Origin of the sequence: Limnothrix sp. PR1529 (assembly GCF_002742025.1) — a bacterium.
In the GTDB taxonomy this organism is placed as follows: Bacteria; Cyanobacteriota; Cyanobacteriia; order CACIAM-69d; family CACIAM-69d; genus CACIAM-69d.
Genome location: NZ_LIRO01000142.1, coordinates 1 through 44172, shown reverse-complemented (window position 1 = coordinate 44172; position 44172 = coordinate 1). Strand labels below are relative to the sequence as shown.

At 55.5% G+C, this 44172-nt stretch carries 44 protein-coding genes and 1 pseudogene; 27 read left to right on the top strand and 18 right to left on the bottom strand.

The genetic code is table 11. The features are described 5' to 3' along the window. A partial coding sequence (locus tag AMR42_RS20770; protein WP_158234553.1) for a hypothetical protein occupies positions 1-258 on the top strand: 258 nt, incomplete at its 5' end. A gap of 6 nt (positions 259-264) precedes the next feature. Beyond that, entirely contained in the window at positions 265-627 is a 363-nt protein-coding gene (locus AMR42_RS19335) for a hypothetical protein (RefSeq protein WP_099532354.1), read from the top strand. Positions 628-637: 10 nt separating this feature from the next. Here the strand turns inward: AMR42_RS19335 and AMR42_RS19330 are convergent, their stop codons facing one another. Continuing rightward, entirely contained in the window at positions 638-1015 is a 378-nt protein-coding gene (locus AMR42_RS19330; protein ID WP_143473198.1) for a hypothetical protein, read from the bottom strand. Between the two features lie 87 nt (positions 1016-1102). Further along, on the bottom strand, positions 1103-1546 hold the full coding sequence (locus AMR42_RS19325) for a hypothetical protein (RefSeq protein ID WP_099535501.1): 444 nt from the start codon (positions 1544-1546) through the stop codon (positions 1103-1105). Positions 1547-1843: 297 nt separating this feature from the next. On the opposite strand from AMR42_RS19325, the gene AMR42_RS19320 reads away from it, so the two are divergent. The 5 genes from AMR42_RS19320 (at position 1844) to rseP (ending at position 5871) form a co-directional block, all read left to right on the top strand. Further along, on the top strand, positions 1844-2161 hold the full coding sequence (locus AMR42_RS19320; protein ID WP_143473197.1) for a hypothetical protein: 318 nt from the start codon (positions 1844-1846) through the stop codon (positions 2159-2161). Between the two features lie 200 nt (positions 2162-2361). Further along, complete coding sequence (locus AMR42_RS19315; RefSeq protein ID WP_143473196.1) at positions 2362-2739, top strand: hypothetical protein; 378 nt, start codon at positions 2362-2364, stop codon at positions 2737-2739. Beyond that, on the top strand, positions 2736-3047 hold the full coding sequence (locus AMR42_RS19310) for a hypothetical protein (RefSeq protein ID WP_099535495.1): 312 nt from the start codon (positions 2736-2738) through the stop codon (positions 3045-3047). Before AMR42_RS19315 ends, AMR42_RS19310 begins: the two co-directional genes overlap by 4 nt. Before the next feature lie 287 nt (positions 3048-3334). Beyond that, a complete protein-coding gene (locus AMR42_RS19305) occupies positions 3335-4522 on the top strand; it encodes a transposase (RefSeq protein ID WP_099535493.1) in 1188 nt (395 codons plus the stop codon). Positions 4523-4770: 248 nt separating this feature from the next. Beyond that, entirely contained in the window at positions 4771-5871 is a 1101-nt protein-coding gene (gene rseP, locus AMR42_RS19300) for an RIP metalloprotease RseP (RefSeq protein WP_099535491.1), read from the top strand. Positions 5872-6077: 206 nt separating this feature from the next. Here rseP and AMR42_RS19295 read toward each other — a convergent pair whose 3' ends face one another. After that, on the bottom strand, positions 6078-6371 hold the full coding sequence (locus tag AMR42_RS19295; RefSeq protein ID WP_099535489.1) for a 2Fe-2S iron-sulfur cluster-binding protein: 294 nt from the start codon (positions 6369-6371) through the stop codon (positions 6078-6080). Positions 6372-6409: 38 nt separating this feature from the next. On the opposite strand from AMR42_RS19295, the gene AMR42_RS20765 reads away from it, so the two are divergent. The 3 genes from AMR42_RS20765 (at position 6410) to AMR42_RS19285 (ending at position 8802) form a co-directional block, all read left to right on the top strand. Next, positions 6410-6550 carry a hypothetical protein gene (locus AMR42_RS20765; RefSeq protein WP_158234552.1) on the top strand — a complete coding sequence of 47 codons (141 nt, stop codon included), beginning with the start codon at positions 6410-6412 and terminating at the stop codon, positions 6548-6550. Positions 6551-7006: 456 nt separating this feature from the next. After that, positions 7007-8002: a Gfo/Idh/MocA family protein gene (locus AMR42_RS19290; protein WP_099535487.1), complete on the top strand. Its 996-nt coding sequence runs from the start codon at positions 7007-7009 to the stop codon at positions 8000-8002. A 206-nt stretch (positions 8003-8208) separates the two neighbouring features. After that, positions 8209-8802 carry a CatB-related O-acetyltransferase gene (locus AMR42_RS19285; protein WP_199858252.1) on the top strand — a complete coding sequence of 198 codons (594 nt, stop codon included), beginning with the start codon at positions 8209-8211 and terminating at the stop codon, positions 8800-8802. A 119-nt stretch (positions 8803-8921) separates the two neighbouring features. On the opposite strand, the gene AMR42_RS19280 is transcribed toward AMR42_RS19285, so the two are convergent. The 5 genes from AMR42_RS19280 to AMR42_RS19260 all read right to left on the bottom strand — a co-directional run bounded on the left by AMR42_RS19280 (position 8922) and on the right by AMR42_RS19260 (position 13301). Further along, on the bottom strand, positions 8922-9563 hold the full coding sequence (locus AMR42_RS19280) for an LON peptidase substrate-binding domain-containing protein (protein WP_099535483.1): 642 nt from the start codon (positions 9561-9563) through the stop codon (positions 8922-8924). 107 nt (positions 9564-9670) lie between these two features. Then, a complete protein-coding gene (locus AMR42_RS19275; protein ID WP_199291363.1) occupies positions 9671-10252 on the bottom strand; it encodes a CPBP family intramembrane glutamic endopeptidase in 582 nt (193 codons plus the stop codon). A gap of 110 nt (positions 10253-10362) precedes the next feature. Further along, the gene (locus AMR42_RS19270; protein ID WP_099535481.1) at positions 10363-11451 is read right to left on the bottom strand and encodes a DUF3326 domain-containing protein; all 1089 of its coding nucleotides are present in this window, start codon (positions 11449-11451) and stop codon (positions 10363-10365) included. 167 nt (positions 11452-11618) lie between these two features. Continuing rightward, positions 11619-11819: a hypothetical protein gene (locus tag AMR42_RS19265; RefSeq protein WP_099535480.1), complete on the bottom strand. Its 201-nt coding sequence runs from the start codon at positions 11817-11819 to the stop codon at positions 11619-11621. Positions 11820-12020: 201 nt separating this feature from the next. After that, complete coding sequence (locus AMR42_RS19260) at positions 12021-13301, bottom strand: pyridoxal phosphate-dependent aminotransferase family protein (protein ID WP_099535478.1); 1281 nt, start codon at positions 13299-13301, stop codon at positions 12021-12023. Positions 13302-13889: 588 nt separating this feature from the next. Between AMR42_RS19260 and AMR42_RS19255 the strand changes: the two genes are divergently transcribed. Next, entirely contained in the window at positions 13890-14081 is a 192-nt protein-coding gene (locus AMR42_RS19255) for a hypothetical protein (RefSeq protein ID WP_099535476.1), read from the top strand. A 685-nt stretch (positions 14082-14766) separates the two neighbouring features. Beyond that, on the top strand, positions 14767-15597 hold the full coding sequence (locus tag AMR42_RS19245) for a photosystem II manganese-stabilizing polypeptide (protein WP_099535472.1): 831 nt from the start codon (positions 14767-14769) through the stop codon (positions 15595-15597). A 132-nt stretch (positions 15598-15729) separates the two neighbouring features. On the opposite strand, the gene AMR42_RS19240 is transcribed toward AMR42_RS19245, so the two are convergent. Continuing rightward, positions 15730-16740 (bottom strand): Npun_R2479 family HD domain-containing metalloprotein, encoded by a 1011-nt coding sequence (locus AMR42_RS19240; protein WP_347278271.1) that lies wholly within the window; start codon positions 16738-16740, stop codon positions 15730-15732. Between the two features lie 326 nt (positions 16741-17066). Between AMR42_RS19240 and AMR42_RS19235 the strand changes: the two genes are divergently transcribed. The 7 genes from AMR42_RS19235 to AMR42_RS19205 all read left to right on the top strand — a co-directional run bounded on the left by AMR42_RS19235 (position 17067) and on the right by AMR42_RS19205 (position 23668). Then, the gene (locus AMR42_RS19235; RefSeq protein ID WP_099535509.1) at positions 17067-18719 is read left to right on the top strand and encodes a hypothetical protein; all 1653 of its coding nucleotides are present in this window, start codon (positions 17067-17069) and stop codon (positions 18717-18719) included. A 45-nt stretch (positions 18720-18764) separates the two neighbouring features. Further along, complete coding sequence (locus AMR42_RS19230; RefSeq protein WP_099535470.1) at positions 18765-19838, top strand: lysylphosphatidylglycerol synthase transmembrane domain-containing protein; 1074 nt, start codon at positions 18765-18767, stop codon at positions 19836-19838. Positions 19839-20758: 920 nt separating this feature from the next. Next, positions 20759-21277 carry a phycocyanin subunit beta gene (locus tag AMR42_RS19225; RefSeq protein ID WP_099535468.1) on the top strand — a complete coding sequence of 173 codons (519 nt, stop codon included), beginning with the start codon at positions 20759-20761 and terminating at the stop codon, positions 21275-21277. Between the two features lie 291 nt (positions 21278-21568). Next, the gene (gene cpcA / locus AMR42_RS19220) at positions 21569-22057 is read left to right on the top strand and encodes a phycocyanin subunit alpha (RefSeq protein WP_099535466.1); all 489 of its coding nucleotides are present in this window, start codon (positions 21569-21571) and stop codon (positions 22055-22057) included. 138 nt (positions 22058-22195) lie between these two features. Beyond that, positions 22196-23062 (top strand): phycobilisome linker polypeptide, encoded by an 867-nt coding sequence (locus AMR42_RS19215; protein WP_099535464.1) that lies wholly within the window; start codon positions 22196-22198, stop codon positions 23060-23062. A 26-nt stretch (positions 23063-23088) separates the two neighbouring features. Beyond that, entirely contained in the window at positions 23089-23298 is a 210-nt protein-coding gene (locus AMR42_RS19210) for a hypothetical protein (RefSeq protein WP_099535462.1), read from the top strand. A 115-nt stretch (positions 23299-23413) separates the two neighbouring features. Beyond that, entirely contained in the window at positions 23414-23668 is a 255-nt protein-coding gene (locus tag AMR42_RS19205) for a phycobilisome linker polypeptide (protein ID WP_099535459.1), read from the top strand. Between the two features lie 225 nt (positions 23669-23893). On the opposite strand, the gene AMR42_RS19200 is transcribed toward AMR42_RS19205, so the two are convergent. Both AMR42_RS19200 and AMR42_RS19195 read right to left on the bottom strand, forming a co-directional pair. Then, a complete protein-coding gene (locus AMR42_RS19200) occupies positions 23894-25672 on the bottom strand; it encodes a M61 family metallopeptidase (RefSeq protein ID WP_099535457.1) in 1779 nt (592 codons plus the stop codon). A gap of 107 nt (positions 25673-25779) precedes the next feature. After that, positions 25780-26463, bottom strand: coding sequence for a Crp/Fnr family transcriptional regulator (locus AMR42_RS19195; protein ID WP_099535455.1), 684 nt, complete (start codon positions 26461-26463; stop codon positions 25780-25782). Between the two features lie 574 nt (positions 26464-27037). Here AMR42_RS19195 and AMR42_RS19190 point away from each other — a divergent pair. Next, positions 27038-27793 carry a 2-phosphosulfolactate phosphatase family protein gene (locus AMR42_RS19190; protein ID WP_099535507.1) on the top strand — a complete coding sequence of 252 codons (756 nt, stop codon included), beginning with the start codon at positions 27038-27040 and terminating at the stop codon, positions 27791-27793. A 146-nt stretch (positions 27794-27939) separates the two neighbouring features. Here AMR42_RS19190 and AMR42_RS19185 read toward each other — a convergent pair whose 3' ends face one another. From AMR42_RS19185 to AMR42_RS19165, 4 genes are all read right to left on the bottom strand, one after another. Further along, entirely contained in the window at positions 27940-28512 is a 573-nt protein-coding gene (locus AMR42_RS19185; protein ID WP_099535453.1) for a Rab family GTPase, read from the bottom strand. 325 nt (positions 28513-28837) lie between these two features. After that, positions 28838-31288 carry an OmpA family protein gene (locus AMR42_RS19175; protein ID WP_099535449.1) on the bottom strand — a complete coding sequence of 817 codons (2451 nt, stop codon included), beginning with the start codon at positions 31286-31288 and terminating at the stop codon, positions 28838-28840. 173 nt (positions 31289-31461) lie between these two features. Further along, the gene (locus AMR42_RS19170) at positions 31462-32055 is read right to left on the bottom strand and encodes a hypothetical protein (RefSeq protein WP_099535447.1); all 594 of its coding nucleotides are present in this window, start codon (positions 32053-32055) and stop codon (positions 31462-31464) included. A 323-nt stretch (positions 32056-32378) separates the two neighbouring features. Next, positions 32379-32588: a glycogen debranching protein gene (locus AMR42_RS19165; protein ID WP_099535445.1), complete on the bottom strand. Its 210-nt coding sequence runs from the start codon at positions 32586-32588 to the stop codon at positions 32379-32381. Between the two features lie 715 nt (positions 32589-33303). On the opposite strand from AMR42_RS19165, the gene AMR42_RS19160 reads away from it, so the two are divergent. The 4 genes from AMR42_RS19160 to AMR42_RS19145 all read left to right on the top strand — a co-directional run bounded on the left by AMR42_RS19160 (position 33304) and on the right by AMR42_RS19145 (position 37243). Continuing rightward, positions 33304-33921: a TetR/AcrR family transcriptional regulator gene (locus tag AMR42_RS19160; protein ID WP_099535443.1), complete on the top strand. Its 618-nt coding sequence runs from the start codon at positions 33304-33306 to the stop codon at positions 33919-33921. Next, positions 33875-35173: an HlyD family efflux transporter periplasmic adaptor subunit gene (locus AMR42_RS19155; protein ID WP_199858251.1), complete on the top strand. Its 1299-nt coding sequence runs from the start codon at positions 33875-33877 to the stop codon at positions 35171-35173. Before AMR42_RS19160 ends, AMR42_RS19155 begins: the two co-directional genes overlap by 47 nt. Before the next feature lie 123 nt (positions 35174-35296). Next, positions 35297-36454, top strand: coding sequence for an ABC transporter permease DevC (devC, locus tag AMR42_RS19150; RefSeq protein WP_099535439.1), 1158 nt, complete (start codon positions 35297-35299; stop codon positions 36452-36454). A gap of 60 nt (positions 36455-36514) precedes the next feature. Beyond that, complete coding sequence (locus tag AMR42_RS19145) at positions 36515-37243, top strand: ATP-binding cassette domain-containing protein (RefSeq protein ID WP_099535505.1); 729 nt, start codon at positions 36515-36517, stop codon at positions 37241-37243. A gap of 12 nt (positions 37244-37255) precedes the next feature. Here AMR42_RS19145 and AMR42_RS19140 read toward each other — a convergent pair whose 3' ends face one another. Continuing rightward, entirely contained in the window at positions 37256-37780 is a 525-nt protein-coding gene (locus tag AMR42_RS19140; protein WP_143473194.1) for a peptidase C15, read from the bottom strand. A gap of 131 nt (positions 37781-37911) precedes the next feature. Here AMR42_RS19140 and hisH point away from each other — a divergent pair, with 131 nt between their 5' ends. Then, a complete protein-coding gene (gene hisH / locus AMR42_RS19135; RefSeq protein ID WP_099535437.1) occupies positions 37912-38568 on the top strand; it encodes an imidazole glycerol phosphate synthase subunit HisH in 657 nt (218 codons plus the stop codon). 45 nt (positions 38569-38613) lie between these two features. Here the strand turns inward: hisH and AMR42_RS19130 are convergent, their stop codons facing one another. After that, positions 38614-39654 (bottom strand): DnaJ C-terminal domain-containing protein, encoded by a 1041-nt coding sequence (locus AMR42_RS19130; RefSeq protein WP_099535435.1) that lies wholly within the window; start codon positions 39652-39654, stop codon positions 38614-38616. Between the two features lie 237 nt (positions 39655-39891). Next, positions 39892-40950, bottom strand: a complete 1059-nt coding sequence (gene argC, locus AMR42_RS19125; protein WP_099535433.1) for an N-acetyl-gamma-glutamyl-phosphate reductase — start codon at positions 40948-40950, stop codon at positions 39892-39894. Positions 40951-41282: 332 nt separating this feature from the next. Between argC and ribBA the strand changes: the two genes are divergently transcribed. Together ribBA and AMR42_RS19115 are read left to right on the top strand one after the other, a co-directional pair. Then, positions 41283-42968 carry a bifunctional 3,4-dihydroxy-2-butanone-4-phosphate synthase/GTP cyclohydrolase II gene (gene ribBA / locus AMR42_RS19120; RefSeq protein WP_099535431.1) on the top strand — a complete coding sequence of 562 codons (1686 nt, stop codon included), beginning with the start codon at positions 41283-41285 and terminating at the stop codon, positions 42966-42968. A gap of 140 nt (positions 42969-43108) precedes the next feature. After that, a pseudogene (locus AMR42_RS19115) lies at positions 43109-44172 on the top strand (hypothetical protein); the annotation flags it as partial.

Below are 44172 nucleotides of genomic sequence, written 5' to 3'. Positions count from 1 at the left end.
CCGCAGGGCAATACTTACGACCACACAACGGGCCAAACCGTTGAGGGGTCTACGATTTGGCAACGTGACGCGGCGGGTAATCTCGAGCTGCGGACGGCGGTAGAAACCTGGATCGGGGTTAAGGCCGTGCCCAAAAAACGCGGGGTTAAGCCGGTCACGATCCTTACTTCCACAGGCGAGCAAGTCACTCGATATCCCTGGTGGTATGACACTGAGCGATCGAAATTCACGATCCAGGTTGAAGTTTACACGGAGTAACAGGCGATGGATGCTGTGGGTTTCTTGAGCGATCGGCTAAAGCATTTAGAAGAAACGGTGAATCAGGGCGATCGCGCGATTTTGCTCGAGCTGGGTGAAATCCGTGAAAAGTTGGGGGGTGTCACTGGCCTGACGGATCAGGTGAACGACATCGATGGCCGGGTGAACGCGATCGAACAGTTGTTGGCCCGGGCCGGTGAAACCGGACTGGTGTTGGCGGCCCGGGCCGCCCGGGCGGCCCAAGCCATGCCCGGGGGTTGGCGCGGTTGGGGCTTCCTGATTTTGGTGAGTGCGATCGCGGTTGATTTGCTGGTGGATCTGTTGGGCTGGGGGGAGCTGCTGCGGGCGATCGCTCACCGGCTGTTTTAAACTTCGCAGCTCAACCGTCGGTAATTTTGCCCAGATAAGTCGATCGCAGTTTGCCTGCCGATCGCCATCGCAGATACAGATATGGCCCATGGCGGCCAATTTTTTTTAGTTCAAAATATCCACCGCTCGGTTGTGCCGATTTTTCGGCTTTTCCACAACTTAGGGAGCGGTTTTCTTGGGTTTGAGCGGGGGCTTGCTCCCTAAGAGCTTGGGACAATCCCGCGATCGCGTCCTGCAATAACAGCAGCTCCGATGGGGATAGTTTGGCGGCGGCCTGGATGGCGATCGACAATCGATCGATCTTTCGATCGGCTTCCGGTGGTGCAGGTGGTGCGGGTGGTGCAGGCCCCCAACTGGGGTCAAGCTCCCTGCTTTTGCGATCGGACATCAATCTATCTCATTGTCTGCCTGAGGAAGGATCCTCGTTAAGGTGGCAATAGCAAACCCCTGCTGATTAGCCAGCAGGGGCAAAGGTTTAGGCGGTTAGGTCTTCTTGTGCTGGTTTGTGTGGGTCAGCTTCGACTTGATCGCTTGAGTCCTTGAGACTTGCTACCCGTTCGTTCCATGCAGTGAGCGTCGTGTTTAGATATTCAAGCTCAACTGCTTCAAATTCATTCTCTTCCTGAAGATCCCGGATTTCCTGCTCAAGTTGAGCGATCTTGCGGATATTTCTGGCCACCCGACTCTGAACGGAGCGGATCAGATGGCTAAGCGTTTTCCCATGCGTAGCTGGTCTGGGTCTGGCGGGAGAGTCGGCAACAATCCCCGTGCAAACTGTTCGATCAGTTCGCTCGGACTCCGTAGCCCCATCGCTTGCGACATCTCTTCCAAGAGTTGAATCGCTGTTGGTGTCAAGGAGTAGCCGATCGTCTTCTTGCGTTCCCCGTAAGTTGGTTTTCCGGCCATTTGCGTCAGTCATTTCAATTTCGTCAATCTTACTCGATAAACTTTCATCTCTTATTTTACTCGACAAAGATAAAAGTTGCTGTCATACTCGATAAAGATCAGATAAACCCAAAGCGCCCCTGATGGCGCGGTCTATGACCAGCGCGGGATTTGGGGGAGACCGGCACAAACGGCGGCCGGCCACCTTGCACCCGAGATCACCGCGTGAATTTGCGTCCCTGATTGGTGTTGAGAGATTGGTTTGCGGCGGGCGATTCACCACACGGACGATCGCCCACTTTCCTTCCCCCCTTACCCGAAGCATCTGCCTATGGATTTCCTTCCCCTTGTCATCCCGCACACAGGGCAGCAACGCGATTTTGAGGAAGCGTCGTTGTTTTTTGATGATGTGCGGCAATTTTTGATGACGTGCGGCTACCTCGTTGTTTCGAGCAACAAGGACTCTGAATGGCTGATTACCGCGCCTAACGGGACAACATCGCAGTTGACTCTCTTCGAAGACGACGGATGGGAGTTGAATTTTTCAGCCAATGACCCGGTTATGGTCGCGATCTATACCGATTGCATCCGATTTTTCTCTGGATTACCCACCCATGAAATCCGTTCCAGAAAAGCCCAAAAGCCTTGACCTGAAGGACTTCAGCCCATCCCTGCCCTGGGTTGTCTACCGGTTGGGCCGTCCCAACCGCCACGGCCAGCGGTCGCGGATCCGACAAGCTGCTTTCACAAGCTATTCCTACGCTCAGATCTTCGTCCGGGGATTAATTGCCATTAATTCCGATTTGGCTCCATGCCTGGAAATCCAAAACCGTGAGGGGAGGTTACCCGATGATTCGATTGTTAGCCGTGCCTAAGGTGAATCGTCTCCATTGGCTCCATGCCTTGAGACCCGCTGGCCGACTATTGCCGCTGCATCCTGGCGTACCGATCCGATCGGTGCGGCCTCGGCGCGATGTTCCCATCGGGGGTGGTGTTGAGAGCTGGTGCTATGAGCTATCTGACCAGGAGCTGACCGATTGGCAAAAATCAATCTTGGTCAGGTCAATGGAGCAGGAAGGACTTGACCGCGAGGCAACACTAAGCAGGCTCGATCGCGGTTTCCCCGTGCCCGTTGCTGATGTCGATTTTGTCCAGATCGAAGCCAACGGGGCCATCCAAACGGTTGTGATGTTTCCAATTGAAATACCGGAGGTCACCGTTTCATGAATTCAGTGATTTGGGTGGGCGATCGCTTTTTGAATCTCGACTGGATCCGGCAGATCCATGCTGAAGCAAAAACTGGCGAGCTGACCATCGTTTGGGCCGATGGGGACACCCTGAACCTCAGCGGCACGATGGCCGTGGGCTTGTTCCATGCGCTCAAGGAACGGTGTGAGGGGAAAAACCTGGCGGTGGAAGTGATGCAAGATTTGCACACCGCTCTACCCGACTGGTTTCAGGAGCTTTGGGGCGTAGGTCAGTATCCGGAGCCAGTGGAGTTGGAAAACAACATCCTAGACGAACTTGAGTTTTAGACATGCTCCAATCTTGCTCGGTCTGACTCACCGGGCAAGCTTGGGGCAGCGTCCAAACCTGCCTCAGCCGTCTGGCGATCGCGCTTAGGGCCTGAATACTGAATCGAGCTTTCGCGCTCTTAATGATTCATAGGCTCGGCGCGATTGGCTGGCGGTTCAACCCACACAACCGGTTCACCACTCAGAGCCGGTTAATGCCTTAAGAGGGAATTGAGCTAGGCAACTGACCCGGCTTTTGGGTGATTCATAGGCTTGCTGTGTGGGGTCAACTAACACCCATTCATACCATGCGAGTTATTGGTATTGACGTAAGCAAAGCATCGGTCACAGCTTGCGTTACAGACACCAGACCGACCGAACCTCGACAATTTTATTACGATGCAAAATTTCTGACCCTGCCCGCCAACGCGGCCGGCATTCGGGCCTTGCTCGACTTGGGGGCCGATGTGGCCGTCATGGAACCCACGGGGGTGAACTATTCAAAACTGTGGGGAACTCAGCTCGCCCGTGCCGGTGTGCGGGTGGTGCTAGTCGGCCACAAGGAGCTGCGGGGTTATCGTGCGGGCCATCTCGGATTGCCCGATAAAGATGACGATGCTGATTCTCTGGCCTTGGCCTGCTACTACTGGGACTATTGCGACTCACCACGGCGGTTTGTGTCCGATCGCACTGAGGCGATCGTGCAAATCAGGCGGTTAGTGCTGCGGCTGTGTCATCTGAACCGGGTGCAAAGTCCGATCATTAACCGATTGCGCCAAGACCTGGCCTGGCAATTCCCGGAGGTGGCCCATGTCAAGTCGAAGCGGGAATTGCTCTCAGATTTGCCGCCGCTTCTATGGGGCTGGATCGCACAGGAACGCCCAGCGGTCAGATACGACCGTCTGTACGCGGCGACCTGCGGGCTGGGATTGGATAAGCTGTCGCGCAACCATGCCGCGCGACTCTGCAATCTTCACGCTGAAGAATGCGCGATCGAACGTCAGCTCTATCAATTCCTCCAAAGTCCCGATTTTGCGCCCTACCGCAAAGTTTTCGCCCGCTTCGGCTTCGGTCTGAGGGTTGAGGCCTTACTGATTTCGCAGATTTACCCGATCGAGAACTACCTAGGGCCCGATGGGAAACCAGAGATCAAGATTCGCAAGGGTCGCAAGTCCGGTAACCCAACCAAGCGGCATCTCAGCCTGCGGAGATTTACCAAGGCCTTGGGCTGTGCTCCTGGGCGTGAGGAATCAGGCGACATGAAGCGCGTCCAGGTCGTTGGTGGATCTGATTTATGCCGTCGTGCTCTTTGGCAGTGGATCTTTACTCGGATCGAACCCGAAAAGGCCCGGCCTAAAAATCAAATTGGAAAGCTGCTGGGCGATCGGCTCGATCAAGAGAAGTCAACTAAGCCCATTAGGCTCGCTCGCTCCAGGTGCGCTGGCTACGCTGCCCGGTTGTTATTTTTCGAGCTGGTTGCATCCCTTATTACATAGGCCGTGTTCTCAGTAATTTTGTGACCCCAAGCGATCGCTCGTATTTACGGGCGATCGCTTTGCTGTGTCTGGATGTTGGTGCTGCGATGACTCGCTGCATTTATATTGACTAGAGGGAATCTTTACTGTATTTTCTGCGCTGGGTTTTGTATGGCATCACTGCGCATTCTTCGCAGGTATTAGCCCTTATCCATTGCGTTAGCTTTCACGCATTTGCATTTTTTGCATTTCTATTGAGCAGCAAGCCTATGTCGGTATTGGTGGCGATCGGTGTATTGGCGTTGCTGGTGTTCGTTCACGAATTAGGACACTTCGCAGCGGCTCGGTTACAGGGCATTTACGCCAACAAGTTTTCCTTGGGGTTTGGGCCCGTCCTCTGGAAATATCAGGGGCCGCAAACGGAATACGCCATTCGTGCCATTCCCCTCGGGGGCTTTGTGGGCTTCCCAGATGACGATGAAGACAGCTCCATTCCCGCCGATGACCCCAACTTGATGCGCAATCGCCCGATCGCTGATCGAGCCATTGTGATTGCGGCCGGCGTGGTGGCTAATTTGATTTTCGCCTATGGGGTTTTGGCGGCTCAATATGGCTTCATGGGCGTGCCCGATGGCTTTCGCTATGAAGCAGGGGTGATTGTGCCCCAAGTGCTGGCTCCTGACAATCCAGCCGGGCGAGCCGGACTGAAGGCGGGAGACATTGTGCAGGCGATCGATGGGCAAACCCTCAGCGCCGAACAAGCAAGCGTGAAGGTACTGATGGAGCAGATCAAGGCGAGTCCCGATCGCCCCCTGATCTTGGAAGTGCAACGGGGAGCCGATCGCCTCACCCTCCGGGTCACCCCCGAGCTGGACGAAGCGGGCCAAGGGCGCATCGGCGTGCAACTGGCCCCCAACGGCCGACCGGTCTATCGCCCCGCCCACAACCCGATCGAAGTGTTGACCCTGGCGGCCGATCGGTTCCAGAACATGGTGACCCAAACCGCTGGCGGCTTCTTGACCCTGGCAGCCAACTTCCGAGAAACCGCACCCCAAGTGTCTGGCCCCGTCAAAATCATTGAATGGGGAGCCAACATCGCCCAATCCGATGCCGGGAACCTCTTTCCCTTCATGGCGCTGATCAGCATTAACCTCGCCGTCATCAACATCCTGCCCCTGCCGGCCTTGGATGGTGGGCAACTCTTTTTCCTGGCGATCGAGGCCCTGCGCGGCGGTCGGCCCTTACCCCAGGAATTTCAAGAAAACGTCATGCAAACGGGTTTGGTGCTGCTGTTGGGCTTGGGCATTTTGTTAATTGTGCGCGACACCACCCAACTGGAATGGGTGCAACGGCTGCTGCAACAACAATAGGCTAATAGGCTCGCCCATCAGCTTGCCAATCCAATCAGCTCGCCTGGGCCAAATCAGCCAACCCAGCCCAAGGATGGGGCCCAGTCGGGCCCCAAAAGCCAAAGGCTAAAAACTCAGAAGCGAAAACTCAGAAGTGAAAACAAAACGGGGCCAACCATCGTCGGCCCCGTTTCGTATGAGTTGGGCATTGCTACCCGAAGAAAGGCTTAGTACAGCTCTTCTTCCTTGTGGGTTTCGATCGTGCAGTCTGAAGTGGGGTAAGCAGCACAGGTCAGCACATAGCCCGCTTCGATTTGATCGTCATCCAAGAAAGACTGATCCGATTGATCCACCGAACCGGCAGTTACCTTACCAGCACAGGTCGAACAAGCGCCCGCACGGCAGGAGTAGGGCAGATCGAGGTTTGCCTCTTCAGCCGCATCGAGAATGAACTGATCGTCGGCGCAGTTGATGACCTTTTCGCCGTCGGGAGTAATGAGCGTTACCTTGAAGGTCGCCATGGTTGTGACTCTCTCTCTCGCGTAAAAACAGGGGCGGTATGGGGCTAACGCAACGGATTAACCGGGTCAATGGCGCAGCTTGCACGGGGTTGCCAACTTGCGACCATGGGATTTTGACTGCTAACACAACAGTCGCGATCGGGAGTCTCAGTCAACGCGATCGGCGGGATGCCCACTGAACCCTTAGTTACGTTTGAGGCCACCGACAACTGAAGCCATGGGGTTAAGACATGGTTCACTTCCGGCGTAGCCAACCTCGCCTTCTGATGTTACGAGAAATTTTTATTGCTACTACGGATGAGCACAGAGATCCGAGAACGTTATTCTTAATCGTTTTTCCAGATTCGATTCTAATTACTTATACTTATTGGATATTTTTGCGAGAATCGGCAGAGTTTTTGTGGGTTCTTGGCTTAGTCTAAAGTCTTGAAACCAATATTTTCAAGGCTTTCCAGGCTTATTGTTCTGAGACTGCTTCGATTTATAACCCTAGCTAAAGCTTTGTTTTAAAATAAGAAATTTTTATAAAAACACCCCGAATTGTCGGTTTTCCGGCCCTTCCGCCACCCGAAATCAGCGCTAGGAGACCGGGGCAAAAGGCTAAGATCGGGGGGCTATGTTGGTGATCTGTAGTCATGCTATTGGGTAATCCGGTGCGCGTCGGCCTGGTGGGCACGGGCTTTGTGGCAAAGTTGCGGGCAGAGGCCCTGTTGCCGGATGCACAGGGAGATTGGTTGGCGGCCAAGCTGGTGGCGGTGGCGGGTCGCACACCGGAGAAGGTGGCGGATTTTGCGGCAACTTACGGGGCGATCGCCCTGGACTCTTGGCGGGAGCTGGTCAGCCACGCGGATGTGGACTTGGTGATGGTTTGCAACACCAACGCCGAGCGGGGGGCGATCGTGCGGGCAGCCCTAGAGGCCGATCGCCATGTGGTGACGGAATATCCCCTGGCGCTGGATCCCAACGAGGCGGCGGAATTGGTGGAATTGGCCCGATCGCGCGATCGGCTGTTGCATGTGGAGCACATTGAGCTGTTGGGCGGTGTGCATCAATCCCTGCGAACTTGGCTGCCCAAAGTGGGCGAGGTGATCTCCGCTCGCTACAGCACCATCGCGCCGCAAATTCCCACCCCAGGCAAATGGACTTATAACCGATCGCTGTTTGGATTTCCGCTGGTGGGGGCCCTATCTCGGCTCCATCGTCTGGTGGATGTATTTGAAAACGTCCGCCAGGTGGGAGCTGTGGCTCGCTACTGGCCAGCGGAGGTGGAGGATTATCACGCCTGTTGGTGCGAAGCAAGGCTAATTTTTAGCAGCGGCCCGATCGCCACGGTCACCTATGGCAAGGGCGATCGATTTCACGGTTCCCAGCGGCTGTTGGAAGTGCGCGGCAGTCAGGGCACGTTGATTTATGAGGGCGATCAGGGGCAACTGATCCAAGGCGATCAGGTTACACCGCTGGAGGTGGGCGGTCGGCGGGGGTTGTTTGCCCGCGACACCCACGCGGTCTTGGCCTACCTGCTGAATGGCACACCGCTGTATGTGCGCCCGGAAGAGAGTTTATACACCCTGCGGGTGGCGGATGCGGCGGCGCGATCGGCCAATACGGGCCGCCCGATCGACCTGCTTTAGAGCTTGCTTGAAGTGAGTTCGACGAAACCGGCGACTATCAGCAATGGTCTATGTCCTCTTGTCCTGAATCTGTTAGCCCTGAATCTGTTAGCCCTGAATCTTTTAGCTCTGAATCTTCTCGTCCTGAATCTGTGAGTTCTGAGCCTTTTAGCCCTGAATCCTCTAATCCTGGCTCCTGTGGCCCCGATCCAGACCAGCCCTATCCCATGCCAGGTCAAGGGCGCTTGGTTTATTTGAAGCCTTTAATTAAAAATCCTCAAATCATTGTGGGTGACTATACCTACTACGATGACCCCGCTGGGCCAGAACGCTTTGAAGCCAATGTGCTCTACCACTTTGACTTCATTGGCGACAAACTGCGGATCGGCAAATTTTGTTCGATCGCCGCCGAGTGCAAATTCATCATGAACGGTGGCAACCACCGCACCGATTGGTTCACGAACTATCCCTTTCCCGTGTTTGGCAACGGTTGGGAAGCCGCCATGCCCGACGACTGGCCCCACAAGGGCGACACGGTGATTGGCAATGACGTGTGGTTGGGCTATGAGGTGACGATTATGCCGGGGGTGCAAATTGGGGATGGGGCGATCGTGGCGACGGGGGCAGTGGTGACCCGATCGGTTGATCCTTACACGATCGTGGGTGGCAATCCGGCCCAACCCATTCGGAAGCGGTTTGATGAGGAGACGATCGCCGCGTTGCTAGAAATTCGCTGGTGGGATTGGGAGATTGCCAAAATCACCCGCAATTTGCCCGCCATCTGTGGTGGCGATTTGGCAGCGCTGCGATCGGCCCAATAGCACTAGCCCAATAGCACCAGCCCAACAACCACCCTCGATCGGCTCATGGCCATGGTTATCATGGGGCGATCGCCCACACTGAAAACCAGAAGCTGAAAACCAGAAACCCCTAAAAAACCTCAAGGGAGTGCGTCTTTCAGGGCCGTGCGAGCCGCCAGGTGGTTGCGCGTCGAACTCAGAATTTCGGCTTCCCGTTGCAGGCGCACCGCCGTATCTTGCATTTCCAACAGGGCCTGTTGTTCCGCCGCCACGCCATAGAGCTTGGCCGCAACCCAGTAGGACAGTTCCGTGGGCAGGGTGGGGATTTCGTCCGGTAGCTCAATTTCCCGATCGGACAATTTGGCCGACAACCGCACCACGTCCTTCAGCAGGGTTTCCACTTCCCCGGCTAACCCATACAGATCATCGCTGGGTGGATCATCTTGAATCCATTCCACCAAGCCAACGCGGTAGGGCTTTTCGCGCACATATTCCAACAACCGAAAGCGCTGTTGGCCGAGGGTCAACATCTTCAGCCGGCCATCGGGTAACCGTTGATAGCGCAGGACTTCCGCACAACAACCAATGGTGGCAATTTCGCCGCTTTGCTCATCGGACATCAACACCCCAAACCGTCGATCGGTTTCCAGGATGGTGTTCATCATGATCCGATAGCGATATTCAAAAATGTGCAGCGGCAGAGGTTGTCCTGGAAACAACACAAGGTCGTTAAGGGGGAACAACGGCAGTTCACGGACGGCGATCGAGGACGGAGAACCCATCGGCAAAAAGCTGGGAGAGTGAACAAAGCCGCCGCAAACCGCAATGGCGGGCGGATGCTGGCAGCCCCTAGTCTATCGCACTGGGCGGGTACTGGACGGTTTCGCCCCTAGGCCTTGGCTCGTTGATAGTGCCAGATCAACACAGCCAATGCATTGGTGGTGATGTGGGCAATGGTGGGAACCAGCAAATTGCTCGTCCACCAAGCACTGCCGCAGAGAATGGCCCCGGTGATGCCGGCCCAAGCGGCGTAGGGCCAGTGCTTGCGTCCTGCCAAATGCAGCCAACCAAAGCAAAGGCTAGATCCCAACAGGGCCAGCCAGTCAGCGCCCAGGCCGGGAAACATCACCCCCCGAAAGAACAGTTCTTCGCTGGCTCCGGGCAACAGGCCCACCCAAAGTGCATCCCAAGGCAAGAGGGAAGGCATCAACCAGTTGAGATAGGCTTGGGCGCTGCGACGATATCCGGGCCAAACTAGGGCGATCGCGCCGCTGAGGCCGGTGATGGCGAGGCCCAGCCCCAGCCCGATCGCCACCCCAGTCCAAGACCAAATCACAGGCCAGCGCTGCACTTGGCCCAACCAGAGCCACAGTTGCGCCCCTCCCCAAAAGGCCAGGGCTGTGAGGGCGATCGTCATCAAAAGCTGCGATCGCTCTAGGGGTTCTAGATCCAAATCCTCAAAATCATTCACAGGGCTTGACGGGGCGGAGCGGGGATGGAGCGAGGGCAGGGGTGCATGAAAAATGGCTCTGAAGGGCGAATCAACAGCGATGGGTGGCGATGGGTGGCGATGGGTGGTGCTTAATCCCCAGGCGAATCAACCGTTGGCAATAACGGCATGATTGGATCCGATCGCAAGGCATCGGGCCAGAGGCCAGCCCGGCGGGCCGTGAGCCAACCGATCGCCTCTAAGTATGATCGCACCCGTGTGGCTCGCAAATTCAGCGCTTCGGGGGGGACTTGCATCGCCGTGGCGTTGTCGTCCACCGCGAGGATATCGGCCCCGGCGGCGGCCCAATGCAAAACGGCCGCGCCGCCACAGGCACTTGTGGGCGTAATCACCACATCGATCGAGTTGCGGGTGATGTCTAGGGGTTGCCATTGGGCCCAATCGCGCAGGAATTGGGGCGATCGCCACAGGCCAGCCAGCACGCAGGGCAGGAAAGTATGGCCCAATTCTTCGGCGGCCGATCGCGGGGCCAAGTCTGCCGCTGGGGGGCCGCTGACCAAGGCCGGCGCATGGGCACAGGGCACGGCAAATTCTCGCACCACCAAATGGCTGATCACCGCTTCGGCTCCGGCGATCGGATCCACGCCCCGGCCTTGACGATAGGCGGTGGTTAGGGGGGTGTCTTCGTCGGGAAAACGGGCCACCACGGCGATCGCCTCGGCTCCGGCTTCGATCGCCCGTTCCGCTGCCCTCAGCAGGCTGGCGGGTTGGGCAATGGTTCCCCAAGAGGCCCCGGAAGCGGAAATTTTGAGAGCCACTCCCAGGGGGCGATCGGTCACAATTGCCGCCATCACATCAATGCCCAAGGTGGCCCGGGCCGCGTCGGCCGCTTGCAGTTGTCGCCGCTGCAATTCCGGTTCAATGGCCCGATCCAAAATCAGAGCGATCCGGTTTTGGCGCACCGGCCGCAGCCCCCAGTCACCCGCCGCGAGGCGATCGAGCGCATAGCCTTCCACATACAGGGTGTTGGGCAATGGCCAATAGAGCATGGCCCCGTTCAACACGTTGGGATGGGTGATTAAACAATCCACCGCCGAGGCCATGGCCCGCGCCACCGGTAGCCCATCGCCTGCGTAACCCCCGATCGTTGCACCAATGCCGGTGGGAATCAGCAAGACCGCCGTAAACGGGCGAGTTCGGTCAACGATCGCAGATTGCATCGGGCACAGCTTGCATCAGACGTAGGACATGGAACAACAACGGCTTGGCCCCCGGTCTCGCGCATCGGCCGGGTTTGATCCGGATATTTGCGGAATACAGCCGGGAGCCAAACAAGCGCTTCCGGTCTGAAGTTTAAGGCCTGGAGTTTAAGGCCTGCGGTGCGCCATTAAACGTTCGACTCGATCGGTTCGCTGGTCACCAGGCCCGTGGTCACAATCGCCTCCACATTGGCCAAATCATCCTCCACCTGGGTCACCGCCCACCGCAACGGCTCACCCCGTTTGTGCAATTCCGTTTCGATCGCCTGGGGCAGCGCCATCGGCGACTCGTTCAAGTCAATCTCAAACTCAATGAAATGGGTGGTCATAGAATTATCCAAATTGATGAGGAATCAGCAGCGGCCAAGGCGGCCACCTAGGGCATGTGAAGGAGGGGCTTGGATTGATTGGCGCAAGGAATTTTGACCAGCAATCTCGGTCAAAAATCTTGGCCAGCAGTCCCAGCAGTTGCTATCTATCCTAGGCAGCTCTTGGCCCGCCTGGGTCAACTGAGATCAACCGAGGTCAACCTAGGCTGACTTGCTGGCGGCATACATGGACTCGCGCACCTGCACCATGGCATCCACCAACCGATCCATCTCGTCTTGGGTATGGAGCGCGTTGGCCGTGATCCGCACCCGAGGCTTGGCAATGAACCAAATCGGAGAAACCCAAATGCCATGCTCAGCCATCAGTTGGCGGGCAAAATATTTCGGGTTCATGTCCGGTGGCAGCAACACGGGCAACACATTGGTTTCGCCCATCACTTCAAAGTTGGCGGCCGTCAACCGTGATCGCAAGTAGCGAGTGTTGTCTTGCAGGCGCTTCACCAGCTCTGGATGTTGGCGCACTTGGCGAATACTCTCCAGGGCGGCGGCGGTCATTGGCGGCGGCAGGGAAATGGTTCCGATCGAGGTGGGCGACACATTCATCAGCGGCTTGAATTCCGCCACATGGGTGCTGATGGCCGCACCGGCCGAAGCCGCAAACTTTGAGAAGGTGGTCATGATCAGGGGCACAACACCTTTGGCGATCGCATCGCTGGGCAAAATCCCAAAATGCTCATAGATGCCGCGGCCCGTGGGCCCCAGAGCGCCGCTGGCGTGGGCTTCGTCCATCAACAGCACGGAGCCGGGATAGCGACTGAGCACCTCGATCATTTCCGGCAGAGGAGCCACATCCCCATCCATCGAAAACACCGCATCCGACACCACAAAAATCCGATCGCCTGGCCGCGCATGGCGTTCCAGTTTGCGAGCCAAATCTTGCGCATCGCAGTGGCGGTAAGCCTTCACCCGCACATGGGGGCTATAGCTAAAGGTTTTGCCCGATCGCGTCCGAGCGTGGGCCAGGGCCGAGATGATGCAGCCGTGGTTCAACACGTCCGACATGATCAGGGTTTCGCGATCGTGGGTGAAGCCCGGCACCTGAATGGCCAAATGGCAGAACCCATCAATCACGGCCTGCATGGCCATCCAGGCATTCATGAACAATTGCGTGTGAGGCAAATGCTTGAAGCTGGAAATTTCATCTTCCAGTTGGCGGTGCAGATCAATCCGACCACTTAACACCGAGCAGGAACTATTCGAGGTGCCGTATTGCAAAATTGAGTCGATGGCAGCCTGGCGCACGGCCGGGTTCATCGTTAACCCCAGTACGTCATTCGTACAAAAGGTCAGCACCTCGAAGCGTTCCCCCGTTGTCGCCTCCTCAATTTCGACCCAGTTGCCCTGCTTCTGGTGGCAAATATATTCATCTGGATCGAGATCGCTCTCATACCAGCGCTGGACGTACTCTTTGACGACTTCCACAGGTTTCTCCTCGCCTCAAATTGCTGGTTGCGATCGATCCTTATCCGACCCAGGGTGCGATCGCGTCGTTGCAGTCACTGCCGCAGATTTCCCGCCAAAACAGCTTAGGAGGGGTTAGGAGTCGGGGGGTAATGATCCGAGTCTCCTTCCCAGTCACTGGGCAGGGTGTGGGATTGCGATGGTTTCGGTGTATTGCGATTTGTTGCGCTCGCAAATTGCTCTTAACTGTATCTCAGTTCGCGCCTGCTCTTGCAAGGGGCAATGGATTGGTCATGCAACTGGGCCCCTATTCAGACCCCGCGCGATCGCGTGCAACCCCCTGGGGACTAATTCTAAAGATTTGTATTCCGTAACTCTTGATACAGAAATTGGCAGAAATTTTTCATTTGCGCTACTCTCAGGAATAGGACAACGGCCTGAAACCGACCTTGATTTCTGGCCCAGCAGAGCCAGTAACCAAGGCCCGATCGGGCCAGGGATTGCCGCCCACCCGGCGCAATGCCTGCATCGCCCTCCAACAGTCCGGGAGTTAATCAACGGTTGTTGTCGCTATAACCCTCAATCAGTTTTTCCTCGGAGGTTGCTCCCATGTCTAGTCTCGACCGCGCTCGTGCCCTGATGACCCAACGTCACCATTCCGTTAAGCACCGTCATCAATCCCTGCTAGGCCGCGCTAGCGTCACCATGGGTCTGACCGCCGATGCGGCCAACCGCCTGACCCACATTCAAGGCAAGTTGGTTAGCGATAGCTATGATCGCAGCCCAGCCACCATGAGCTAGGCAAGCATCACGGGGCCAGGCGATTGCTTGATCGAGCAAGCAATCGAGCAATCGATTCAGTCGATCGCCTGATTGCCCAGTTGATCACCCAGTTAATTGCCCAGTTAATTGCCCAGTCCTGATCCAGACCCAACCCACCGGCCCCCTGCTCCACAACAGGGGCCACTGAGGGAACCACCGGGTCAAGCACAAACCCAAACCCAAAATCAGCAGCGGGGCCGGATGTTTAAATCTGGCCCCGCTGCGCTTGGGGGCTTGGCTCAGAAACCAGCTTGGGGACGGTGTCCTTGGGTGATGATCGAAAGCGATCGATCAAATCAGCGAAATCGATTGGGCGGTCGCTGAGGCGTGTAGAATGCTCTATTGGGACGCTTGGCTTGGTATATCCAGCGATCGTTGGGATTGATTGAGATTGATTGTTTTCTCAATTAACCCCAAAATTCGGATGCCTAGTGGCGTGGTGTTGCGCTGTAGATCCCTTGCTCAAGCGGATTCTTCGGGTGATTTCACGCGGGCCATCTAGAAAACCTTGGACAGCGGGCTTGGGTTTAGTAACTGCCCGATCGGGTAGCCTGCTTGCCCCTTACGGTCGTGACCCCTCGCCGATCGCTGCCACGAGACTTGTCCCAGTCTTCTTCTAATATTCCTTGAGACCTTAGCAAGACTTTAGAGATTGAGGTTCACCATGCGATACAAAGCTTTGATCGCCGCGCTTCTGGCCCTGTGCCTGAGTGTGCTAACGGCGGCCTGCGGCGATGCCTCAATGGCCAGCGATCGCCCCCTGACCTACGAAGAAATTCGGAACACCGGTCTGGCGAATAACTGCCCTGATGTCGATACCGTCACGCGCGGTTCGATCGCCCTTGAAGCAGGTAAAAATTACAGCATTCAAGCCCTGTGCTTACAGCCCCTTAATTACTACGTAAAAGAAGAAGGCCTTAACAAGCGCAGAGAAGCGGAATTTGTGGAAGGTCGTTTGCTGACCCGCAAAACCAGCTCCCTCGACCAAATTCAAGGCTCCCTGGCCGTGAACAGCGATGGCTCGCTGACCTTCACCGAAGAAGATGGCTTTGACTTCCAACCTTCAACCGTGCTGCTGCCCGGTGGCGAAGAAGTGCCCTTCCTGTTCACGATCAAGCAACTGGTGGCCACCAGCCAAGCCGGTCAAGCGGCCATCACCTCTTCCACCGACCTGAAGGGTCAATTCCGCGTTCCCTCCTACCGTGGTTCCACCTTCTTGGATCCGAAGGGTCGTGGTTTGGCCAGCGGCTATGACAATGCCGTGGCGCTGCCCGCTGATGCTGACAGCGACGAACTGGTGAAAGAAAACGTCAAGAAATACGACATCGGCACGGGCAACATCTCGCTGCAAGTGTCGAAGGTGGACGCTGACACCAACGAAATTGCCGGCACTTTCGTTAGCTACCAACCCTCGGATACCGACATGGGTTCCAAGAAGCCGAGCGACATGAAGATTGTCGGTCGCTTCTATGCCCGTGTGGACAGCGATGCCTAGGCCATAAACAAGGGACAAGGGGGACATGCAGGGCCAGCGCTGGGCAGGGGAAACTGAATTCCCATGACAAGGCGGCCCTCTCGTCATGCCCCCTAGGTTCTTTGCCTAAAAACCTTTGCTTGGGAGCCATGCCTAATCGGCGTGGCTTCCTTGTTTTTGCACGTTGTTTTTGGTGGAGATGGCTCCACTGCTTGAGGTTCCTGAGTTGGCTGAAGTCCCTGAGCTTATTGAAGGGGATGCTGAAGCGGAAGTGGAATTAGCGGAAGTGGCTGAGCTTAAGGAGTGGGCTTCGGGGGCAAAAAAGGGCGTGTATTGCTGGTGTTCGACCCGGAAGACGTTGGCATAGAGGTTGGCGGCGATTTGCTTGCCGGTTTGGGTTAGCTCCAACAGGCCGAGGGCTGGCTCAATGTACCGGTAAACCACATTCCAATAGAAGCTGGGATATTTGGCGCGCAAGTCATCGGGGCTGTGGTAGCCCAATTGTTGATTGGTGCCAATTTCCTCGAATTCGTAATAGAGGGCAGGAATTTTTTGTAAGTAGCGCGGGTCGGAGAGTTGGCCGATCAAGTCGGCGGCTCGCACCAGGCCGGGATAGCCTACGGTGTCGGCGTGGTCGTTGTCTTGAGGAACGGGGAAGCGGGTGAGTTCAATGTTGTCTTGCACGGCCTGGGTGTCGATGAGGCGGTGCTTTTTGAAGCGGTCTTTGATGAAACGTTTGCCCCGATCGACGTGGTAGGGAGCCATGCTGGCATCGGTGGCTCCGGTGGGGAGGGCGATGGTTTCGTCGTCAATGCCGGTGGCGTAGATCCGCTGCTGGGGGCGATCGCGGTGACAAACGCCGCGTACATAGCCAATGTCGTGACACAGCAGCGAGACGTGAAAGAGCAGCCAATCTTCGCAGGTCACGCCACCTTGGCGAATATGCTTGCCTTTCAAAATTTCTTGGCCCACCAGGGTGACGTACATGGTGTGCTCAACGTTGTGGTAGAGCGCGTCACTGTTGGCGATGTTTTCTAGGGCCATGTTGGCAACCCACCCGAGAATTTCCGCATAGTCCGGTTTCATACCGCCGTAGGTTTGGCGGTAGCCGTCTGCTAGTTCTCGGGTGAGTTCGTCCACGATCGACTTTGTGGGGTTGAGCACGATCGCTACCTCCGCATGAGTCGGCTGAGTTGAGAGGGCAAGGCACTCAAGGGGTTCAAGGCAGTTGCTGAGAAATCGACTGGTGCGAAGTTAACTGGCGCAAAATTAACCTGCATGATGTTTCTATCCTAGCGAGTGGCCGGCGGGATACGGTGACAGGGGCTGGGATGGGTGGTGATGACGGCGGGGGCCCGGGGCGATCGTATCTTGGTTGTTGCTGCGATCGAACTCGCGATCGTTGGTGACCCATGCCCCACGCCTCAATTCACACATCCGCTCAACCACAACCGCACTTCCCTATGGCGATCGATGAGTTTTCTAGCTCCATGCCTCATCAGCCTTCATCTTTCCCATCACAGCCCGATCGGGATCAGTTTGCCCAGGCGGCGATCGCCCAAATTCCCAAAATTTTGACCCTGTGCGATCGCAACCCCCATAGCCCCACCTACGGTTGCTTCGATCGCAACTACTGGCAATACAAAATCGTTGACTTTCCCAGCGGCATGAGCCAGGAATTTGTGCTGCCCCTGGCGTTGGTTTGGGCCTTGCCTTTACCGAACAATCCTTTTTATCAGCAGCCTAACCTTCGGCGCTGGGTTGAGGCAGGCATTCGCTACGGGGCCCAAAGCTCTCATCCAGACGGCTCCTGTGATGATTATTTTCCCTTTGAGCGGGCCGGAGGGGCGGCGGCCTTTTCTTTGCTGGCGTGCATTGATGCCTGTGAGCTAATTGGGCTGGATGATCCGCAAATTTGGCAATTTTTGAGTCGGCGGGCCGATTGGTTGGCCCATCACCAAGAAAGCGGCCGGCTCACCAATCACCAAGCCTTGATTGTGCTGTGTTTGGAGTTGCTGGGGCAGCGGCTCCAGACCGATCAATGGCAACGGGCCAAGGTCGATCGCCTCAATCAGGTTTTGTCTTGGCAGAGCACCGAAGGCTGGTTTCAAGAATATGAAGGGTGCGATCCGGGCTACCACACCCTCACCATTTCCTGTTTGGCGCGGTTGCTGACTTTGCAGGGCGACGAGGCGGATCCAAGATTGCAGCCCGCCTTAGCCCAAGCGGTGGAGTTGGTGCAGTGGTTTGTGCATCCCGATGGCTCTTTTGGAGGGGAATATACAAGCCGAAATACCTATAATTTCTTTCCCCATGGCTTTGAATTGGTGGGGCGGTGGATGCCGTCGGCCCTGGCGATTAATGACCAAGTTTTGCAAGGACTCGCACGGGGATTGGGAGCCTGTTACGCAGATGACCATATTGTGGGCCATCACACTTGGAATTATTTATTAGCTTGGCGGGATTTTGTGCCCGATCGCCCTTCCATTCCAGATCCCACGCCCCTACGAGTTTGGCTGCCAGAAGCCAGAATTTTGATCGATCGTCGCCAAAACCATGAAGGTCACTGGCTGACCTTACTGTTAGCCCTTAACAAAGGGGGCACTTTCAAAATTTTCCGAAACCAACATCTCTTGGCATCCGATACGCAATTTTCACTACAAGTGCAACAGGGCAAAAAACTGAAAAATGCTGTGGGTCATCTGGTGGATCAATACGATTTGCAAGTGGAACCCGATCACATTGGCATTTGTGGGCAACTGGGCTGGGCAAAACAAACCCTCATGACCCCTAGCAAGTTAATGATTTTGCGGTTGGTGATGTTGAGTGTGGGGCGATTTTTTCCGAACCTGATTCGGCGCACTTTGCAGCAAATTTTGATCGTGGGCAAGCGATCGACCCCCTATCGTTTTATTCGTCGTTTGGAATGGGTGGGGCAAGGCTGGCGGGTGCAAGATGAGTTGCTGGCTCCTGATTGGCAACCCGTGCAAGAAGTGGAAATCGGTACCGATCAAACTTCGATTTATGTGGTGATGAGCCGCACTTACCAAGCGGGTCAGCTCCAAAAAAGCTGGGATTTGACGAATCAGGTTCAGCATCTCCAGCCCGGTGAACCCCTGAAGGTCGATCGCCTGTTTTCCTAAAGCCGCCAACCTATTCCCCATCATTCTTCCCGCCTGAGATTTTCTATGAAGCGTTGGGTTTCAATTGCCGTTAGCTTGCTGATTTTGATTGTGATTTACACCCGCATCGACTTTGCCGGGTTGGTGCAAGTGTTTCAGCAATGCGATCCGGTATGGATGGCCATCAGCTTGGGCATGGTTGTGCCCCTAACCTTGCTGACAGCCTGGCGGTTGCAGCAGTTAATGCCCCGGGTCAGGCCCCAGGGGGCTATGCCGCGCGGGATTCCGTTGCCCAACCCAGCAAGCTCGGAGGATTCAGACCGGGCAGCATCCCCCGCGATCGAGTCGGCGGCGGTTTCCGCTGCAACCTTGAGCTTTGGAGAAGCCAATCGGCTGATTTTGGCGGCCAGTGTGTTGAATATGGTGCTGCCGTCCAAAATGGGTGACCTGGCCAAGTCCTATTTCATGCGCGATCGGGGACATTTAGATGGTTCCCTGGCCTTTTCGGTGGTGGTGTTTGAAAAGGCTTGCGATATGTTGTCGTTGCTGGTGTGGTGCGGGTTTGGCCTGCTGCTCTATCCCAGCAAGGATCCCCTGTTTTGGATCATGACGTTGGCCACGATCGGGGGGCTGGTGGCCGGGGTGGCGCTGTTGAGTTGGCCCGCCTTTGCGCGATCGGTCTTTGCCGCCAGTCAGCGAATCGCCCCCGGCAAGATGCGCCGCAAGCTCGATCGGCTCAGCGACTCCTGGCAACTGATGCACGACTACTTTTGGAGCGATCGCCGCCAACTCGCGATCATTACCCTCACCTCGATCGTGATTTGGTTTCTGCATCTTTTGCAAATCTGGTTTTTCATCTTGGCCCTGCGTGCCTTTGCGCCCTTCCTGGCTAACTTAGCCCTCTCGCCGCTGGCCATTCTGGCCGGCCTGTTGCCCTTAACCTTCGCGGGCGTGGGCACTCGGGACGCAGCCCTCATTTTGTTTTACCAACCCTACTTTGCCGCCCCGATCGGGGCCGCCCTTGGGCTGTTGTGTACCTCCCGCTACCTGCTCCCCGCGATCGGAGGGCTACCGTTTTTGGGGCAATACCTACTTCAGCTCAAGCGCTGGCAGCAGCCCACAGCCGGCTCCGACCCATAAACTTTTCTCGGTTCGCCAGGGATTCCGCAAACCCATTTGCCATCCCATCCTTGCCATCTCGCCCACAAGAAGGTTGATCAGTAGGGGGTTTACCAACAGGGATTTACCAATAAGGGTTACCAACCCAGCAAATCTCGCATAGGAGCCATGCAAAGTTTGCGAATCCGATCGCCAGAGGATACCAACCGCCAAAACCGAGATCCATCGGGCATTTTCGCGGACTGACCTCGCCCATTGACCAATTTTCTAGCCTTTATTCAGGGATCTCACAGCCAGCAGCCAACATCGATTTTTGTTAAAGGTTTTGACCTTTTCTAAAGGAAACATTAAGGATTTCTGACGAAATTCTAGACAATTACCGTTTTTGATCGGGGCGATTTCAGTTCCTGATTCTTCGGACTAAGTTTTTATACCTAACCTTTGCAAAAAAGCACAAAACTCAGTAAATCCCCACACCACAAAACCTTGAGTTCCCAACAGCCCAGAAATCTACCTCCATCGCCCTCAGCCTTTAGCAACATGGGAGTTTCTTTAATCCTTCGTTGCTCATGCCGAACATCCCTGAAGAAACTTAACAACTTGTAATGACCAAACCCCTTTCTGCGTTGTATAAAGAAATAGCCGAGAGGTGTTTAACAAGCAAACGTTAGTCAACGCGCTACTGCTAGGGATTTTTTTCGGTTCTCATAAAACTTGAAAAGTCTCTCAGATTTTGAGCCATGACTGCGGTTAATTTAACCGGCAGATTTGCCATGGCTACCTATTGAGATCCCCAATTTAAGCAAAGCGTTGCTGAACTAAGACGGAGCTGAAAAACCTTCTCGCACTGCGCTAGCAGGTGAAGGCAGCGAACTGAGTTGTCTACAGCGCAAAACCACAACCAACCTCGACAAACACCTATTCCTTAGGAGATCGATTCCATGTTCGACGCATTTGCGAAGGTTGTTTCTCAAGCCGACGCTCGTGGTGCTTATCTGAGCAACGAGCAACTGGATGCTCTGAGCGCCCTCGTTGCTAGCGGCAACAAGCGTCTCGACGTTGTTAACCGCTTGACCAGCAACGCTTCGACTATCGTCGCCAACGCTGCTCGCGCTCTGTTCGCTGAGCAACCCCAACTGATCGCTCCCGGTGGTAACGCTTACACCAACCGTCGCATGGCTGCTTGCTTGCGCGACATGGAAATCATCCTGCGTTATGTGACCTACGCAACCTTGGCTGGCGATGCTAGCGTTCTGGATGATCGTTGCCTGAACGGTCTGCGCGAAACCTACGTTGCTCTGGGCGTGCCCGGCGCTTCGGTTTCTGCTGGCGTTGCCAAGATGAAGGATGCTGCGATCGCGATCGCTAACGATCCTGCTGGTATCACCCCCGGCGATTGCTCTTCGTTGATTGCTGAAGTGGCTGGCTACTTCGATCGCGCTGCTGGTGCAGTTGCCTAATCGAAGCTGCCGTGAAGTCACTTAGGATTTCAATCTTCTTTTGACTTCAATCTCGTCTCGATTTATCGGAAAACAGGGTTTAAAGCCCCGCCCTTCAGGGCGTTTTAGTCGATGAATGGCCGCTAGGCTAGCGGTTTCAGTCTGCGGAACAACTGTAAGACCAAACATCCTTCGAGGTGGAGGCAGGTGGTGTGAAGCAGAAACCCAAACTGTGAAGTTTGGGAATCCCTGTCCGCTTGCGGTAGGGAAGATGTCAACAACGCTAACTTTAGAGACACCTAACACGGGACTATGAAGACTCCGATCACCGAAGCTATCGCAGCTGCTGATTCGCAAGGTCGTTTCCTGAGCAACGCTGAACTGCAATCGGCTCGCGGTCGCTTCGAGCGCGCTCAAGCCAGCATGGAAGCTGCTCGCGCCCTGACCACCAAGGCTGACAGCCTGGTGAGCGCTGCTGTGCAAGCTGTGTACGGCAAGTTCCCCTACACGACCCAAATGAACGGCGCTAACTACGCCTCGACCCAAACCGGCAAGGACAAGTGCGCTCGTGACGTGGGCTACTACCTGCGCATGATCACCTACTGCTTGGTTGCTGGTGGCACCGGCCCCATGGATGACTACCTCATCGCTGGTTTGGCTGAAATCAACAGCACCTTCGAACTGTCCCCCAGCTGGTACGTTGAAGCTCTCAAGAGCATCAAGGCTAACCACGGTCTGAGCGGTCAAGCTGCTAACGAAGCAAACACCTACATCGACTACGCTATCCAAGCCCTGAGCTAGTTGATGCAATCCCGGAAGAGTGTCCGAGCCGGTTGTGGCTGGTTTGCCCAGCAACGGTAACCTGGTTCAATTGGTTGGCTCCTCTTCCGGGAGCTTTTTTGTAAGCCGTGCTTGCTGTGATTTTTGGGAGATTTGTTCATGGCCGTTACTGTTGCTGCTTCGCGCCTGGGGACGGCAGCCTATGCAGATGCTGCACCCGTTGAGCTGCGGGCCTATGCTTCGGCAGATGATGTTGAACTGGTGATCCGGGCGGTTTACCGTCAGGTACTGGGCAACGATTATGTGATGCAGTCCCAGCGCTTGATTAGCTCTGAGTCGCTGCTGCGTAATCGTTCGATCACGGTTCAGGAATTTGTCCGCTCCGTGGCGAAGTCCGATCTATACAAAGAGAAGTTTTTGTATAACAACTTCCAAACTCGGACGATCGAGTTGAATCTGAAGCATCTGTTGGGTCGCGCGCCCTACGATGAGTCGGAAGTGATTGAACACCTCGATCGCTACCAAAACGAAGGCTTTGATGCTGACATCGATTCCTACATCGATTCCGCAGAATATCAAAACGCTTTTGGCGAAAATATTGTTCCCTACTACCGCGGTTTCGCGACCCAAACGGGTCAGAAGACCGTGGGCTTTACGCGTATGTTCCACCTGTACCGGGGCTATGCCAATAGCGATCGGGCACAGATTGAAGGAATCAGCCCGCGTCTAGCCACGGAGTTGGGACGCAATTCTGCTTCGGCCGTTGTGGGTCCCTCGGGCAGCAACATTGGCTGGGCCTTCCGTAATTCGCAAGACCTGGGCCAAGGCAGCCTCACCCCCACCTCTTTTGGCCAAAGCCAAAGCGATCGCCTGTATCGAGTGGAAGCAACGGGCCTGTTGGGCGCTGGCTATCCGGCCGTGCGTCGTAGCAGCCGCACCTTCACGGTTCCCTACTCGCGGTTGTCGGATCAAATGCAAAAGATCCAACGTCAAGGCGGCAAAATCGCCAGCGTTACCCCTGTTTAGGGTCTCGGCTTGAAATAAATGGAATGATGACTCAGCCCCATTGGAAGGTTGTGTTGCTTGGTCACCCTGCCCTGTACCCAGCTCGATCGGCTTGGATTGTCGGATGGCAACGGCTGCTGACTGGGCTGATGCAGCGCAGCGGTGACACGCCGCAACAGGGCCAAACCATGAATGGCTGGGACTTGTTTGCTTGCTCCTGTTTGCTTGTAGTGGTTGCGATTGACGAGGTGCAATGATCATGATTCATTCATGCGTTGTACCTCGTTTTCTATCGTCTTGAGAAAGACAGTATTCCACAGTTAAACTGCGACATTTAACTGCGAAGTTTTTTAACAGTTTGAGGGAGAGTTTATGCTCGGTCAAGCGCTTGCGGGTTCGTCGGCCAACACCACTGCTGGGGCCCGTGTGTTCCGTTATGAAGTGACGGGTTTGGCTCAAAATGACCAAACCGATCGCCAGTCCTATTCTGTGCGCAATAGCGGCAGTATCTTCATTAACGTTCCCTATAGCCGCATGAACCAAGAAATGCAACGGATTCTGCGGTTGGGCGGCAAAATCGTCAACATCACTCCTGTGGTTGTGGGCGACGAAGGCGCGGCTGAATAGTTACGGTTCCATCCCCAGATTCTTGGATCGATTCTCGAATCTGTAGGGGTTGGTTCCGGTGGGAATTAGCCCAAGGATCAGGCTCCGTGACTTGCTTGCCAGTTTCGTGCTTCTTCGGCATTCCTTTCAATCGCTAAGATCCATCACTAAGATCCGTCTTGCCAGCGGGAGTCCAGCTTCAAGATCTGAAGTGGCTCCCGCTTTTTGCATAACGAACCGCATTCCCTAGGCAGCTCCCAACCAACCGGTGAGGAGTTGTTCTTGCAGCGGGCTGATGTCTTTGAGAAGGGCAACTTCATAGCGACTGGGCTTGGGATCAGCCAGTTCTACGGTGGTGGATTGGAGTTGATCCTGATGGAAATAGGTGATGGTGAGTCGATCGCCCGGTTGATAGTCTCGGAGGCGATCGGGCAATTGTCCCGCTGCTAACCGAATGCCATCCAGCGCCAGGATTTCATCACCAGGATCGATGCCCGCATGATGGGCGGGGGATTGAGCTTCGGTGAATTTCACCATTTCGCGGCCCTGCTCGGTAGCCAGACGCAAACCCAAGTAGGGAACTGCGCGATCGACAATTCCCCTTAGCTCTAAGCCAAAGGGTTGCAGATAGGTTTGGAGTGGCAATTCTTCGGTGGTGTGCAAATAGCGATGGAAGAAATCACTCAGGTTTTCTTCAGCCACTTCAGCAATAATGGACTCCAATTGTTGAGCGGTAAAGCCCACTTCTGGTTGGCCAAATGCTTGCCACAGGCGCTGCAAAACATCATCGAGCGATCGAGCATTGTCAAACTTAGCCCGAATTTTTAAATCCAATAGCAAGGAAACCATTTCTCCCTTCAGGTAATAGGAGATTTGGTTATTGCCACTGTGGGCTTCAGCCCGATAAAGCTTAATCCAAGCATCAAAGCTCGATTCGGCCAAAGGCTGAACCAACCGTCCCGGTGTATTCAAATAGCGAGTAATTTCCTTGCTCAATTGTGTTAGGAAATCTGCTCGGCTATAAATACCCGCGCGGCAGGGAATTTGCAAATCATAGTAGCTGGTGGTTCCTTCGCAAAACCACAGGGACGGCGTGTAGTTTTCCGCATCATAATCAAAGGTTTCTAGCTCTTTGGGCCGGATCCGCTTCACGTTCCAAAGATGGAAAAACTCATGGGCCACCAGTTGCATGAACTGATGGCGTTTTTCCGTTTGCTGGAATCCATAGCGGTTATAAATCAGCGAGCAGGAGTTTTTATGCTCTAGGCCGCCATAGCCCTGACCGGTGAGATGCAAAATAAATAGGTAGCGATCGTAGGGCAGTTCGCCAAATAGGTTAGCTTCAACTTTGATGATTTTTTCAAAGTCCTCAAGGATCGATTGGGGTTCCAGGTTGCCATTGCCCCAGATCGCTAATTCATGGGATTTACCCAGCACTTCAAAGCGATGCAGTTGATGGGTTCCAATTTCAAAGGGACTATCAACCAGTTGATCGAAATCGGCCGCTTGAAAGGTTTTTTGGGTTCCTTGATCGTTGACCAAGGGCAGAGCAGTGGCCACTTGCCAGTCCGATCGGGGCAGGGCAATGGTCACTTGCAACGGAATTTCTAACCCCCCAACGGGATAGAGGAACGTGGCTGCCCCGTTGAAGTAGGCATGGGTGCGATCGAGATGGTTCGTGCGCACGGTCAATTCGTTAGCAAACAGCCGATAGCGAATGGTGACCGTTTCTAACTGCCCGATCGCCACTTGCCAGTGATTTTTGGCCAGCTTTCGCCACAGCAGTTGCTGTTGGTTTGCCCCCCAAGCACTGAAGTCTTGCAGATGCCGTTCATACTCCCGAATCAGATAGGAACCGGGAGTCCAAACGGGAAACTTGAGATCTAAGGTGGTGCTTTGCCAACCCTCCAACACCAGTTCAATTTCAAAAAGGTGGGTTTGTGGCTCGGGCATGGCCACTTGATAAGTTAACCGTGGCAACTGGGCTGCTCGACGATCGGGCGGGGTGGCAATTGCTTGGGTCATGGGTCAAAGAAAGAGAAAACGTCATCAACGGAATGCAATCACAACAGAGGAAATGGTCAGCAACAAACTGACCATGCCATCTGACTATGCCGCTCAATAGCCTCTCACTAACCTTGGCTTGCCAGTTGTCGTAACTGTGGCAAAAAGGGCAAGTGCATAATTTTTTCGTGCGGATCGATCTTCACCCAACCTTTTTCTTGCAGTTTCGCCATAATTTTGGCGGTTTCTTCGAGGGTAATGTCACTGACTTCTGCCAAATCCTTGATCGGGATATTCAGAATGTCGCGTCCCCGATCGGCCGGTTGTCCGTAGTCATCGGCCAAAGAAGCCAAGGTGTTTGCTAATTTGACGGCGCTCGGTTTTCGGCGCAACTGCAAGCGGGTGTTGGCATTCCGAACCCGGCGCACCATGAGTTGCAGCAGTCGGTGGTGTAGCTGGGAATCTTTAAACAGGGTTTGGACAAATCGTTGAGCGGAGATGCTAAATAGTTCCACTTCGCTCAGGGCCAACACATCGGTCGATCGAGGCGATTCGTCCAAGATGGCCATTTCTCCAAAAAAGTCACCCTGACCCAAAATGGCCAAGGTCATGTCTTTGTCCCCCGAGAGCCGACGGACTTTCACCCATCCGGAGGCAATGAAATAGACCGCATTTCCCCAAGAGTCTTCCATTAAAACGGCGCGTCCTGCGGGGTAATCATGCTCGACTGCGGCCGCCAACAGCCAATCGAGCGTTTCTTGACTGGCCGCATTGAACAATGGAAAAAGCTCTGTAAAGGTTTCAGTTTGCATTGCCGGAGAGTTAGTTGGCATGGTTCTTTGAGCCTAGCAAGATTCTGTCCTAGATGGCAGATGAAACACCCAGAGTCTTGACGAATTGCGGTTGGGTTTCGGCGGTTCGGGACGGGGCGATCGCCCCATTCTCCTACGCTCAGTTATGGGTCTTAATGGTGACTCTAAATGCCTGACCCCATGACTTCGCTCAATGGCTGGCCACAACGGGCCGCCGTCAACCATCGGTTGAATTTAGCTGAATTTAGCGCCCCATGGCCATCTTCTGGTCACGGGTTGAATGGTCTGGTTGAATGGTCTGGTTGAATCATCTTCGATGACGTTCTGAAGCAACATTCCGGCCAGCTCGAATTAACCCTAGTTGCTTATGGTTAATTCCCGTTAATCGTCCCCTCCTTAGGATCTTCGTCGGCTGATGGGGAAAATCCTCCCAAAACCAAACGAAATTCCGGCCCTTTAGGCTCAGCGCCGATCCACAATTCCCAGAACATCTTGGGGCTGACCATGCTTGCGCGATCGCCCCCATCGTGATGCACTAAAGGGTGTCGTTGCGTTCTGTAAAGAAATCTGTTCTGTGAAGATTTCTGTATTTCATACCCCGGAGTTAACCCCCCAATTTTCGGGGAGCGAGTCGCCGACGACCCCAGCGCCGGACTGTGCGATCGCCATTGATGTGTTGCGGGCCACGACCACGATCGCCACAGCGCTGGCCGCCGGAGCGGAATCGGTTCAGGCCTTTTGCACCCTTGAAGAATTGATGACCACCAGCGAGGCTTGGCCGGCCGATCGTCGCATTCGGATTGGCGAGCGGGGCGGCAAAACCGTGGAAGGCTGTGATTTGGGTAACTCTCCCCTAGACTGTACCCCCGATCGGGTGGCGGGCAAACGCCTGTTCATGAGCACCACCAACGGCACTCGGGCCCTGCAAACCATCCAAAACGCCCCGGTTGTTTTGGCGGCGGCCCTGGTGAATCGACGGGCGATCGTGGACTTTGTGTTGGCCCAACAACCCGCCACCCTCTGGATGACTGCTTCCGGCTGGGAAGGCAGCTTTTCCCTGGAAGATACGGTCTGCGCTGGTGCGATTATTTCTGCCCTGTTGGAAAAACTAGGTCAGGACTCAGATTGGTTCGGCAACGATGAGGCCGTGGCGGCGTTGGCGCTCTATGACCAATGGCGCGATCGACTGCTGCAACTGTTTCACCAGGCAAGCCACGGCCAACGCCTGCTGCGGCTGGGTTTGCTGGAGGATTTGGAATATTGCGCCAGTCAGGATCGCCTAGATGTGGTGCCCATCCAAACGGCCCCGGCAGTGTTGACCCGCGCTTAGTTTGCATTTAATTGGCACTTAATTGGCATTTAATTTGGCGTTGAATTCGTGCTGCGTTCTTGCTAAGTTTTTGCTCAACTTGCATCATTCGCACTGAGTGAGCCAAACCTGAGCTAAAACCTAAGCCAAAACCAACGCCCAGTCAGCTATCGGCCCCGGCTGATGGCTGGCTGCACCATGGACAGGGCTAATTCACTAAAGATCTCATCCACATTGCTGCCACTTTTGGCGGAAGTCCAATAGAGCGAGTAGGTCACGCCGGCCAGGAGGGTTTCCACCTGAAGCTGTAGATGGTGTTTATGGGACTCGTCCATCAAATCGACTTTGTTGATGGCCAGAATCACGACACTGGTGGGCGAGACCGATCGCACTAAATTGGCATGGTCGCGCAGATGACTAACCGTGTCGGGGCGGGTGGCATCGGCCACCACGATCGCCCCAGAGGATCCTTGAAGATAGCTGGGGGCAATCCGCTGAAACTTAGTTTGGCCCTCCACATCCCAAATCAGCAACTGCAATTCCATCGGCTCCGGCCGCTCAGAGGCCCGATCGAGAGACGGATCTGGCAGCGGCACGGGCACAATCTTCCGAGAGATTTTTACCCCAATGGTGGACAAGTAGCGATCGCTAAATTGCCGATCCACAAATCGACGAATCAGGCTGGTTTTGCCAACTGCATAATCACCGACCAAACAAATTTTTTTTGAAAGGGTTTGCATGGCTTTAGGGGGTTGGCAAACGCACCGGCGACTGGGCCGATTGTAGAAGACAGGATGGAAACTGGCCGAAATTCAACGGCAAAACTCCCGATTTTCGGGCCCCCTGGCGATCGCGGATGGGCAATTCAGGACATGATTCAAAGCAAGGGAATTGCTCAGGAGCCTTGTTCCAGCGGGTTAATGATGCAAATCAAGCTGGTCGAACATAGCAGGCAAATCCAGCAAACCGAAGCGATGGCTCATTCATGGGCAAGCCAGGGAGGAACATCGTGAATCGAGTCGTGAATCGATTGGCTTCACGATCGATGGGGAATGGATCAGGAATTTAAGGCGCTGGGATTGCTTCAAAGCGCACGCAACGACTCATCCATTCCCCATCGCCTTGGGTCACATCCGGCGGGGGCCCAACCTGGGCACTGGGCACTAGCCGCTGGGCCGAAATGCCTCGGCTAATGAGGGCCGATCGCACCAATTGCGCTCGCTGCAAGGCCAGGGCCGACGCATTCGGTTCGGTGGGGGCGCTGTGGCCCACCACACGCAGGTTCAGATCCGGATAACTTTGCAGGAATTGGCGAATGGGGTCGATTTTGCCGGCAATATCGACATCAACGAATCGATCGGCTCCTAACTCAAAGTACAACCGAACGGTCAGACTCGGAATCACAATTTGCAACGAATTGACGACACGGTTGGTGCCGGGAACCCGCTCAAAGGCCGCCGCGATCGCGCTGGCTTCGGCTCGGCTGCGGGCGGAGCCGGTGACGGTGACCGTTCCGCCGGATTGCGCATCGATGCTGTAGCTAGCGTTGACCACGTTGCCATCCCGGTTCAAGGTTTTGGCAATCCGCTGCACCTCGGCAGCCGCCAGAATGGGATCCGTGGGCAACTGCACGGCAATGATTTGATTTTTGGGGGGTGTGGCTTGCTGAAACCGTTTTGGGTCGATCGCCCGATAGGTGTCGGTGGCTGTGCGTTCCGCCTGGAATCGCAGCCAAGGATAGGGAACCTTGCCCCGCAATCGCAACTGATCGCCTTGTAAATCAACGGATAGGTTATACACCGCCAATTGGGGAGAGGTATTCAGGGCCCCTTGCACGGCCGCCAACAGGCCTCGGTTGCGCTGGTTTTGATAGTTCCACCAAATCCAAGGGGCCGCGATCGCCGCGCTCAGCACCAAAATTAGCCCCGTCAGGGCCCAAGGAAACCCACCCCGCCGATTTAGGTTCAGGTACGAACGCCGTTGGATGGGTCGCACCAAGCCGGTCACGGCCGTGTGAACGGGGGCCGGCAGGGTGCGGGAGTCGCCATCAAAGGATTGCAGGGGGCGATCGTACCGTTCCACCAACCGCTCCAGGGTCGATCGCAACTGACGGTAGAAGCCCTTGGACGGTTGACCTTTCACAATCACCGCCAAATAGCAGTAACCGGCCACCTCCATGGCAATTTGCGAATCGTTGTACTGAATTTCGTGCAATTCGGACACGTTGCCATCTTGCACCATGCAATCATTCACGAAGCTACGAATGGCCGTGAGCATTCCCGCCAGCATGTCCCCTTCGAGGGGATCTTGGTCAGTGGATTGACATTCGCTCATCACCAGGCCCGAGGCCTTGTGGATCAAAAAAGCAGCCTGTACCCGATAGGGCATGGCTTCCCGCAAAATCAGCTCCGCTTCGGAGACCCCTTGCATTTTGGCTCGCATCTTGCGGCCCACCCCTTCCATGCTCAGGGTGTTATGCACCTTTTCGTTGATGGAGTCGATCGCGTCTTTCATGTACTTGGCGATCGTGTTGCCAATGACGGGATAAAGCGCATCCACCATGGCATCCCGTTCTAGGGCAATTTGCTCTTTGATTGAAGCCCCCATCATGGGCCCAAGGGCTTGAATCATCGAGTCCGCATCAAGCTGGTACTGCTCCCGCATGGCGGAGGCGGTTTCGGGCGCAATGGCATGGGCGATCGCCAGGGCCAAATCAGCGGGAGCATCTTGCATTCGCTGGACGATCGCCGCATCCAGCACGGGGGCGATCGCCTCGGCCATGGCTTGTCGATCCTGAAGCGATCGCTCGTAAATCAGGCGATCGATCGTGGGCAACAGGGCTTGGCAAATTTCTTCGCGGGCATCCAGCACCCGCCGTTCAATCAACCGCGCAATCAGGGGCGATAGGTGCGCCACCAGTTGATCGGCATTTTGCAGCAGGGACTCAATCGCATCCACCTGCTGCTGAACCCGTTGCATTTTGCCGCGCAGGGCTTCCACCCGGTCTTCCACGCGGACAAAGTTGTCACCAATCAGCAGCGATTGCAACTGCTCCCAGGCATCTTCCCCTGAGCTGCCGTTGCCTTCGGAGGGTGCACCGTTGCCGTTGGCCACGTTCCCTGCTTTGGTGGTTGTATCTTGCCCCGATCGCCCCGTTGCGGGCGAAGGCGGGGTCAACAAATCCGGATCGGCCCCAAATGGATTGATCGGTAACTCATCACGATCTGCTGAGTTTTCTGCCAGGTTTCCTGCCAGGCTTTCTGCCAAATCGGCTGTTAAGTCGGCGGCCAAATCGGCTTCTACCAAGGTCGAGCGAGATCCTGTTAAGTCGGATCCCGCTCGGCCTTGCAGTGTTTCATCAGGAACCGCGAGACGGCTCGCCACCGAACCTTGGGGTTGCGGGGCGATCGAACTGGGTGGCCGCTCCGTGGGCGACTGAGACGATCGGCCCAACTGACTCAGCAGATCTAGCCAATCCTCCACCGGCTCCGACTCGGAATGATTGCGATCGGGCATAGGGCCAGCACTCCAACCAACTCAATCCAACAGTGACAACGGGTTCCATCCAGTCTAGGAAATCTTCCTGAGAAAAACCCACCGTTGGCCCAATGCCCGATCGGCCAGGATTGGCGAACAGGCCCGCATGATTGTTGCGCCCCAGTCCGGTTAACCGTTGACTAACCCTCTGATTAACCCTCCGGCGACACCAACTCCACCGACAGGGCACTTGGCGGATCGATCGCCGCTTGCAACGCCGGAACCACATCCTGACCCTTCAGGCGCATTCCCAGCTCAAACATCAACTCCGCCAAAGTCTCACGCTCCACCTTGTTATCGCGCAAGGACGAGAACCGCGCATCCAGCTCCTCAAAAATTTGAGTACGCAGGGTGCGAGTGTCCTCTTGCAGCTTGTCGCGGCTTTCGTTCAAACGGCCATCAATCGCCGTGGTTTTTTCCTCAAAGGCTCGATCCAACTCCTCAAAGATGGCCTGAACCCGCCGACCCAGGCGATCGTTCTGTTGCTGCAAGTCCGTGGTTTCCTCTTGCATCTTGGTGGTGAACCCCTTCAACCGCTTATCCAGCGCCTCCAGGGACGCTTGCAATTGGGTTGAGAGGGAAACCTTCACCTCCTCAATCCGATCCTGCAAATCCTGATGCAACAGATTGAGTTCCGACTCCATTTGCGCAAAGCGATTTTCATAGTCGCGAAGCTGGGAGCCGACCAAGATGTCGCGGATTTGATCAATGTTGCCTAACCGTTCCCGAATGTCTTGGCGATCCATGGCTTGCCTCGCTGTTGCTGATACCTAAAAACAAACGACAGAGCTTGTCAGAAAAAGAGGGTGGGTGTGGTTCGGTAGGAGCGCGCTGCAAAAGCCGATCTGTGATGGCACAGGGTGCAATGGCACAGAAATAGCCCCGAACGGCCTGATTGTATCTCGATCGCCCCCTAGGGTCGGCCTCGAATCCGTGAACCACAGATTCAAAACCACCGGTTCAAAATTTGATCCGGATTTGATCTGGATTTGATCTGGGCTGCTGCATAGGCTCAGACAGCACTTCAGACAGCACTAAGGCGAATCCAGGGGCGATCGACTGAACCGGCTTAAACACTCAGCTTCAGGGCCGCCACGGGCACATCATCCCAAGAATCCACGGTGCGCATGGTCACCACCCAACCCTCCTGGCGCTGTTCATCGGTCAGATTTTCTTGGAAAGACTCATAGCAGGCCTGGGCCTGTTCTTCGCTGGTAGAAGCAATGCAAGCGTGGGAAATGCCTGCGGGATCCATTTGTTCGTTTACCCAGATGGTCATGACGACTGATTCTCAATGGCTGCAAGGAGTAGCAATGGATAGATTGCAATCTCCGTCTCCAGTCTATCCATTCCCACCCAGCGCCCTGGGAAATGTGTCGGGTCGGCAATGCAAGGGTTAGGGCGATCGGGGCGCTGCCCCAGAAAATCAACCGAAAATCTACTATCCGGAAATTTTGACAAAAATTTGAGTTGGGGACTAGAAAAATAACGAACGTTCGATTTAAAATAAATCCGAGTTCAGAACCCCAACCCTCAACTCATCAACCGGCAGCCTGCGACCCCATGCAGAGGGTTTGAGTCCTGAAGATGCAAATTAGCAAATTAAATGCAAATCTTTTGGTCTTGAATCTTTCGGCTGAGAATTCGTCCCAAGTTGCCACCATTTCGGTTACAAAATTCAGTCATCCAAGCCTGAAAACAATGACCAACCATTCTTGATCGCCGTTTCTGAAAACAACCCCCAAGAGAATTGCTCTAGGGAACTAATCGAGAGTATTCCTCAATAAGTTGCTGGTGATTTCACTGATGAACTCCTTGATTCAGCATTGCTCAGGCATCGATTCGGCATGAACACGACATTCACTGGGCATCGATCGACCCCTGATCATGCATTACACAATGTCGATTTCAAGGCCAATTTCAGTGCCAATTCTGCGCAGGTGAGGTAGTGTGGCCGCACAAAAACCGATTAAAAACACTTGCGTATTGAGCCAATGCCCAAAATTGTTGATCACGAGAGCTATCGCCAAGAACTCCTGAGTCGTTGCTTTGCTTTGTTTGCCGAACGGGGCTACCACGCACTCACGATTCGGGAAATTGCCAAGGGACTCGGTGTTTCTACCGGAACCCTTTACCACTATTTCGAGAGCAAAGAAGACCTTTTCATCCAACTCATGGACTACCTGAGCTTGGAGGATACGGGAGAACAAGTGCTCAGTCAGTTGAGCCATCCGCTGACCCTGACCGAACGAATTGTGGTGGTGATGAATTGCGTGATTGACAACGAGGAATATTTCCGCCAGCAGGATCTGTTAATTGCGGAGTTTTGCCGCCATCAGGGGGAAGTGGTGCGCAAACATCCCTTGATTCAGGGGGCCCACGATCGCTATGTTCAGGCGCTGGCAGACTTTTTGGGAATTCACGATCGTCCGGTTTTGGAGTGTTTTTTGGCTTGGGTGAGTGGCTTGCTGTACCGCCGAATGCTTTTGGGTGAGCAGTTGGACTTGGCGGAACAGGCAGTTTTGATGTCCAAGATGCTAGCGGGCTACTGGGAGCAAACCAATCGTGATTGTAAAGTTCAGGAATTTCAACACGCTGGCTCTGGCGGCTAGCGCGGCGGCGGCAAGCATTGCCCTGGGGGCGATCGGGCTGTCGCAGTGGAACCGGGCCACGGCAGAGCAGCAGGCCCAAAGCTCAACCCCGGGCCCGGTGGTGCGATCGGGCGTGACGGCCCTGGGGCGACTGGAGCCGGAGTCGGAGGTGGTGCGGTTGGCAGCTCCCTTGGCGCTGGATGGCGATCGGGTCAGTGAGTTGCGTGTGCGGGAAGGCGATCAGGTGCGGGCGGGGCAAGTGGTGGCCTTGTTGGCTTCGGAAACCGTGTTGGCCGCCGAATATAACGAAGCGAACCGCCAAGTGCAGGTGGCTGAGGCTCGCTTGGCCCAAGTGAAGGCCGGAGCCAAAACCGGCGACATCAACAGCCAGCGGGCCACCGTGAACCGAGTGCAAGCAGAATGGCAAGGGAACACCGACGCTCAACGGGCCCAGCTCAGCCGGTTGCGGGCCCAGTGGCAAGGGCAGTTGGCCCAACAGTCGGCCGCTGTTCGCCGTTTGGAAGCGGAGTTAGCCAATGCCCAATCAGAATATCGGCGCTATGAGGCACTTTATCAGGAAGGGGCGGAATCTGCCTCCCGGTACGATTCCAAGCGGCTGTCGGTGGAAACTTTGTTTCGGCAGCTTCAGGAAGCCCGGGCGGAACTGAACCGGCTCGATCGCACCGGTCGCCAGGAAGTGCAAGAGGCCACGGCGGTACTGAGTCGGGTTGAGCGGGCGGGCCAACAACAATGGCAAGAGGCCAAGTCCACCCTCAGCAGCGTGGCGGAAGTGCGGACGGTGGATGTGCGCACGGCCTTGGCGGAAGTGGCGGCGGCCCGGGCCGCGCGCGATCGGGCGGCGGCGGCCTTGGAACGGGCTTATTTGCGGGCCCCCAGCGATGGGCAAATTTTGAAGATCCATGCCCGGGCAGGCGAAAAGATTGGTGATAGCGGACTGCTTGACCTGGCCCAGACCGATCGAATGGTGGCCGTGGCGGAGGTTTACCAAACCGATGTGGGGCTGGTGCGCGTTGGCCAACCGGCAACTATTGTGGGCCAAGCTGTTCAGGGCAGCTTGCGCGGCACGGTGACCCAAGTGGGACTGCAAGTGTTGCAACAAAACGTATTTAGCAATCAGCCGGGCGAAAACCTCGATCGGCGGGTGGTGGAAGTGCGCATTTTGCTCGATCCGGCCAGCACGGCCCGCGTGCGATCGCTCACCAATTTGCAAGTGGAAGTGAGCATCGAAACCGGCACGGGCAACGCTCGCTAACTCGCTAATTGGCGGTTACTTGATTAATAGTCATTTGATTAATAGTCACTTGATTAGCAGTCATTTGATTGTTATTGAATCAATTCTTTTGCCAGCACGCTCGCTAGCGTTGCAACCGACCCCATGCCCAAAAAAACTCCCCTTTCTTGGTTATTATTGGTGCGCCAGAAAAGCCGCCTAATTGTGGCCACTGCTGGCATTGCTTTTGCAGATATTTTGATGTTCATGCAGTTGGGGTTCCAAAGTGGTCTATACGACGCAGCCATCAAACCCCACCTCAACCTTGATGCGGATTTAATCCTGATTAATCCTCAGTTTCGGACGCTTTTTTCTGTTAAGAGTTTCCAACGCGAACGGCTCTATCAAGCTCGCGCACTGCCCGAGGTGAAAGAGGTGAGTTCTATTTACATCAACACCGGCCAATGGCGCAATCCAGAAACCCGTGAAAGTCGCGCCATTTTGGTTTGGGGTGTGGAACCGGGAAAGCCCAGTTTCAAGCTGCCGGAAGTGGAACAGCAACTCAATCAAATCACCCTGCTGAAAACAGTTTTGTTTGACCAAGCAGGACGACCAGAATATGGCACGGTAGCCGATTGGTTGGCCCGATCGCCCCAGGGCTTAGAAGTGGAGTTGAGCGATCGGCTCTTGAACGTCAGCGGTACTTTCACCTTGGGGGCATCTTTTGCGGCGGATGGCAACACGATCGTCAGTGATTCCACCTTTTTGCATTTGTTTCCCGATCGCTCCGCTAGCAACATTGAAGTGGGGTTAATTCAACTGCAACCGGGTAGCGATCCGGTGGTGATGCAACAGAAACTGTCTGCCTTTTTGCCCAAAGATGTGCGAGTTTTGACCGTTGAAGAATTTGCCAACGTTGAAAAACAATATTGGGCTGAAGGAACCGGCATTGGTTTCATTTTTGGTCTTGGGGCCATTATGGGCTTCATTGTGGGCATCGTGATTGTTTATCAGATTCTCTATTCTGATGTGTCCGATCACCTGTCGGAATTTGCCACCATGAAAGCCATGGGCTACAGCAACGCCTTCCTGGTGCGCGTTTTGATCACTGAAGCCTTGATTTTGGCAGTGATTGGCTTTTTGCCCAGCATGGTTTTGGCAATGGGTTTATATCAAATCACCTATTCCGCCACCCTCCTGCCAATTTTCATGCGGCTCGATCGCGCCATCACCGTTTTTGTGTTGACCATTGCCATGTGCAGCGCCTCCAGCGTAATTGCCATGCAAAAGCTTTATCAAGCGGATCCAGCGGATATTTTCTAAGGATTTTTGCCCACTTTTGGAGAGATCAATCTAGCAGAGGGTTAGGTTATGGATCAGGTCATGGATCAGGTTACGAATCAAGTCCTTGGGCAACCATCTAGCCAAGCCAGTGCCATTCTGATTCAGAATTTGAATCACTATTTTGGCAATGGTGATCTCAAAAAACAGGTGCTTCATGACATTAACCTGATCATTCAAGCGGGTGAAATTGTGCTGCTGACGGGGCCATCTGGCTCTGGAAAAACCACCCTGTTGACCCTGTTGGGAGGGTTGCGATCGGCCCATGAAGGAAGCTTGAAAATTTTGGGCCAAGAAATGTGTGGAGCCAGCAAAGAACAGCTCTTAAAAACTCGCTGCAACATTGGCTATATTTTTCAGGCCCATAATCTTTTGAGCTTTCTAACAGCTCGCCAAAATGTCCGCTTGTCTTTGGAACTACATGACCATTACACCGATGCAGAGTGCGATCGGCTGGTGGATGAAATGTTGACGGCGGTGGGCTTGGGAGAGCGATTGGACTATTATCCCGAGCAGCTTTCGGGGGGACAAAAACAGCGGGTGGCGATCGCCCGGGCCCTGGTGAGTTCTCCCAAAATTGTTTTGGCTGATGAGCCAACGGCCGCGCTCGATCGCAAGTCGGGGCGGGATGTGGTGGAAATTTTGCAACGCTTGGCCAAAGAGCGAGATTGCACCATTTTGTTGGTTACTCACGATAACCGCATTTTGGATATTGCCGATCGACTGCTGTATATGGAAGATGGGCGATTGGTGAAGGATAAGACTGAATAAACTCGCAAGGGATCAAACTTGGCGATCGTGCTCTAGGTTGTGCAAAATTTGACAGAAATCCGCTGCGATTTTTCCTTGGTTTTCAAGGGTCAAAACTGGCACATGAATAAACAGAGCCTTGGCCAGTTGACGATGGAGCAACAGCCATTGCAAGACTCGGTAATAGAGCGCATTACAAACAAAATTTCCCGCATCAAAGCTAATTTCAGAACACTCAGTGCCCGCCAACAGTTGCGGCAAATGAAAACCCGTTGCTAACCGACTGCCCCCTTGGCTAGCTTGGGCTTCGAGGGAGAGATGTGATCGCCCCTCAGCCATGCCACACAACAGGATTTGCCGAGGGCGATGTTGCTCGATCGCCCCAATCACCCGCTGAGGAGCCAGATCAAAATCAACGGGTAATTGCCGCAAGCAAATCGCCTGCGGGGGCAGTTGCCGTTGTTCGATCAGCAAAGCTAGCAAATCATCGGAGGCGTTGGATTTCTGATGGGGTAACCAAGTTTGAAAGGAGGTGATCAGCCAGGGAGATTGCGCCATTTCAAACCTATAATTTCAGTGGTTTCGATCTTTTAAATGATTTGGATGATTGAGATCGCTTTCGATCGCCCGTCATCAAAATCACAGTTTCAGTCAATACAATTGCAGCAATTGCAGGGGTTTGGTGTCCTATGACAACGATTGCCGTGGTCGATTACGATATGGGCAACTTGCATTCCGCCTGCAAGGGGCTAACCCAGGCGGGAGTTGAGCCGATCGTGACTGACTCGGCAACGGTGATCGATCGCGCCGATGCGATCGTCCTGCCGGGAGTCGGGTCTTTTGATCCGGCGGTGCAGCAACTGCGCGATCGGGGATTGGAAGCGCCCATTCGCCAAGCGATCGCCCAAGGAAAACCCTTCTTGGGCATTTGTTTGGGTTTGCAAATGCTGTTTGAAACCAGCAGCGAGGGCCGGGAACCGGGCCTGGGCATCGTGCCCGGCTCCGTGCGGGCTTTTCAGCCAGAACCAGGAATCACCATCCCCCATATGGGTTGGAATCAATTGACCCTCACCCAACCCACATCCCTGCTGTGGCAAGGGTTGGAGCCGTTGCCCTGGGCCTATTTTGTCCATTCCTACTATGTGGATCCGGCGGATCCAGGGGCGATCGCCGCCACGACCACCCACGGCAGCCAAACGGTGACGGCCGCCATTCACTGCGAAGCGCTCGGTTCCGGTCGGCCTAATGTGATGGCGGTGCAGTTTCACCCGGAAAAGTCAGCGGCGGCGGGCCTGCGGATCTTGGCGAACTTTGCCACCACGGTTCGATCGATGGTTCCCTGCTAGGGTTAATCGACCGGTTTGGCAACGCTTAAAAATGCCTAAAAACGCTTAAAGCTGAACGGAGCGCAGGTGCGATCGGGGATCGGTCGATCGCGCCGCCCGCACCTGTTCATAGGCGGCCCGCTCGGCCGCCGTGGGCGAACTGGGCAACGTCACCGCCACCCGCACCAACAAATCCCCTCGTTTGCCGCTGGGTTCAACCCAACCCTTGCCCCGCAACCGCAGGGTTTGACCCGACTTGATGCCCGCTGGCACATTCATGGTCACCAACCCATCGGGGGTGGGCACATCGGCCTTGGTTCCCAACACCGCTTCATCTGGGGCGATCGGGATTTCGCAAACCAAGGTATCGCCCTCAAATTGAAAAAAGTTGTGGCTATTGAGGCTGACCTTCAGGTACAGATCTCCCCGTTGACGGCTGTAGGGGTCGTATTGCCCCTTGCCCTTGAGGCGAATTTTGCTGCCCGGTTTGGCCCCGGGAGGAATGCGCACGGTGATGGTTTCGGCTCCCAGGCTCAGGCGTTTTTGCGTGCCATTAAACGCTTCCCCAAAGGACAGGGCCAAAGTGGCTTCCCGATCGCCCGCGGCCGATTGGGGGCCAAAGCCGCCCACATCCCCAAAGCCGGAGAAACCACCCCCAAAATTGCTGCTGTTGTAATTGCCGCTGTAGTTGCTGCCTGTGCCGCTGCGATAGTTGTAGCTGCTCGATCGCGTCCCGGCGGCCCCTGGCCCGCCAAACCGTCCCAGCAGCTCATTAATAAATTCATCAAAGCTGCCGTAGCGGCCAAACTCAAAATCATCAAACCCGGCTCCCCCGGCTCCGGTTCCTCCCCAGGCTTGACCGGCGCGATCGGCCTGCTGCCAATATTGACCAAAGCGATCGTACTTTTGGCGCTTGTCCGCATCGGACAGGACTTCATAGGCCTCGTTCACTTCCTTGAACCGCGCCTCCGCCTGTTTGTCGCCCGGGTTCAAGTCCGGGTGGTATTTGCGCGCCAACCGTCGATAGGTTTTCTTGATTTCCTCGGCACTGGCGGTTTTGGTCAGACCCAGCACCGCATAGTAATCCTTAAAATCTGTCGCGGCCATGCGCTATCACCTTATTTTGCTGCGGTCGATCGGGATGGATTTAGCCTAACGAAGTCTAGCGCTGGCTGGAGATCGGGTGCGATCGCGCTGATTGGTGCAATTCCCGAACCTAACCAGATTTTGGCTGTCGCCTGGATCCTGATCCTCAGCGGTTTCCGCCCCCTTTCCGGCCATGGGAAAGGGGTTGGGAAAACCAAGATTGATCGACCATTTCGGGAGCAAGCTTCGGGAGCAAGCCTAGGGATAGAACGCCAACTGGGGCAACCCGATCGTTTCATCCAAGCCCAGCATCAGGTTCATGCACTGTACCGCCTGACCTGATTGGCCCTTCATCAGGTTATCGATCGCCGACAACACAATCACCCGATCGGTGCGTGGATCCACCTCCACACCCAAATAGCAAAGGTTCGTGCCCAGGGCCCACTTGGTTTGGGGATAGACCCCACTGGGCAACACCTTCACCCAAGGACTGTTGCGATAGAAGGCGTTGTAGATAGTCAGCAGGTCTTCGCGCACCAGGCCCGGATCGCGGAGGGTGGCATAGACGGTGGACAAAATGCCGCGCGGCATCGGTATCAGGTGGGGCGTGAATTGAATCCGCACTTCATGGCCCGCCAAATCCGTGCAAATTTGCTCAATTTCCGGCGTGTGGCGATGGCGACCGACCCCATAGGCAGAAAAGGAACCGCCCGCTTCCGCCAACAGCATGTTGGTTTTGGCCTGGCGGCCGCCGCCGGACGTGCCGGACTTGGCATCAATGATCGCCGTTTCCGGAATGATAATCCCCTGTTTCAGCAGGGGCAGCAGGGCCAACAGGCTGGCCGTGGGATAGCAGCCGGGACAACCAATCAGGTTCGCCTCCGCGATCGCCTCGCGATTCAGTTCCGGCAGCCCATAGACCGCCATGGCCGCCACTTCCTGATCGCTGCGACTCTTGCCATACCAGTCTTCATAGGTGTTCAGATCCCGGAACCGGTAATCCGCCGACAGATCCAGCACCTTGCAGCCCCGATCGACCAGTTGAGGAGCCAAGTCACAGGCAATCCCGTTGGGCAGCCCCAAAAACACCACCCGACAGCGCCGGGCAATCTCATCCAGGTCGATCGACTCCACCTTCAGGGAAATGCGGTGGGCCAGGTGCGGATAAACTTGCCCATAGCTTTGGCCGGCGCTGCTTTCGCCGCCCAAATAGGTCAGTTCCACATGGGGATGATCTAACAGAATTCTGACCAGTTGCACGCCGCCGTAGCCCGATGCGCCAACGATGCCAACTGGAATCTTGTCTGTATTACTCATAATCCGGCTTCTGATTCCCTTTGCTTGTGTGGGTGCCTGTGTCTGTGGACGGGCGCGGTGCTGCTGGGTGCGGGCCAGCCGGCGGGTGCGCGCGGCTTGTTGCCATGCATTCTAGTACCGTTTGCCGGTGTTCCTGCGTTCGGTTGCAGGGGGTCTCACCCCTAGGGGATACAGGGCGATCGCACAGGATCAGAAAAGCCGCAATTCACCGCCGGGTGAAACTGCTACAGGAGATACAATGGAGACCATAAGTTAAGAACTGTAACTGTTTATTAGCGTCCGTCCTAGCCTCTAGCCGACAGACGCGCTGTTCGCCTTTGGTTGCTGCCGCAATGACCCACCACACTGTCCCCCAGTCTGTTCCCGCGTTTGTGTTTGACACGATTCCCGCCATCCTGGCAGACCTGAAGGCCGGGCGGCCCGTGGTGATTGTGGATGACGAAAACCGCGAAAACGAAGGGGACATCATCTACGCCGCTGAAAAGGTGACGGCGGACGCGGTGAACTTCATGGCCACGGAGGCGCGGGGGCTAATTTGCTTGGCCATGACGGGCGATCGGCTCGATGCGTTGGAGTTGCCCTTGATGGTGACCAACAACACGGACAGCAACCAAACGGCCTTCACCGTCAGCATTGATGCCTCACCGGCCTTGGGGGTGAGCACGGGCATTTCAGCGGAAGACCGAGCCAAAACAATCCAAGTGGCGATCGACCCCCGAACCCGGCCGGAAGATCTGCGGCGACCGGGGCACATTTTCCCCCTGCGATCGCGCGAAGGGGGGGTGCTGAAGCGGGCAGGGCACACGGAGGCGGCCGTGGACTTGGCTCGCCTGGCGGGGCTTTATCCAGCGGGCGTGATTTGCGAAATTCAAAATCCCGATGGTTCCATGGCCCGGTTACCGCAACTGATTGACTATGCCCAGCACTACGACCTGAAAATCGCCACAATCGCGGACTTAATTAGCTATCGGCTGCAACATGAGCGGTTTGTAATCCGGGAAACGGTCACCAAACTGCCCACGGAGTTTGGCCTGTTTGAGATCTATGGCTATCGCAACGAAATTGACGGTTCCGACCATGTGGCGATTGTCAAGGGCGACCCGGCCACCTTCCACGATCGCCCGGTGTTGGTGCGGGTGCATTCGGAATGTCTGACAGGGGATGCGCTGGGATCCTTGCGCTGTGACTGTCGAGCGCAACTGATCGCGGCCCTGAAAATGATTGAGCAGGCCGATGAAGGGGTGGTGGTTTACCTGCGCCAGGAAGGTCGCGGCATTGGCTTGATTAATAAGCTCAAGGCCTATTCCTTGCAAGATTTGGGCTTTGACACGGTGGAAGCCAACGAAAAGCTCGGTTTTCCAGCAGATCTGCGTGATTACGGCGTGGGCGCACAAATTTTGAACGATTTGGGCATTAACCAAGTGCGGCTGATTACCAATAACCCGCGCAAAATTGCCGGTGTTCGTGGCTATGGGTTGGAAGTGGTCGATCGCGTGCCCTTGTTGATTGAGGCCAACTCCTTCAACACGCGCTATCTGACCACCAAGGCGGCCAAGCTGGGGCATCTGCTGCTGCAAACCTATCTGGTGACGATCGCCCTCCACTGGACTGATCACCCCACCACTAGCGAAGCCTACGAACGGTTAGCCCAGTTGCGACAATTGGTGAGCGATCGAGATTTGCGATTGCGGGAAGAGGCGCGGCCGGTGGCGGTGGCCCTGTTTGGCAATCCGGCGCTGATTGTGCATTTGGGCTTCGACCAATCCAATTTGGCCATGGCCGGTTGGTATCGCGAACCGGGCCATCCTTACCTGGAGGCGATCGCCCAACTCCTGGATCAGTTGGCAGACTGGCAAGCGGTGCAGCGGCTGGAATTTTTGGTCAGTGAAGGGGGCGACCCCATGGCCGGGCTACAGGTGAAGCTCGATCGCCTGACCTACAAGCTGTCAAGCGGGCATCGACCATCCACCATTTGCCAAGATGTGGAAAGCCAGCAAATTTATAGCTTCCTGCGCTAGCGGCCTGCGTTAGGGCTGTCGGGGCGATCGTCCTGCGCTAAAGTGCCTTTGTTGCAAACTGCGGGCCGCCGATCGGGAAATGTCCCCTAGCTAGCGGTTCTCCGGCGGTTTGGCAACGATTTTTCAGGGCAGGACAGCGCGTGCAACAGGAACCGGGCCATCAACCCCCTCAGGCCATTCAGGCATTTTGGGCACAAGTTTGGAGCGTTCTTTTTCAGCCGATCGCCCATAGGCGCGATCGACGGCTCTGGTTTTGGGGCGGCCTCTGCGGAGCCGTGGCCCTGGCCTATGGCGGGTTGGCCCTGCAACAGGCCCTGGCGGGCCCCTATGTGATCCAAGACGATGCCCGACAGCATGTGTTTTGGATGCGACGCTTTTGGGATCCAGAAGCCTTTCCCCAAGATCTGATTGCCAACTATTTCCAGTCCGTGGCCCCGGCGGGTTACCAATGGCTCTATGGCTTGGCGGCCAAGCTGGGGCTAGATCCTTTGCTGTTTAACAAATTTGTGCCCTTGGGGTTAAGTCTGCTGGCGGCGGTGGGAGCCTATGGCTTGGCGGTGACCCTCTGGCCGATTCCGTTGGCGGCGGGGTTGAGCGGGCTGCTGGCGGTGCAGGCCCTGTGGCTGCGGGATGATTTGGTTTCCGGCACACCCGCGGCCTTTGCGGGGCCCCTGTTGCTGTGGGGGTTGTGGGCGATCGCCCGTCGGTGGTTGGGGGTGACGGTGGGGGCGATCGGGCTGCTGGCTTTGTTTTATCCGCAAGTGGCCCTGGTGCTGGGCGGCGCGTTAGGACTGCAATTACTGCGATCGGGGCGATCGGTTGCTTGGCGCTGGCGAGCGGCCTGGGAACGCCCGGAGGTGCGGGTGGCCTTGGCGGGTTTGGGGGCGCTGGTGGTGACCATGGTTCCCTACCTGCTGCGCGATTCTCCTTTTGGGCCGGTGCTGTCCGTGGATATGGCCCGATCGATGCCCACCTTGGCCGATAAGGGTTGGTCTGCCTTTTTCACACGGGATCCTTGGAACTATTGGGCCTGTGGCCAACGCAGTGGCTTTTTGCCCACCGAATGGTGTCGGATCATGGCCTTCCATTCGGTGCTGGTATTGCCTTTGGGCGTTTGGTTTGGCCTGTTGTGGCCCCTGCTGTGGTGGCAGCGCGATCGCTTCCCCCTGGTGCGATCGGCCCAAGGAGCCTTGCCCCTGTTGGG

Bases quoted from the DNA above. Each gene is read 5' to 3' on its own strand.
- AMR42_RS19280 (WP_099535483.1), bottom strand. From the start codon at position 9,563: ATGGGTTCTCCGTCCTCGATCGCCGTCCGTGAACTGCCGTTGTTCCCC.
- AMR42_RS19315 (WP_143473196.1), top strand. From the start codon at position 2,362: ATGATTCGATTGTTAGCCGTGCCTAAGGTGAATCGTCTCCATTGGCTC.
- AMR42_RS19290 (WP_099535487.1), top strand. From the start codon at position 7,007: ATGCTATTGGGTAATCCGGTGCGCGTCGGCCTGGTGGGCACGGGCTTT.
- AMR42_RS19235 (WP_099535509.1), top strand. From the start codon at position 17,067: ATGCCTCATCAGCCTTCATCTTTCCCATCACAGCCCGATCGGGATCAG.
- AMR42_RS19165 (WP_099535445.1), bottom strand. From the start codon at position 32,588: ATGACCATCTGGGTAAACGAACAAATGGATCCCGCAGGCATTTCCCAC.
- AMR42_RS19320 (WP_143473197.1), top strand. From the start codon at position 1,844: ATGGATTTCCTTCCCCTTGTCATCCCGCACACAGGGCAGCAACGCGAT.
- AMR42_RS19230 (WP_099535470.1), top strand. From the start codon at position 18,765: ATGAAGCGTTGGGTTTCAATTGCCGTTAGCTTGCTGATTTTGATTGTG.
- AMR42_RS19170 (WP_099535447.1), bottom strand. From the start codon at position 32,055: ATGGATCGCCAAGACATTCGGGAACGGTTAGGCAACATTGATCAAATC.
- AMR42_RS19160 (WP_099535443.1), top strand. From the start codon at position 33,304: ATGCCCAAAATTGTTGATCACGAGAGCTATCGCCAAGAACTCCTGAGT.
- AMR42_RS19285 (WP_199858252.1), top strand. From the start codon at position 8,209: ATGCCAGGTCAAGGGCGCTTGGTTTATTTGAAGCCTTTAATTAAAAAT.
- devC (WP_099535439.1), top strand. From the start codon at position 35,297: ATGCCCAAAAAAACTCCCCTTTCTTGGTTATTATTGGTGCGCCAGAAA.
- AMR42_RS19175 (WP_099535449.1), bottom strand. From the start codon at position 31,288: ATGCCCGATCGCAATCATTCCGAGTCGGAGCCGGTGGAGGATTGGCTA.
- argC (WP_099535433.1), bottom strand. From the start codon at position 40,950: ATGAGTAATACAGACAAGATTCCAGTTGGCATCGTTGGCGCATCGGGC.
- ribBA (WP_099535431.1), top strand. From the start codon at position 41,283: ATGACCCACCACACTGTCCCCCAGTCTGTTCCCGCGTTTGTGTTTGAC.
- AMR42_RS19310 (WP_099535495.1), top strand. From the start codon at position 2,736: ATGAATTCAGTGATTTGGGTGGGCGATCGCTTTTTGAATCTCGACTGG.
- AMR42_RS19225 (WP_099535468.1), top strand. From the start codon at position 20,759: ATGTTCGACGCATTTGCGAAGGTTGTTTCTCAAGCCGACGCTCGTGGT.
- AMR42_RS19205 (WP_099535459.1), top strand. From the start codon at position 23,414: ATGCTCGGTCAAGCGCTTGCGGGTTCGTCGGCCAACACCACTGCTGGG.
- AMR42_RS19305 (WP_099535493.1), top strand. From the start codon at position 3,335: ATGCGAGTTATTGGTATTGACGTAAGCAAAGCATCGGTCACAGCTTGC.
- rseP (WP_099535491.1), top strand. From the start codon at position 4,771: ATGTCGGTATTGGTGGCGATCGGTGTATTGGCGTTGCTGGTGTTCGTT.
- AMR42_RS19200 (WP_099535457.1), bottom strand. From the start codon at position 25,672: ATGACCCAAGCAATTGCCACCCCGCCCGATCGTCGAGCAGCCCAGTTG.
- AMR42_RS19185 (WP_099535453.1), bottom strand. From the start codon at position 28,512: ATGCAAACCCTTTCAAAAAAAATTTGTTTGGTCGGTGATTATGCAGTT.
- AMR42_RS19245 (WP_099535472.1), top strand. From the start codon at position 14,767: ATGCGATACAAAGCTTTGATCGCCGCGCTTCTGGCCCTGTGCCTGAGT.
- AMR42_RS19270 (WP_099535481.1), bottom strand. From the start codon at position 11,451: ATGCAATCTGCGATCGTTGACCGAACTCGCCCGTTTACGGCGGTCTTG.
- AMR42_RS19255 (WP_099535476.1), top strand. From the start codon at position 13,890: ATGTCTAGTCTCGACCGCGCTCGTGCCCTGATGACCCAACGTCACCAT.
- cpcA (WP_099535466.1), top strand. From the start codon at position 21,569: ATGAAGACTCCGATCACCGAAGCTATCGCAGCTGCTGATTCGCAAGGT.
- AMR42_RS19330 (WP_143473198.1), bottom strand. From the start codon at position 1,015: ATGTCCGATCGCAAAAGCAGGGAGCTTGACCCCAGTTGGGGGCCTGCA.
- AMR42_RS19265 (WP_099535480.1), bottom strand. From the start codon at position 11,819: ATGACCACCCATTTCATTGAGTTTGAGATTGACTTGAACGAGTCGCCG.
- AMR42_RS19335 (WP_099532354.1), top strand. From the start codon at position 265: ATGGATGCTGTGGGTTTCTTGAGCGATCGGCTAAAGCATTTAGAAGAA.
- AMR42_RS19295 (WP_099535489.1), bottom strand. From the start codon at position 6,371: ATGGCGACCTTCAAGGTAACGCTCATTACTCCCGACGGCGAAAAGGTC.
- AMR42_RS19140 (WP_143473194.1), bottom strand. From the start codon at position 37,780: ATGGCGCAATCTCCCTGGCTGATCACCTCCTTTCAAACTTGGTTACCC.
- AMR42_RS19210 (WP_099535462.1), top strand. From the start codon at position 23,089: ATGACTCAGCCCCATTGGAAGGTTGTGTTGCTTGGTCACCCTGCCCTG.
- AMR42_RS19325 (WP_099535501.1), bottom strand. From the start codon at position 1,546: ATGACTGACGCAAATGGCCGGAAAACCAACTTACGGGGAACGCAAGAA.
- AMR42_RS19130 (WP_099535435.1), bottom strand. From the start codon at position 39,654: ATGGCCGCGACAGATTTTAAGGATTACTATGCGGTGCTGGGTCTGACC.
- hisH (WP_099535437.1), top strand. From the start codon at position 37,912: ATGACAACGATTGCCGTGGTCGATTACGATATGGGCAACTTGCATTCC.
- AMR42_RS19215 (WP_099535464.1), top strand. From the start codon at position 22,196: ATGGCCGTTACTGTTGCTGCTTCGCGCCTGGGGACGGCAGCCTATGCA.
- AMR42_RS20765 (WP_158234552.1), top strand. From the start codon at position 6,410: ATGGGGCTAACGCAACGGATTAACCGGGTCAATGGCGCAGCTTGCACG.
- AMR42_RS19145 (WP_099535505.1), top strand. From the start codon at position 36,515: ATGGATCAGGTTACGAATCAAGTCCTTGGGCAACCATCTAGCCAAGCC.
- AMR42_RS19195 (WP_099535455.1), bottom strand. From the start codon at position 26,463: ATGCAAACTGAAACCTTTACAGAGCTTTTTCCATTGTTCAATGCGGCC.